At 70.4% G+C, this 44,263-nt stretch carries 36 protein-coding genes (1 of these 36 running past the window's edge); 20 read left to right on the forward strand and 16 right to left on the reverse strand.

Features of this window, described 5'->3' with window-relative positions:
• The 4 genes from J5X75_RS30925 to J5X75_RS30940 all read left to right on the forward strand — a co-directional run.
• A protein-coding gene (locus J5X75_RS30925; RefSeq protein ID WP_208471073.1) for a nucleoside-diphosphate sugar epimerase/dehydratase crosses the window boundary here: on the forward strand, positions 1 to 588 show its 3' portion. It extends 1,230 nt beyond the left edge of the window; 588 of the gene's 1,818 nt are visible here — the last part of the coding sequence; the start codon falls outside the window, past its left edge; the stop codon is at positions 586 to 588.
• A gap of 66 nt (positions 589 to 654) precedes the next feature.
• Positions 655 to 5,487, forward strand: a complete 4,833-nt coding sequence (locus J5X75_RS30930) for a PDDEXK-like endonuclease domain-containing protein (RefSeq protein ID WP_208471074.1) — start codon at positions 655 to 657, stop codon at positions 5,485 to 5,487.
• A 10-nt stretch (positions 5,488 to 5,497) separates the two neighbouring features.
• Positions 5,498 to 6,859, forward strand: a complete 1,362-nt coding sequence (locus J5X75_RS30935) for a hemolysin family protein (RefSeq protein WP_208471075.1) — start codon at positions 5,498 to 5,500, stop codon at positions 6,857 to 6,859.
• Positions 6,856 to 7,923 carry a hemolysin family protein gene (locus J5X75_RS30940; RefSeq protein WP_208471076.1) on the forward strand — a complete coding sequence of 356 codons (1,068 nt, stop codon included), beginning with the start codon at positions 6,856 to 6,858 and terminating at the stop codon, positions 7,921 to 7,923. The genes J5X75_RS30935 and J5X75_RS30940 overlap by 4 nt, the downstream gene beginning before the upstream one ends.
• A 33-nt stretch (positions 7,924 to 7,956) precedes the next feature.
• Here the strand turns inward: J5X75_RS30940 and J5X75_RS30945 are convergent, their stop codons facing one another.
• Positions 7,957 to 8,919 (reverse strand): hypothetical protein, encoded by a 963-nt coding sequence (locus tag J5X75_RS30945; RefSeq protein ID WP_208471077.1) that lies wholly within the window; start codon positions 8,917 to 8,919, stop codon positions 7,957 to 7,959.
• A gap of 223 nt (positions 8,920 to 9,142) precedes the next feature.
• Between J5X75_RS30945 and J5X75_RS30950 the strand changes: the two genes are divergently transcribed.
• Positions 9,143 to 10,204, forward strand: coding sequence for a serine hydrolase domain-containing protein (locus tag J5X75_RS30950; RefSeq protein ID WP_208471078.1), 1,062 nt, complete (start codon positions 9,143 to 9,145; stop codon positions 10,202 to 10,204).
• Complete coding sequence (locus J5X75_RS30955; RefSeq protein WP_208471079.1) at positions 10,201 to 10,971, forward strand: MerR family transcriptional regulator; 771 nt, start codon at positions 10,201 to 10,203, stop codon at positions 10,969 to 10,971. The genes J5X75_RS30950 and J5X75_RS30955 overlap by 4 nt, the downstream gene beginning before the upstream one ends.
• On the opposite strand, the gene J5X75_RS30960 is transcribed toward J5X75_RS30955, so the two are convergent.
• The 4 genes from J5X75_RS30960 to J5X75_RS30975 form a co-directional block, all read right to left on the reverse strand.
• Positions 10,961 to 11,203: a flavin reductase gene (locus tag J5X75_RS30960; RefSeq protein WP_208471080.1), complete on the reverse strand. Its 243-nt coding sequence runs from the start codon at positions 11,201 to 11,203 to the stop codon at positions 10,961 to 10,963. The genes J5X75_RS30955 and J5X75_RS30960 overlap by 11 nt on opposite strands.
• Positions 11,200 to 11,445 (reverse strand): hypothetical protein, encoded by a 246-nt coding sequence (locus J5X75_RS30965; protein ID WP_208471081.1) that lies wholly within the window; start codon positions 11,443 to 11,445, stop codon positions 11,200 to 11,202. The genes J5X75_RS30960 and J5X75_RS30965 overlap by 4 nt, the downstream gene beginning before the upstream one ends.
• Positions 11,442 to 11,603: a hypothetical protein gene (locus J5X75_RS30970; RefSeq protein ID WP_208471082.1), complete on the reverse strand. Its 162-nt coding sequence runs from the start codon at positions 11,601 to 11,603 to the stop codon at positions 11,442 to 11,444. The genes J5X75_RS30965 and J5X75_RS30970 overlap by 4 nt, the downstream gene beginning before the upstream one ends.
• A 170-nt stretch (positions 11,604 to 11,773) precedes the next feature.
• A complete protein-coding gene (locus tag J5X75_RS30975) occupies positions 11,774 to 12,949 on the reverse strand; it encodes a helix-turn-helix domain-containing protein (RefSeq protein ID WP_208471083.1) in 1,176 nt (391 codons plus the stop codon).
• Positions 12,950 to 12,951: 2 nt separating this feature from the next.
• On the opposite strand from J5X75_RS30975, the gene J5X75_RS30980 reads away from it, so the two are divergent.
• Positions 12,952 to 13,236, forward strand: a complete 285-nt coding sequence (locus tag J5X75_RS30980) for a hypothetical protein (RefSeq protein ID WP_208471084.1) — start codon at positions 12,952 to 12,954, stop codon at positions 13,234 to 13,236.
• Positions 13,237 to 13,412: 176 nt separating this feature from the next.
• On the opposite strand, the gene J5X75_RS30985 is transcribed toward J5X75_RS30980, so the two are convergent.
• Genes J5X75_RS30985 through J5X75_RS31005 form a run of 5 tightly spaced genes read right to left on the reverse strand, consistent with a single transcriptional unit; the run spans position 13,413 to position 20,906 of the window.
• Positions 13,413 to 15,569, reverse strand: coding sequence for a glycoside hydrolase family 3 C-terminal domain-containing protein (locus tag J5X75_RS30985; RefSeq protein ID WP_208471085.1), 2,157 nt, complete (start codon positions 15,567 to 15,569; stop codon positions 13,413 to 13,415).
• Positions 15,570 to 15,584: 15 nt separating this feature from the next.
• Positions 15,585 to 17,822: an alpha-L-rhamnosidase gene (locus tag J5X75_RS30990; RefSeq protein WP_208471086.1), complete on the reverse strand. Its 2,238-nt coding sequence runs from the start codon at positions 17,820 to 17,822 to the stop codon at positions 15,585 to 15,587.
• Between the two features lie 20 nt (positions 17,823 to 17,842).
• Positions 17,843 to 18,676, reverse strand: a complete 834-nt coding sequence (locus J5X75_RS30995) for a carbohydrate ABC transporter permease (protein ID WP_208471087.1) — start codon at positions 18,674 to 18,676, stop codon at positions 17,843 to 17,845.
• A complete protein-coding gene (locus J5X75_RS31000) occupies positions 18,673 to 19,599 on the reverse strand; it encodes a carbohydrate ABC transporter permease (protein ID WP_208471088.1) in 927 nt (308 codons plus the stop codon). Before J5X75_RS31000 ends, J5X75_RS30995 begins: the two co-directional genes overlap by 4 nt.
• The gene (locus J5X75_RS31005; protein ID WP_208471089.1) at positions 19,599 to 20,906 is read right to left on the reverse strand and encodes an ABC transporter substrate-binding protein; all 1,308 of its coding nucleotides are present in this window, start codon (positions 20,904 to 20,906) and stop codon (positions 19,599 to 19,601) included. The genes J5X75_RS31000 and J5X75_RS31005 overlap by 1 nt, the downstream gene beginning before the upstream one ends.
• 163 nt (positions 20,907 to 21,069) lie before the next feature.
• On the opposite strand from J5X75_RS31005, the gene J5X75_RS31010 reads away from it, so the two are divergent.
• Entirely contained in the window at positions 21,070 to 22,062 is a 993-nt protein-coding gene (locus J5X75_RS31010; protein ID WP_208471090.1) for a LacI family DNA-binding transcriptional regulator, read from the forward strand.
• A gap of 102 nt (positions 22,063 to 22,164) precedes the next feature.
• Positions 22,165 to 24,147 (forward strand): beta-1,3-glucanase family protein, encoded by a 1,983-nt coding sequence (locus tag J5X75_RS31015; RefSeq protein WP_208471091.1) that lies wholly within the window; start codon positions 22,165 to 22,167, stop codon positions 24,145 to 24,147.
• A 180-nt stretch (positions 24,148 to 24,327) separates the two neighbouring features.
• On the opposite strand, the gene J5X75_RS31020 is transcribed toward J5X75_RS31015, so the two are convergent.
• The 5 genes from J5X75_RS31020 to J5X75_RS31040 form a co-directional block, all read right to left on the reverse strand.
• Positions 24,328 to 24,843 (reverse strand): hypothetical protein, encoded by a 516-nt coding sequence (locus J5X75_RS31020; protein ID WP_208471092.1) that lies wholly within the window; start codon positions 24,841 to 24,843, stop codon positions 24,328 to 24,330.
• Positions 24,844 to 25,069: 226 nt separating this feature from the next.
• Entirely contained in the window at positions 25,070 to 25,546 is a 477-nt protein-coding gene (locus J5X75_RS31025; protein ID WP_208471093.1) for a hypothetical protein, read from the reverse strand.
• Between the two features lie 107 nt (positions 25,547 to 25,653).
• Positions 25,654 to 26,229 carry a DinB family protein gene (locus tag J5X75_RS31030; protein WP_208471094.1) on the reverse strand — a complete coding sequence of 192 codons (576 nt, stop codon included), beginning with the start codon at positions 26,227 to 26,229 and terminating at the stop codon, positions 25,654 to 25,656.
• 109 nt (positions 26,230 to 26,338) lie between these two features.
• Complete coding sequence (locus J5X75_RS31035) at positions 26,339 to 26,752, reverse strand: SHOCT domain-containing protein (RefSeq protein ID WP_208471095.1); 414 nt, start codon at positions 26,750 to 26,752, stop codon at positions 26,339 to 26,341.
• A gap of 126 nt (positions 26,753 to 26,878) precedes the next feature.
• Positions 26,879 to 27,382: an ArsR/SmtB family transcription factor gene (locus J5X75_RS31040; RefSeq protein WP_208471096.1), complete on the reverse strand. Its 504-nt coding sequence runs from the start codon at positions 27,380 to 27,382 to the stop codon at positions 26,879 to 26,881.
• Positions 27,383 to 28,083: 701 nt separating this feature from the next.
• On the opposite strand from J5X75_RS31040, the gene J5X75_RS31045 reads away from it, so the two are divergent.
• Complete coding sequence (locus J5X75_RS31045) at positions 28,084 to 29,199, forward strand: epoxide hydrolase family protein (RefSeq protein WP_208471097.1); 1,116 nt, start codon at positions 28,084 to 28,086, stop codon at positions 29,197 to 29,199.
• Here the strand turns inward: J5X75_RS31045 and J5X75_RS31050 are convergent.
• On the reverse strand, positions 29,183 to 30,262 hold the full coding sequence (locus J5X75_RS31050) for a LacI family DNA-binding transcriptional regulator (protein ID WP_208471098.1): 1,080 nt from the start codon (positions 30,260 to 30,262) through the stop codon (positions 29,183 to 29,185). The genes J5X75_RS31045 and J5X75_RS31050 overlap by 17 nt on opposite strands.
• 338 nt (positions 30,263 to 30,600) lie before the next feature.
• Between J5X75_RS31050 and J5X75_RS31055 the strand changes: the two genes are divergently transcribed.
• From J5X75_RS31055 to cysD, 10 genes are all read left to right on the forward strand, one after another.
• Positions 30,601 to 31,248 (forward strand): transaldolase family protein, encoded by a 648-nt coding sequence (locus J5X75_RS31055; RefSeq protein ID WP_208471099.1) that lies wholly within the window; start codon positions 30,601 to 30,603, stop codon positions 31,246 to 31,248.
• 25 nt (positions 31,249 to 31,273) lie between these two features.
• A complete protein-coding gene (locus tag J5X75_RS31060; RefSeq protein ID WP_208471100.1) occupies positions 31,274 to 31,984 on the forward strand; it encodes an HAD family hydrolase in 711 nt (236 codons plus the stop codon).
• Between the two features lie 87 nt (positions 31,985 to 32,071).
• Positions 32,072 to 33,727, forward strand: coding sequence for a class II aldolase/adducin family protein (locus J5X75_RS31065; protein ID WP_208471101.1), 1,656 nt, complete (start codon positions 32,072 to 32,074; stop codon positions 33,725 to 33,727).
• On the forward strand, positions 33,724 to 37,158 hold the full coding sequence (locus J5X75_RS31070) for a DUF4915 domain-containing protein (RefSeq protein ID WP_208471102.1): 3,435 nt from the start codon (positions 33,724 to 33,726) through the stop codon (positions 37,156 to 37,158). Before J5X75_RS31065 ends, J5X75_RS31070 begins: the two co-directional genes overlap by 4 nt.
• A complete protein-coding gene (locus tag J5X75_RS31075; RefSeq protein ID WP_208471103.1) occupies positions 37,151 to 38,533 on the forward strand; it encodes a glycosyltransferase in 1,383 nt (460 codons plus the stop codon). The genes J5X75_RS31070 and J5X75_RS31075 overlap by 8 nt, the downstream gene beginning before the upstream one ends.
• Positions 38,533 to 39,507, forward strand: a complete 975-nt coding sequence (locus J5X75_RS31080) for an aldo/keto reductase (RefSeq protein WP_208471104.1) — start codon at positions 38,533 to 38,535, stop codon at positions 39,505 to 39,507. The genes J5X75_RS31075 and J5X75_RS31080 overlap by 1 nt, the downstream gene beginning before the upstream one ends.
• A gap of 15 nt (positions 39,508 to 39,522) precedes the next feature.
• The gene (locus J5X75_RS31085; protein WP_208471105.1) at positions 39,523 to 41,088 is read left to right on the forward strand and encodes an alpha-amylase family glycosyl hydrolase; all 1,566 of its coding nucleotides are present in this window, start codon (positions 39,523 to 39,525) and stop codon (positions 41,086 to 41,088) included.
• Positions 41,078 to 42,349: a D-arabinono-1,4-lactone oxidase gene (locus J5X75_RS31090; protein WP_307798363.1), complete on the forward strand. Its 1,272-nt coding sequence runs from the start codon at positions 41,078 to 41,080 to the stop codon at positions 42,347 to 42,349. The genes J5X75_RS31085 and J5X75_RS31090 overlap by 11 nt, the downstream gene beginning before the upstream one ends.
• Positions 42,346 to 43,572, forward strand: coding sequence for an MFS transporter (locus J5X75_RS31095; protein WP_208471106.1), 1,227 nt, complete (start codon positions 42,346 to 42,348; stop codon positions 43,570 to 43,572). Before J5X75_RS31090 ends, J5X75_RS31095 begins: the two co-directional genes overlap by 4 nt.
• 50 nt (positions 43,573 to 43,622) lie before the next feature.
• Positions 43,623 to 44,263 (forward strand): sulfate adenylyltransferase subunit CysD (gene cysD, locus J5X75_RS31100; protein WP_238490168.1); only part of this gene is annotated, 641 nt, incomplete at its 3' end.

Consider the following 44,263-nt stretch of genomic DNA (forward strand, 5'->3'; position numbering starts at 1 on the left):
CTCGGCTACGCGAAACGGATCACCGAACGCCTCACCGCCTGGACCGCCGGGCGCACCCGCGGCACCTTCCTGAGCGTCCGCTTCGGCAACGTCGTCGGCAGCCGCGGATCGGTGTTCACCACGTTCACCACCCAGATCGCCGAGGGTGGCCCGGTCACCGTCACCCACCCCGACGTGAGCCGCTACTTCATGACCACCCAGGAGGCGGTCCACCTGGTCATCCAGGCCGCGGCCATCGGCATGGACGGCGAGGCCCTGGTCCTCGAGATGGGCGCCCCGGTCCGGATCGCCGAGGTGGCGAACCAGATGGTCGCCCTGTCCGGGAAACAGATCCCGATCGTCTACACCGGGCTGCGCCCGGGGGAGAAGCTGAGCGAGACCCTGTTCGGCGCCGACGAGACCGACCGGCGGCCGATCCACCCGCTCATCTCGCACGTCGAGGTGCCGCCCCTGGACCCCGCTGACCTGCACCGGATCCCGGCCGGCGCGGACCCGGAGGTGGTGATCACCTACCTGGCAGACACCTGCGCCCGGCCCGCCGCCGACCGCGGCCCGGCGGACACCAGGGTCCACGAGACGTCCGGGTGAACCCGACAAAGCAGAAGAAGTCCAATCACCAGCGCGAAAGGGGCCTGTCCTGCTGCAATCGGGTACATGGGCATCCGGTGCGACGATGACGACCCGCCCGAGCCGGGAGCGGCCCGGGCCGGTGTGCACGCGGCTCTGCGCGCCTGGCGCGACAGCCTGATCGACCTCAGCGACAACAACCGGCTCATCCACTTCACCGACGGCCGCGCCGACAGCGTCAGGATCAGCTCACCGGATCCCGAGCGGGTGATCGCCGCACTGACCCGCGGCGGCAGGTGCTCCCTGACCGGCCTCGGCCCCGGCGACGGCGGCGCCCCGGCGCCGGTCCTGCGCACCGAACTCACCGAACGCACCCTCGGGCCACTGTTGCGCCGGATGATGCGGCGAGCCCGGCAGGAACACCTGGACCGTGGCGTGGCCGTCCTGCATCTCGCGCTCGGGCTGCTGCACTGGCGGCTCGCCGACGACGACGAGGACCCCGACAGCGAGACCACCAACTACACCAGCCCCCTGCTGCTGCTCCCGGCCGACCTCGTCGCCGGCGACCAGGGCCGGCCGCCGGACCTGCGGCTGCGCGACGCCGAACCGGTGTTCAACCCGGCCCTGGCGCTGCGGCTCAAACGGGCCGGCATCAGCGTGCCCGCCCTGGACCCGGGCGCCGACCTCGACGTCGCCCGCTACTGGGCCGACTTCACCGGCACCGTGGCCCGCCGCAACGGCTGGCACATCGAACCGGCCGCCGTCCTCACCTGCCTCACCTTCCACAAGGAGGCGATCTTCCAGGACCTGCGGGACAACGAGGACCGCATCCTGGCCCACCCGGTGATCCGCGCCCTGGCCGTCACCGACAGCCGGCGGCAGACCGGCCGGTTCCGGTTCACCCCGATCAGACCGGAGGACACCGACCGGCTCGCCCCGCCCGAGGACGTGCCCCTGGTCCTGGACGCCGACTCGTCGCAGCGGGCCTGCGTCGCCGCGGCGCTCGCCGGGCACAGCTTCGTGATGGACGGGCCACCCGGCACCGGCAAGTCACAGACCGTCGCCAACATGATCGGGGCGCTGCTGCACGCCGGGAAGAGCGTGCTCTTCGTCTCCGAGAAGGTCGCCGCCCTCGACGTGGTCCACCACCGGCTCACCGACGCCGGGCTCGGCCGCTACCTGCTCGAACTGCACGGCCAGAAGGCGGGCCGCCGCGAGGTCGCGACCGCGCTCGCCGCGGCCGTCGACGACGTCCCGGACACCCCGGCCGCGGCGCCCACCGTCGACCTGGCCACGCTGCGGGACCTGCGCGAGCAGCTGACCGCCTACGCGTACGCCATGAACGAGACCCGCGAGCCCCTCGGCGCCACCCTGCACCAGGTCATCGGCCACTGCGCGGCCCTCTCCCGGACCCCGGCCGCCCCGGTCCCCGCGATCGACCCCGCCGACCTCACCCCGGACGCGATGCACCGCGTCCGGGAGGCCACCGACCAGTTGTCCCGCTCCTGGCGGGCGCTGTCGGATCCCGGCCTGGTGTGGCGCGACGTGACCACCCGGGAATCGCTCGACCCCGCGCTCAGCCGCGCCGAGAAGGCGCTCGCCGCGCTGGCCCGGGCGGCCCGGACCGCCGAGCCGGCGGCCATCGCGTTCCGGCTGCGCCGGCCGGCCGACGCGCCGGCCCTCGCCCGGCTCGCCGACCACGCCGGCGCCCGGCCCGCCGGGGTCGCCGACTCCTGGCTCACCGCCGACGACCTGGACCCGATCCGCGTGGCCGCCGACCGGCGCGCCGTCGATCTCGCCGCCGCGGCCGAGGCCGCCGCACTGGCCGAACACCACGCCGGGGTGCCGTGGACCGCGCTGCCGCCGGCCGCCGGCCTGCCGGTCGTACCGTCCCTGGAGGCGCTGCCCGCGCCGGTCGACCTCACCACGCTGACCGCCGGCGCCGCCGACGAACTCGCCCACTCGTTCACCCGGGCCGCCGAACAACTCGACGTACGCCGTCGCGCGGTCGACCGGGTCACCGCCGGGCTCGGGCTGCCGCCGGTCCACGTCGTCCAGGACATCGCCCGCGTCGCCGCGATCGTCGAACTGGGCGACCGGCCGCACAAGCCGGAGCCGTTCTGGTTCCGGCCCGGGGCGCTGCCCACGGTGCGCACCGGGGCCGGTGTCCTGCGGCGGGCGCTGGAGACGCTGGTCGCCGCGGAGATCCAGGCCCGGTCGTACTTCGCCGAGACCGTCCTGAGCGAGCCGGTCGAGGAGCTGGCCGAACGGTTCGCCCACGTGCACCGGGGGATGCGGCGGCTGCGGGCGGCGTACCGGCGGGACCGGCGGCACCTGGCCGGCCACGTGCTGCCCACCGCGGACCTCGGGGACGCGATCGCCCACATCGGCACCGCGGTCGCCTGGAAACGGGCGCTCGAGGACCTGACGGCCGCCGAACACTCGTACGCCGCCGCGCTCGGCCGGCACTGGCAGGGCCGCGGCACCGACTTCGCCGCCCTCGACGACGCGATCGCGGTGGCCGCCACCGCGATCGCCACGGTCCCGCCCAGCGGCATCGAGGGCGTCGCCGGCCACCTCTGCGCGGCGGATCCCGACCCGGCGCCGAGCCGGGTCGTCACCGAGGCCCGCGACGCGCTGCTGCGCTGGCAGGCCACGCTGCGGCCGGCGCCCAGCCCGGCGGCCCGGCCGGAACTCGTGAACGAGGCGATCGACGACGCGCTGACCTGGCTGACCGAGCACGCCGTGGCGCTGCACGCGGCGGCGGAGACGGTCCGGGCGTACGACGCGGCGACCGGGCGGACCCTGGACTACGCGGAGACCCTCCGGCTGGCCCGGCTGCGTGCGGCGGCGGACCGGGCCCGGGCGGCGGCCGAGGACCGTACCGGGGAGATGCCGCACACCGATCCGGCCGCGCTCGCCGCGGCCGTCGCCTGGGCCGCGCGGACCCGGGAGCTGGCCGGCGGGCAGCTGACCGAGGCGCAGGCCGAGGCCCTGCACGACCTGAGGCCGGTGCCCGGACTGGCCGAACGGGCCCAGGAATGGGCCGAGGCCGGACGGGCGGTGCTCGCCGGATTCGCGCCGCAACGGCAGGCCGAGCTGCGCGGGCGGTTCGACGACTACCGCAGGGCCGCCACCCTGCTGCGGCAGCTGCGCGACGACGGCAGCGGGCAGGAGGAGTGGTTCGCCTGCCTCGACGCCCGCGAGGTGCTCGCCGCGCACGGCCTGGACGCGGCCGTCGGGTACTGCGCCGACCAGCACGTGGACCGGGCGCTGGTGCCCGCGGTCCTGCGCCGGGCGCTGCTGCACGGCTGGGTGGACGCGGTGGCCCGCGCCGACGGCCGGCTGCGGACCTGGCGGAGCGAGGACCGCGACCGTTTGGTGGCCGAATTCCGGCAGGCCGACGGGAAACTCGCGGCGCTCGCGTCCCGGCAGATCATCGCCGCGATCGAGGCACGCCGGCCCCCGGCCGACAGCGCCGCCACCAACCTGCTGCGACGCGAGGCGATGAAGGCGAGCCGGCAGATCCCGGTACGGGACCTGATCGCCCAGGCGCGCGACGCCGTGCTCGCCCTGCGCCCGTGCGTGCTCGCCTCCCCGCTGACGGTGAGCCAGTCACTGCCCCCGGACATCACCTTCGACGTCGTCATCTTCGACGAGGCCTCCCAGGTCACGCCGGCCGAAGCGGTCAACTGCGTCTACCGTGGCCGGTCCCTGATCACCGCTGGCGACGACCGGCAGCTGCCGCCCACGTCGTTCTTCGACCGGTCCTACTCGGCCGCCGGCCAGGACAGCGAGGTGCTCGACTACCAGTCCGTGCTGGAACTGGCCAAGGCGTGCGGCGCCTTCCCCGGCATGAGCCTCACCTGGCACTACCGCAGCCGGCACCAGGCCCTCGTGGCGTTCGCCAACGACGCCTTCTATCAAGGGCGGCTGAACACCTTCCCGGCCCCGGTCATCGACGGCCCGGACGCCGGTGTCGAGCTGTTCCCGGTCGCCGGCGTCTACCGCCGCGCGACCAGCCGCGACAACCCGGTCGAGGCGGAACGGGCCGCCGAACGGATCGTGCACCACTTCGCCACCCGGCCGCACGCCACCCTGGGCGTCGTCACGTTCTCGGTGGCCCAGGCCGAGGCGATCGAACGGGCCCTGGAACGGATCGCCGCCCGGCACCCGGCCCTGCGGCGCGCGGTGGTCGACGACCGGCTGCACGGCTTCTTCATCAAGAGCCTGGAGTCGGTGCAGGGCGACGAACGCGACGTGATGATCTTCTCGATCGGGTACGGGTTCGACGAGTCCGGCCGGATCACCGCGAACTTCGGTGCCCTCAACCGCACCAACGGCTGGCGGCGGCTCAACGTGGCGATCACCCGCGCCCGCCACCGGGTGGAGATCGTGACGTCGATCCTGGCCCGCGACATCCCGGAGTCGGAGAACGAGGGGGTCCGGCAGCTCGCCGCCTACCTGGACCACGTGGAACGCGACGGCGGCGCCGGCCGGGACGACGGCAGCGGCCCGGCCGGCGAGTTCGTCACCTCGGTTCTGGAGACCGTACGGTCGTGGGGATACCCGGCGCGGACCGACTTGGGAACCGCCGGCGGCCGGCTCGACATCGCCGTCCGGCACCCCGACGATCCGGCCGGCGACTACCTGCTCGGGGTGCGCTGCGACGGCCCCGGCTACCGGGACTGCCCGGCCGCGCGCGACCGCGACCATCTCAACGACCAGGTGCTCACCGGTCTCGGCTGGCGGCTGCACCGGGCGTGGGCGCTGGCGTGGCACCGCGACCGGGCCGGCGAGGAGTCCCGCCTCATGACGGCGCTGGAGGACGCGGCGCGGACACGGAGGGCGCGGACCGGCCCGGTCGAGGCGCCGGCCCGGCTGCCGCACGCCGCGGCGGCCCGCCGCCCGGGCCGTTGAGGGGCCGCTCGTGCTGATCACCATCGGGATCCTGGCGATCGTGCTGCTGACCGCGGCGACCGGCTACTTCGTGGCGCAGGAGTTCGCCTACGTGGCCGTCGACCGGGAACGGCTGAGGGCGCTGGCCGACGACGGTGACGCCACCGCCGCACGTGCGCTGCGGGTCACCCAGCGGCTGTCGTTCGTGCTGTCCGGCGCCCAGGTCGGCATCACCGTCACCGCCCTGCTCGCCGGTTACGTCGCCGAGCCCTACCTCGGCCGGGGCACCGCCGATCTGCTCGGCCTGACCGGCCTGTCCGAGACGGCCAGCACGTCGATCGCGATGGTGTTCGCGCTGCTGTTCGCCACCGTCGTACAGATGGTCCTCGGCGAACTCGCGCCGAAGAACCTCGCCATCGCCGAGCCGGAGGCGCTGGCCCGGGCGCTCGCCCGGTCCACACTGGCCTACCTGACCGTGGTGGGCCCGCTCATCCGGGTGTTCGACGCCACCGCCAACCGGCTGCTGCGGGCCGTCGGCATCGAACCGATCGAGGAACTCCCGCAAGGCGCCACCACCGAGGACCTCGACCGGATCATCGCCGCCGCCGGCAGCCGGGGCAGCCTCGACGCGCACGCCGCCCGCCTGCTCGACCACGGCCTGGACTTCCGGTCGCGGACCGCCGCCGAGGTGATGCGCCCCCGCGTGGACGTCACCACGATCGGCGAGAACGAGCCGGCGTCGCGGGTCGTCGACCTGCTCGACACCGGCCACTCCCGGTTCCCGGTGATCGGCGACGGCCTCGACGACGTCGTCGGCGTCGTCTCCATCGCCGACGTGGTCACCCTCGACCCCGCCGACCGGGGCGCCACCCCGGTCGGGTCGCTGGCGACCGCGCCGGTGGCGCTGCCCGAACCGCTCGGGCTGCCGCAGGTGCTGGACCGGCTGAAAGCCGCGCACCGGCAGATGGCGATCGTCGTCGACGAGTACGGCGGCTTCGCCGGCATCATCACCCTCGAGGACGTCGCCGAGGAGCTGGTGGGCGACATCCGCGACGAGGACGACCTGCCGGAACCGGTCATCGAACCGGCCGGCGACGACACCTGGCTGATCCCCGGCCGGGCCCGCATCGACGAGATCACCGACGCCACCGGCGTGCGCCTGCCCGGCGACGACCGGTACGACACCGTCTCCGGCCTCATCCTGGCCCGCCTCGGCCACCTCCCGACCGCCGGCGAGGAGGTCGACCTGCCGCTGCCCCCGGCGGTCGGCGCCGACGGCCGACCGGTGCCGCAGGGCGTGGCCCGCCTGACGGTCCTGGCCGTCCACCGCCTCGTCCCGGACCGGATCGCCCTGACCGTCCGCCACCCCGCCGACGGACAGGACTCTCCATGAGCGCCACCTCGTCGCTGCTCGTCTCCGTGGTGCTGCTGGCGTTCAACGGGTTCTTCGTCGCCGCCGAGTTCGCGCTGGTCGCCGCGAAACGGCACCGCCTGGAGGCCGCCGCCGCGGCGGGATCCCGCGGCGCCCGCGCGGCCCTGGCCGGAACCCGGCGGCTGTCGCTGATGCTGGCCGGTGCCCAGCTCGGCATCACCCTGTGCACCCTCGGGCTCGGCGCCCTCGCCAAACCGGCGGTCGCCCACCTGCTCGAACCGGCGCTCACCGCGGCCGGGCTGCCCGAGGGCGCCGCCTACGCCGTCGCCTTCGTCCTGGCCGTCGCCCTGGTCGGCTTCCTGCACGTGGTCGTCGGGGAGATGGCGCCCAAGTCGTGGGCGATCAGCCACCCGGAGACCTCGGCACAGATCCTGGCGATCCCGTTCGTCGGGTTCACCACCGTCCTGCGCCCGGTTCTGGCCGCCCTCAACGGGCTCGCCAACGCCTGCCTGCGGCTGATCAAGGTGACCCCGCAGGACGAGCTGGCCCAGGTGCACACCGCCGACCAGCTGCGCATGCTGCTGGAGACCTCCAAAGAGCACGGCACCATCGAGGACGCCGAGCACGAGCTGCTCACCGCCATGTTGCAGGTGCAGTCGATGCCCGTACGCGAGGTGATGGTCCCGACCGGGCAGATCCTGGACGTGCCCGCCGACGCCGACGCCCGCGCCGTGGAGGTGCGCAGCACCGAGACCGGCCGATCCCGGCTGCCGGTGACCGACGGCGCCGCGACGATCGTCGGTGTCGTGCACGTCCGCGACGCCGCCAAGGCCATCAGCGCCCAGCGGCTGGTGACGGCGCGGGACCTGATGACCGCCGTGCTGTCGCTGCCGGCCGACACCACCGTCCTGGACGCGGTCGCCGTGATGCGGCAGCGGCGCAGCCATCTCGCCCTGGTCGCCGACGGCGGCGCGGTGATCGGCCTGGTCACCCTCGAAGACCTGCTGGAACAGGTGATCGGCCAGTTCGACGACGAGACCGACCCGGTGGTCGACGCGGCCCGCCGCGCCGGCCGCACCGCCTGAGGCGTGTTCCACCGGGCCTCGCCGTGGCGGGCGTCAGGGCACGGTGTAGCCGTCGAACACGTGGACCCCGTCGTGGCCGGCGCCGTCCGCGTCCCTGCGGTTCGTGTTGAAGTACAGCTTGCCGTCGCTGATGCCGACGCCTTCGATCTCGAACAATTGCGAATACTTCGCGGACGTGATGCGGAAGGAGAGGTCGGTGGCCGCGGGCGCGGTTCCGGTCGTCGCCGGTGTCACGTTCCGGTAGACCAGCACGATGCTGCGTTTGTCCTTGGTCAGCGGGTTGTAGAGAACGTGTTCGGTCTGGTCGTAGAAGAAGCCCTGGGCGGTGAAGGTGCCCAGGTCCGGCACCGTGGCGCCGTCGACGAGCGCACCGTCGACCTGCAGGTCGAACGCCTTCGTCAGGTCGATGTTCCCGGAGTCGGCCCGCAGCGGGAGGCTGCCGTTGTAGACCGTCCTGCCGCTCTTGAACATGAACGTGATCGTGGTGCCGGTGACCGAGACCCGATTGACCCCGGACGCCGGGAGAACGCCCCCGTTGAGACGCAACCGGTACGCCCCGGCGTACTCGTAGGTGGTGCCGTCGTAGCGCAGTTTCACGAGCTGTACGCCGGCCGTCGTCTTGTCCATCGTGACGATGAACATGTGATGCACACCGTCGATGTCGACGATCGTCATGTCGTTCCCGTGCCCGAGCCAGGTGTTGGTCGACCTGTCGTCGGTGCCGTTCCGCATCACGACTCGCTCGCCGGTGGCCTTGTTGACACGGTAGATGGCCGAGACGGCGTCCGAGTCGTTGTCGTTCTTGATCGAATAGAGGTAGGTGGCGCCGGCGGCGAAGCCCTGTGCCGCCTTGCAGCAATCGAGGTCGGGCGTGCTCGCGATGTCGGTGTACGTGTTGTAGTACGCGGCGTGAGCCGCGGTCACCGGACCACTCGCGATCATGGTCATCGCCACGCCGCATACCACCGTGGCGCGCGAGATCGCTGCCTTGAGCATGGGAATCCCTCTCGTTGATCTGATGTGGCTCAACCCGTCGCCGGCCGGCGCTCGGGAAGATCAATATGCACTGCGGCATTGTGCACGCTGCGGCGAGACCGTCCTCTGTCGACCCCGAACGACGGATCACCCGGTGACATGGATCATCCTTGAGGTTGACCCAAGGGCAGGGTGGAGGCTCCTTCGTGTACGCGGGACATCCGGCACCGAAGGAGCGACCATCATGTTCGAGACCATCTCCCCGCAGGCGATCGCCGACCTCGGCTTCCACGGGGTGACCTTGCGGGTGAACGACGAGCGCGGCGAGTGGACCGGCAGCGCCGGGGCCGCCGAACTCGGCGGGACCACGAAACCGTCGATCGACGGGCGGGTGCGGATCGGCAGCAACACCAAGACGTTCCTCGCCACCCTGCTGCTGTGCCTGGTCGCCGAGGGCCGGGCCGGATTGGACGTCCCGGCGGCCGGTTACCTGCCCGAGCTGGGGCTGGACCAGCGGATCACCGTGCGGATGCTGTTGCGGCACACCAGCGGCCTCTTCAATTTCACCGGCGAGATCAACCACGACGGTACGATCGTGCCCGGCATCCCGGTCCCCTACGGCCCCGGCGCCGGCCAGTGGCTGGCGAACCGGCTGCACACCTACCAGCCGCGGGAACTGGTGCGGATCGCGCTCTCCCAGCCGGCCCGGTTCGAGCCGGGGGAGGGCTGGAGCTACTCCAACACCAACTACGTGCTGGCCCGGCTGCTCATCGAGCGGATCACCGGCCGTACCCTCGCCGGCGAGATGAGCCGCCTGATCCTGGAACCGCTCAGCCTGACCGGCACCGTCCTGCCGGAAGCGTCGCCGGAGATCCCGGAACCGTTCGCCCGCGCCTACTACCGCGACGGCGACGTCATCGACGTCACCCGCCAGAATCCCTCCTGGATCTCCGCCGGCGGTGACATGATCTCCACCACCCGGGACCTGCACACCTTCATCTCGGCGCTGATGGGCGGCCGGATCCTGCCGCCCGCGCTGCTCGCCGAGATGTGCGCCCCGCACCCCACCGGCATCCCCGACATGGACTACGGTCTGGGTGTGTTCGTGCTGACCACCCCCGGCGGCACGGTCATCTCCCACAACGGCGCCGCCGTCGGCCACGCCGCCCTGATGTACAGCACGCCCGACGGCAGCCGCACCCTGACCGCCGCGCTGAGCTGCGTGGACGACGCCGGGCTCAGCATCGCGCCCGCCTTCCGGAGCGTCCAGCAGCGGCTGCTCGACGAGGTGTTCACCGGCCGATGAGAGGCGGTGTCACGATCGGCCAGGCCGCGGAGTTCGTCGGCGTTACGGTGAAGACCGTCCGGCACTACCACAAACTCGGCCTGCTTCCGGAACCGGAACGCGACGGCTCCGGCTATCGACGGTACGGCTCCGGGGACCTGCTCCGGTTGGTCCAGATCCGTACGCTGGCCGCCGCCGGAGTGCCCCTCGCCGAGATCGGCCCCCTGCTCGACGCCGGCACCGACCGGTTCGCCGCCACCCTCGCCGACGTCGAACGGCAGCTCACCGACCGGATCGCGGAGCTGACGGCCCGCCGCGACACGCTGCACCGGCTCGCCGACGGGGACCGGGCCCTGCTGCCGGACCGGGCCGTGACGCTGCTGCGGCACATGCGGGGCCTCGGCTTCCCGGCCGAGGAGGTGGCGGCCACCCGGGAGGCCTGGGTGCTGGCCCGGGCACTCGTCCCGGACGGCTTCGACGACTATCTGACCCATTTCGAGTACGCGCTGAGCGATCCCCACCTCCTCGAACTGACCCGCCTCGCGGCCGAAGCGGCGACCTGGGAGCCCGGCGATCCCCGCATCGACGAGCTGGCCACCGCCGTGGCCGACCACTACCTGGCCCATCCCGCCCTGCTCAGCACGGTGACCGGTCTGCGGGCCGGCAACCAGGCCGCCACCCGCTACCGGTTGATCGCCCACCACGGCGAGAAGCCCACCCCGGCGGCGGCCCGCCTGTCCGCCCTCTTCGAGAGCAGACTCCGAGCCGCGGGCGTCGTCATCCCGTAGGAGAGGCCTCACGTGCCCACAGGAAGAATCGCAGGTAGCGGTCCTGGCCGGTGAGGATCATCGACGCCGCCTCCAGTTCCATCGCCATCCGCAGCGACAGCGACACCCGGTCGTTGGTGGCCAGGAGGTAGGCGCGGGCACGGCCACAAGGCCACGGCTTCCGGCATCCTCGACAGTCGTAGGTGCGCCCGTCCGGCTGGTGAGCGAGGCCGGCCGCCTGGCCGAGGGTCACCGCAGTCGCGCCACTCGCTCGTCCCAGCCGGCCGTCAGTTGTTCCGGCGGGTACGGTCCGAACAGCATCGGGCTGCCGTCCAGGTGGCGCATCGTCGGCGCCGTCACCCGGTAGCGGGTGATGCCATGCCGATCGGGTGGCGGGCACTCGTCGGCGATCACCATGTGCGGCGCGCACTCGACGTGCGGGCTGTCGTAGGGCGGCCACACCGTCACCCGGTCGCCGCGCTGGAAAGCGTTCACCGGATGGTCCGGCGTCCGGGCATGGTCTGTGCCTGATCGAGGATGCGCCGGACGGCGGCGGACCGTTCGGCGGCCTCGCGGCGGGCGGCGTCCCGCTCGGCGTGGGCAGCGGCGACCCGTCCCCGCCAGACCAGGTGACGAAGGATCTTCTCAAGCATGCGCATCGCCTCCGGGAGAAGGGGAAGCGACGGGCCACGGTCCACGACTGCCAGGTGGTCACGACCCGCCGCTCGGGGCAGCGGCGGGCGCAATCGCTCACGGAGTCCCTGTACCCGCCGCCGCTGACCGGAAAGCTATGACGCGGCGGGCGGGAGTCCATATCGCGCAGCTATACCGGGGCGATTCCCAACCGCTCGGCCATCGCGACCAAGTCCTCGGCCACGGCCCGGCGCTTCGCCCGGGTGATCATCGTCGCCACGATGTCCCGTGTCAGCGGATTCAGACGGAAACTGGCCGGGGCGGCCCGCTCCGCCTGCGCCAGTGAGATCAGCGCCAACTTGTCGGCCCGGCCGTCGTGAGCCAATGCCCGGCCACGCGTTAGGTGGTAGCTCTGCCGCCGGTTCGCCACCGGGACATCCTCGACATGCAGGTTCTCCGCCAGCTCCAGTGCCTGACCGTACTGGCCCAGCTCCGTCAGGATCGACATTTTCCAGATCGCGATGTTCCGCGGCCCGAAGTAGCTGAGGTTGAAGCCGGTGCCGTCCGGATCGCCCAGGGTCGCAGCCTCCCGCTCTGCCTCGGACAGATGCGCCTGGACGTCGAGGGGTCTCCGGGCCACCGCGCTGGCCAGGGCCGCAGACAGATGCACCTGGCCGAGCATCTGCCGGGCTCGTGGATCTGCGGCCGCCCGTTGCAGGTCAACCAGGCTTCGCTCGCCGATCCGGCGCGCCGAGGTGGCCGCTTCCAACGGCAAGCACAGCGTGTAGACGAAATCGGCGGCACCCATCCACGCTGGATCGCCCAACTCCCGTGACGCGGCCACCGCGATTTTCGCGGCCGGCCACGACAGGTCCCGATAGCCGAGATTCCGTAGGCACACGGATGCCTCGTAGGCGATCCGGGTCAGCGCGTCGGTGCCCGGGTACGCGGCGGCGTCGTTGAGCAGGCCCGGCAGCAGCGGCGCCAGCGTCAGGTAATCGGACCGCTGCCGTAGCCGCATCGCGTGTTCGACAGCGGCCACCATCTCCTTCGGCCCGCGGGTCGGCGGTTCGATCTCGCCGGCGTCCAGGGCGACCAGGGCGACCCGAATTCCGGCGACGGCTTCGGACGCACGGACGCGGACCGGGTCGGTGGGGTCGGAGCTTTGGCCGAGTAGGTCGGCGACGGATACGTCGAGCGCCCGGGCGAGAGCGACGAGTCTGCTCCGCGACTCCACGGCCCGCTCGCCGCGCTCGATGTTGCTGAGGTGAGCTTGGCTGATGCCAGCAAGGCCGGCGAGAACGGCTTGGGTCATCTTGCGGCGGCGGCGCCAGACGCGGACGCGCGCACCGATGTGCTCGGCCATGAATGCTCCCCGGTAGCGGGCAGGGCGCGGCGACCGGCCACTACTCCGGCCACCAACATCGACGGTACGCCACGGTCAACGGTGGGACGCGGGTCCACCGATCGGTCGATGCCGTCGACGGTCATTCGTCCGCCGATGCGATCCAGGCCGTACCGTGGTCCGTGCACACGCTCGCGATAGCCGCGGCCGATGTCCGGACCGCGGTCCTGTGGGACAACCGCACCGACGAGGTCGAGGAGTTGCGCCGTTTCGCATCGTCGGTGCCCAGCCTGGGGGAGATGCTGTGACGGACGTGCGCCGGGACCATGTCGAGGATCGGCCCGTGTCGAAGCGCCGGCGTAAGGAGGTGACGACCAGCGAACGGCACGAACGGGGGCCGGTGAAGAGACGTCGGCATGAGTCTCCGGAGAACGGCGACTTGGCGGCCTCCGCCGAACATTGAGACCGCCATGTCCGCGAATGATCAGCGCACGTGGAGCGTGTCGTGGAGGGTGGCGGTGGAGGAGCCGCCGACGGTGAAGCCGTAGGCGCCCCGGGCCGTCACCCAGCCGGAGCGGGCGGGATCGAAGTACTGGAGCAGGTGCAGATCGGCCAGATCCGAGCGGTTCAGGTCGATCTGGACGGTCCGGGAGCGGCCCGGACCGAGGGTGACCCGCGACCATCCGACCAGGCGCTTGGCCGGCTCGCCGGTGGACGACGGCAACGCGACATAGGCCTGGGCGACCTCGGTTCCCCAGCGTTTCCCGGTGTTGGTGAGCCGGAACCGGATCCGTACCCCGTCGCGGCCGTCCCCCGTCACCTCCAGGTCGCGGTAGGCGAAGGAGGTGTACGACAGCCCGTACCCGAAAGCGAAGAGCGGATCGACGCCCCGCGCCGCATACCAGCGGTAGCCGACCTGGAGACCCTCGCTGTAGGACACCTGCCGAATCCCGTCGACGACGACGCCCGGGTAGCGGGCGATGTCACCGGCTGTCGGCGTGTCGGCCAGCGACCGGGGAAAGGTCATCGGCAGTTTTCCGGACGGGTTGACGTCACCGAACAGCAGCGCGGCCAGGGCCGGGCCCATCTGCTCCCCGCCGTACCAGTTCTGCAGCACGGCCGGAACCTGGTCGAGCCACGGCATCTCGACAGCGCTGCCGGTCTGGAGCACCACGACCGTACGGGGATTGGCCGCGGCGACCGCCGAGATCAGCTCGTCCCCGCCGCCCTGCAACCGCAGATCGGCCAGGTCGCTGAACTCCCCGGCCCGCTGGTATCCGAACACGACCGCGATGTCGGCCCCGGCGGCGGTGACCGCGGCCGCCGCCGGATCGCCACCGTTGTCGTAGGTGACGGTCGCCCCGGCCCGGGCGGCCCGCGCGGTGATCCCGGCCAGCGGCGTCACGAGGTCCTCGCACCGCATCGTGGTCGGATTCCCGAACCGCCAGGGCAGGCTGCAGACGGAGTGCGCGCTCTCCGACGCGGTCGAACCGATGACGGCGATCGTCGTACCCTCGCCGGGTTTGATCGGCAGTGTGCTGTTGACGTTCTTGAGCAGCACCGCGCCCTGTTCGGCGACCGTCCGCGCGATCGTCTTGTGCGCAGGAGTGGACACGTCGGCGACCGGGGTGGCCGGCAGCGGATGGTCGAAGAGCCCGCCCCGGATGTAGGCGGTGACCACCCGCAGCGCCGCCGCGCCGATCCGCGCCCGGGTGATCTGCCCGGCGGCGAGGGCCGCGTCGAGTCTCGCCGGGGTGAACCAGATCGGCCGGTTCAGTTCCTGGTCGAGCCCGTTGACCAGGCTCGCCGCGGTGGAGTGCACCGAGCCGAAGTCGCTCATCACGTAGCCGTCGAAGCCCACGTCGTCCTTGAGGACGCTGTTCTGCCGTGGGTGCTCGCAGGCGTAGATCCCGTTGACCTGGTTGTATGAGCACATGATGCTCGCCGGGCCCGCGCGCTTGGCCGCGATCTCGAACGGCAGGTCGTAGACCTGGCGTAGCGTTCGTTCGTCGGCGTTGGACGAGCTGGTCTGCCGGTCGAGTTCCTGTTCGTTGGCGACATAGTGCTTGAGCGTCGCCAGCACCCGGTCGTCGCTCTGCACGCCCCGCGCGCCGGCCGCCGCCATCAGCCCGCTGAGCAGGGCGTCCTCGCCGAGGTATTCCGGGGTCCGCCCGGACAGGGGAGTCCGGCCACTGGCGATTCCCGGCGCCAGGATGACGTTCTTGCCTTTCCGGTAGCCCTCGTCGGCCTGGGCGGCGCCTTTGACGTACGCGAGCCGCTCGTTCCAGGTGGCCGCGGTGGCGATGGTCGCCGGGAAAGCGGTTACCCCGTCGGTGAACCGGATCCCGTCCGGCCCGTCGGTGTAGACGACGGTCGGCGTGCACGGCACCTGCACGGGATAGACGACGTCACCGGCCCACTGGGTCTGCCGCGGGTTGTTGGCCGGCTGTTCCACCAGCCAGCGGTAGATCTGGTGCGGGCTGCTGGCGGCCAGGAGAGCGCGTGCCCGCTGTTCGGGCGACCTGCGCTCGTCCATCCAGGGATAGGTGGAACAGTCCGCGGCGAGGGCGGGGCCGGCCGTGACGACCGCTGCCAGCGGGGCGAGCAGCAGCAGCGCCGCCCCGATTCTTCGAGAGCGCATGGTTCTCCTCACGTGTCAGAAGGAGTGCGTGCCCGCCGGGATCTCCACGTCGGGCCGTCCGTCCAGGGAGAGGACGCCGGTGACGCCGTCCGGGAGCGTCACGTCGACCGTGAGGTCGCCGTCCGGTCCGGTGCGCCAGGAGACCTCGATGCGGCCGTGCCGGGTTCGCAGCCCGGCCCGGGCCCAGGTCAGGCCGCCGCCGGGCCGCGGCGCGATCGACACCCGCGTGTAGCCGGGCGTCAGTGGGGCGATGCCGCCGATGGTCCGGTGCATCCAGTCGGCGACCGCGCCGAGGGCGTAGTGGTTGAAGCTCGTCATCTCGCCGGGGTTGATCGTCCCGTCCGGGAGCATCGAGTCCCACCGTTCCCAGATGGTGGTGGCGCCCATCGTCACCGGGTAGAGCCAGGACGGGCACTCGCGTTCCAGCAGCAGCCGGTAGGCGGCGTCGAGATGTCCGGTGACGGTGAGCGCGTCGGTGATGTACGGCGTCCCCGCGAACCCGGTCGACACCCGGTAACCGCTGTCCGCGACGAGTTCGGCCAGCCGTCGTCCCGCGAACGACGTGTCGTCGAGCAGCCCGAAGGCGATGGCGAGCGTGTAGACCGTCGTGCAGTCGGACCGCACGGTGCCGTCCGCGTCCACGTATTCGCTGGTGAACGCGGTCCGCACCCGGGCCGCGAGGTCGGTGAACTCGGCGGCGTCGGCGTCGTGCCCGAGCAGCGCGGCCGTCTCGGCGACCAGCGTCAGCGACCGGTAGTAGGCGGCGGTCGCGACCACGCCGGGGTCGGCCTTGGCCTTGGCCGGGGCGTCGGCCGGCGCGTCCGGGTCGAGCCAGTCACCGAACTGGAACGAGCCGTCCCACACTCCGGACGGCGACAGCAGGGTGCGGACCCGCCGCACGTGTGCGGTCATCGACGGGTACTGCCTTTCCAGAATCGACCGGTCGCCGTAGGCCTGCCACAGCGTCCACGGCACCCACACCGCCGCGTCCGACCAGAAGGCGGTGCTGTCCGGATCCGGGAAGTCGGGCGGCGCCGGCTGGTATTTGAGCACGTCAGGGATGACGAACGGGACCAGGCCGTCGGCGGCCCGCTGCTCGGCGGCCAGGTCGGCGAGCCAGTCGCCGAGGAAGCCGCGCACGTCGTACAGGTAGGCGGCCGATGGCGCGAAGACGGCGATGTCGCCGGTCCAGCCAAGCCGTTCGTTGCGTTGCGGGCAGTCGGTCGGCAGGTCGAGGAAGTTGCCCTTGGTGCTCCAGACGACGTTGCGGTGGAGCTGGTTGAGCAGTTCGTCGGAGCAGGTGAAGTCGCCGGTGCGTGCCAGCCGCGAGTGCACGACGACGGCCTCGATCTCCAGCGGCGCGCCGGCGGGCCAGCCGCTGACCTCCGCGTACCGGAAGCCGTGGAACGTCATGGTCGGCTCGAAGTGGTCGTCGCCGCCGCTGAGGATGAACCGGTCGGTGGCCTGCGCGTCGCGCAGCGGCCGCACACCGAGCTCGCCGTCCTCGAGCACCTCGGCGTGCCGGATCCGGATCTCCGAGCCTTCCGGCCCGGTCACCGTGAACCGCAGCCAGCCGACCAGGTTCTGGCCGAAATCGAGCAACACCCGCCCGGTGGGCGATTCCCAGACCTTCCGCGGCGCCACGATCTCCTGCCTGCTCACCCACTCTCCGAGGTACGGGGTGAGCACGCGGGTGTCGAAGTCGAGCACCCGGACCGGCAGGAACCAGTCGGGCTCGCCGTCCGGGACGAACCACTTGGCGGAGCGCCGTCGTGCGTCGATGGTCTGCCCGTCGTACAGGTCGTCGGCGAGGACGTCGGAGTTGCCGGCGGTCCAGGTCTCGTCGGTGACCACGATCTGGCGGTGCCCGTCGGCGAAGGTGATCTCGCACGCGGCGATCACCCCGAGCCGGTCGCCGTAGAAGGCGCTGCCGCCCATGAAGCCGAGCCGCCCCCGGTACCAGCCGTTGCCGACCAGGACGGTCAGGACGGAGAGCGGTTTCCCGGCGATCAGTGCGGTGACGTCGTGGCTGAGGTGGCGCAGGCGGTGCTCGTAGGCGGTCCAGCCGGGGCTGAGCACGTCGTCGCCGACCGGCCGCCCGCCGATCCGGGCCTCGTGGACGCCGAGGCTGCTGATCGTGAGGGTGGCCCGGGTGACGGCGCCGTGGCCGGTGTCCAGGGTGATCTCGGTGCGGAACAGGGGAGCGCTGCCCAGCTCGACGACCGGGCTGATCATCCGCGCGGTGTGCAACATGGTGGAACCTTTCCTCGACGTCAGCCCTTGACCGAGCCGGCGACCATCCCGGAGACGATCTGGCGCTGGAAGATCATGAACATGATCAGCGGCGGCACCGTGACCAGCAGGATGTCCATGAAGAGCAGGTTGTAGGCGTTGGTGTACTGGCCCTGGAAGGTGAAGAGGGTGAGCTGCACGGTGGCGTTCTCGTCACCGGGCAGGAAGTAGAGCGGGCTGGCGAAGTCGTTCCAGATGAACACCGACTGCACCACCACGATCGTCACGATGATCGGGCGCAGCAGCGGGAACACGACGCGGAAGAACAGGCCGACCGGTCCGGCCCCGTCGATGGTGGCGGCCTCGTCCAGCTCCCGGGGGACGCTCGCGATGAACGCCTGGAACAGCAGCACGCAGAACGCCATGGCGTACGCGATCTCGACGAGGATCAGCCCCGGCATGGTCTTGAACAGGCCGGTCTGCTGCAACACCCAGATGGTCGGCACCACGGCCGGCGGGATGACCAGCCCGGAGAGGACCACCAGGTTCAGGCCGCTGGTCCAGCGGCCCTTGCGTCGTTGCAGGACGAACGCCGCCATGGCCGCCAGGATCACCACCACCGCGACGCTGGCCACGGTCAGGATCGTGCTGTTGATGAACGCGATGATCAGCAGGTAGTCACGGGCCTCGACGACGTCCCGGAGGTTCTGGACGAACGCCCACTCGGTCGGCCAGGAGAACTGCAGGAGAGCGGATTCCGTCTGGCTCTTCGCGGCGGTCAGCACGATGAAGGCGAACGGGACCAGGAAGACGACGGCGAACAGCACGATCGCCAGCGCGCTGAGCCAGTGGTTGGGCCGGGTCCTGGTGGTCACCGCGGGTCCTCCTTACGGTTGAAGAACCAGAACAGCGGCAGCACGATCCCGATGACCAGCAGGAACAGCACGACGTTCCCGGCCGTGGACAGCCCGTAGAAGCCGGCCTGGTACTGCTTGTAGACGACCGACGCCATCACGTCGGAGGTGAAACCCGGCCCGCCCTTGGTCATCGCCCAGATCAGGTCGAACTTCCGCATCCCGCCGATCAGCGACAGGATGATCACCGAGACCGTGGCCGGCTTGGCCAGGGGCAGCGTGACGTGCCGGAACCGGTGCCACGGCCCGGCCCCGTCCATCTTGGCCGCCTCGAAGTACTCGCCGGGGATGGACAGGATGCCGGCCATGTAGATGACGGTGGCCAGCCCGACACCCTGCCAGACGTCGACCAGCGCGACCGACAGCAGCGCCCAGTCCGGGTCCACCAGCCAGGCCGGGCCGGTGATCCCGATCAGATCGAGCGCCTGGTTGATGACGCCCTTGGTGGGGTGCATGAGCACCTGGAAGGTCAGGCCCACGCCGATCGTGCTGACCAGCACCGGGAAGAACGCCACCGAGCGCATGAAGCCACGCCCGAGGATCGGGCCGGTCAGCAGCACGGCCAGCGCCATGCCGAGGACCACCTTGAGCCCGGAGGTGACCGCGGCGTACACGATGGTGTGCCACAGCCCGGACGCCAGCGCCGGTTCCCGGAAGAACTGCACGTAGTTGTCGAGGCCGATGAACTCCTGGTCGAACAGCGTCCACCGGGTGAGGCTGAAGTAGAACGCCATCACCGACGGCACCAGGAAGAAGATGGTGAAGATCAGGCCGCCGGGGACGAGGAACCAGTACGGGTAGGGGCTCTTCTGTGCTTTCGGGCGGTCGCTTCCCGGCTGGTCCTCCAGCCGGGAAGCGGTTTCCGCCGGGGCGATGGCGGTCATCACCAGCCCTTGATGCCGAGCTGCTGCGCCTGCTTCTTGACGTCCTCGTCGTAGAGCTTCGCGCCGTCGGCCGCGGACCGGATGCCGGATCCGACCTCGACGGTGATCTGTTCCAGCGCCGGGCCCTTGATCGGCGAGAGGAACTCCAGCGCCGGGCTGGCCGCGCCGGCGTCCACGTAGGCGCTCAGGTCCTTGACCGCGGGCGCGACCGTGTCGGGCAGGGTGCAGGTCTTGACCGCGAACGGCCCGCCGACCGGCGCCGCGCTCGCGTTGGCCGCGCAGCCCTCGGGTGAGGCGATGAACGCCTGGAACCGCTTCGCGGCGGTGAGCTCGCCGCCCTCGGTGCTCTTCGGGATGTAGATGCCGGACGGCTCCCACAGGGTGACGCCGTTCCGGCTCGCGTCGTCGCCGGGCAGCGCGAAGAAGCCGACGTCGTTCACCTTGCCCGGAGCGGCCGTGTCCAGCGCCGGCACCCCGAAGGTGATCATCGGGTAGTGCCCGGCCGTGCCGACGGCGACCGCGTTCAGCCCCTCGTTGTACTTGGCGGAGGCGTAGTCGTCGTTCCAGTAGCCGGCCTTCTTCAGCTCTTCCAGGTGCTGGAATCCAGCCAGGGCCTGCGGCGTGGTGGCGAACTTGGCCTGGTTGTTCGTGTACTTCTCGGCGAAGTCGGGCTGTGCCGCGGACACGTTGTGGAAGTCGGCCAGCACCAGGATCTGCGAGGTCCAGGTCTCGCTGTAGGTCTGCTCGACCGGCGCCACCCCGGCCGCCTTGATCTTCGCGTTGTTGGCCATGAACGCGGCCCAGGTCTTGGGCACCTGGAGGCCGAGCCTGGTGTAGAGCGGCTTGTTGTAGAAGACGCCGCCGCCGACGATGGCGCCCCACGGCGAGCCGTAGACGTCGGCGCCGGCGCTGACCACCTGCTTGAAGGTGGGGTCGAGGTCGCCGACCCAGGCCTCCCCGGTGACCGGCGTCAGGTTGGTCTGCGGCGCGAGGGCCTGCAGCAGCGAGCCCGAGTTGTATTCGAAGACGTCGGCCACGTCGCCGGTGGCGAGGCGGGTCTTGACGAGGTTGTCGCCCTCGCTGCCCTGCGGCCGGGTGTCCAGTTTGACGTCGACGTCGGTGTTCTTCGCCTCGAACGCGGCGATGACCGCCTCGGCCACCTTGACGTTGGACGGGTCGTTGTTGGTGAGGAAGGTGATCTCGGTCTTGCCGCCGCCCTCGTCGTCGCTGGATCCCAGCGAGCCCGCGCTGCACGCGGACAGGGCGAGCGACAGCGTTCCGGCTGCCAGCGCCGTAACGAGCCGCATTATGAACCTCCGGTTTCCGGCATGTTTGTAGATCGGTCTTCAACGGGTGACAGCCGTCACGGTAGACCGATCTACACCGGCCACACAAGGGTGCATGCGAAACGTTTCAAAACTCGGGTACGCGCCTGCGCCCGGTCGTGGAGACCGGTTTACAGTGAGGAACATGTCGATCAGGAAGGGCCGCTCGGTCACGATCAGCGACGTGGCCGAGGCCGCGGGCGTCTCCCGGGCCGCGGTGTCGAAGGTGCTGCGCAACGCGTACGGGGTGAGCCCCGGCATGCGCGCGCGCGTCGAGAGCACCATCGAGCAGCTCGGCTACCGGCCCAGCGTGGCGGCCCGGGCGCTGCGCGGTTCCAGTTACCGGCTGGGCCTGGAGATCCCGTACACCGGCGCCCGGTTCATGACCCAGATCGTCGAGGGCGCCAAGCGGGCGGTGGCCGGCACGCCGTACCAGATCATTCTGGCCCCGGCCGACGGCCCGGAGTACGACACCCTCGAATCGCTCGCCGATGGCCTGGTCGACGGCATCATCGCCATCTCGCCGCTGGTGGACCAGGCCTGGCTGGAGGGCCTCGCCCGCCGGGTGCCGGTGGTGATGCTCGGCCGCCACGACACCCCGGCCGGCTACGACACGGTCACCGGCGACGACCACGCCGGCACCCGGGCCGTCATGGAGCACCTGCTGAGCCTCGGTCACCGCCGCATCGCCCACCTGACCGAGCCGGAGAACGTGACCACCCCCGGATCCGGGACCCCGCATTCGGTGCGGCTGGAGGTCTACCGCGCCTGCATGACCGAGGCGGGGCTGGCCGAGCACATCCGGGTGGCCCGGCGCGACGTCAGTGGCGGCGACGCCGTCGGGGCCGCGGCCGCGCTGCTCGACCTGCCCGAGCCGCCGACCGCGATCTTCGCGGGCCACGACGACATGGCCGTCGACGCCCTGGCCGCCGTCGGCCGCACCGTGGCGGTGGCCGGCTACGACAACACGGATCTGGCCGCCCATCCGCTGATCGACCTCACCTCGGTCGACCAGCAGGGCATGGAGATGGGCGCGCAGGCCGCGACGATGCTGCTGGAGCGGCTGAAGGGCCGTGGCGAACCGCGCCGGTTCGTGGCGGCCACGCGACTTCTTGTTCGCGGTTCGACATCTCGATGACATCTGCTATTGACACTTGTAACTTTGTTAAGCATTCTCTGAGAGCGCTCTCTGAGCTGCGGACGCCCCGGCGTACGTCCCCCGCACCCCCCAGGAGTCCTCATGTCCCCACGTACCAAGATTCTGAGCGCGCTCGCGGCGCTCCTCACGGCGATACCCATCGGTGCGACGGCGGCCGCCCCGGCGGCACAGGCGGTCGGCCCGGCCCTGCTGCCGTTCACCGTCACCAACAGCACCGGCCGCGGCGACGCCACCTACCTCTACATGATCGGCGTCAACCTCACCACCGGGCGCCTCGGCTACGTCACCGCCGGCGGCACGTTCAACAACTGGCCGGCCGGCTCCCTGCCGCCGTCACCCGCGCCCGACGTCGCCATCGGCGGCCCCGGCAACGGCGGCAGCACCACCATCCAGCTGCCGCGCAACTTCTCCGGCCGGCTCTACATGTCGCTCGGCCAGAAGCTGAAGTTCTTCCTCACCCCGGACGGCCTGGTCCAGCCCGCGCCGTGGGCCTCCGGCGACCCCAACCACGACATCCTCTTCGACTGGAGCGAGTTCACCTACAACGACTCCGGGCTGTGGCTCAACAGCTCGCAGGTGGACATGTTCGCCGTACCGCACTCGGTCACCGTCTCCGGCACCGACGGCACCAGGACCACCGGCGCCGTGGTCGCCAACGGCCGGCAGAGCATCATCGACCAGATCAAGGCGCAGTCCGGCTGGGCCAACACCGTGGTCACCCGCTCCGACGGCACCGTGCTGCGCGTGCTCGCACCCGGCAAGGCCGCCGACGCCGGGCTGTTCAGCAGCACCTACCTCGACTCGTACATCAACTCCGCGTGGAACGCCTACACCGGGAAAACGCTTACCGTCGTACCGTTCGGCGACCAGCCCAACACCCGGTACTTCGGCCGCACCTCCGGCAACACCATGGTCTTCACCAACAGCTCCGGCGCGCAGGTCGCGTCGTTCACCAAGCCGACCAGCGCCCACGTCTGGGGCTGCGACGGCAACCTCCACGCCCCCAACGACCTGGTCGTCGGCCCGATCGCCCGCACCCTCTGCGCGGCGCTCAACCGCGGCACGCTCGGCACGATCGACACCCAACCCGGGGGTACGGCGTCCGACTTCTACAAGAGCAACCCCACCAACCAGTACGCGCGGATCATCCACGCGAACATGGCCGACGGCAAGGCGTACGCGTTCGCCTTCGACGACGTGCAGGCCCAGGAGTCGCTGGTCTACTCCAACAACCCCTCTTCCGCTGGGATCACGCTCTCCCCGTTCACCGGCGGCGGCGGTGGCGGCGGTTCCGCCACCGGGTACGCGGTGACCGGCCCCGGCGGCAAGTGCGTGGACGTCTCCGGCGACGACACCGGCGGCAACGGCACCGCGGTCCAGCTGTGGGACTGCCAGGCGGCCGCCAAGGACCAGCGCTGGACCCTCAAGAACGGCACCCTGCAGACTTTGGGCCGCTGCCTCGACGTCGTCGGCAACGCCACCGCCGGCGGCAGCAAGCTCCAGCTCTGGGACTGCAACGGCGTCGGCGGCCAGCAGTGGGTCACCCAGGCCGACGGCACCATCCGCAACCCGCAGTCCGGCCGGTGCATCGACTCGCCCAACGCCAGCACCGCCAACGGCGCCCGCCTCCAGCTCTGGGACTGCAACACCTCCGCGGCGCAGAGGTTCGCCTACAACAACGGCGCCACCAATCTCGCCGCCCCCGGAGGCAAATGCGTCGACGTGGCCGGCAACGACATCGGGGGAGACGGCGCCGCCGTCCAGCTCTGGGACTGCCAGCTCACCGCCCGCGACCAGCACTGGTCCTGGACCGGCCAGTCGCTGACCACCCTCGGCATGTGCCTGGACATCGCCGGCGGCGGCACCGCCAACGGCACCCAGCTCCAGCTGCACGACTGCACCGGCAACCCGGCCCAGACCTGGGTGCTGAACAGCAACGGCAGCATGAGCAACCCGCAGTCCGGCCGCTGTATCGACTCGCCCAACGGCAGCACCGCCAACGGCGCCCGCCTGCAGATCTGGGACTGCAACGGCTCCGCCGCCCAGAAGTTCACCAAGGCCTGACGACTTCGCCCGCCTCGCCGTGGATCACGCTTCCCCTGATCCACGGCGAGACGGTCTCCGGGTCGAGCTCCGCGTTTCGCCTCCGGCATCCGTTCCGGTACGCCCGCCCGCGCGAGCTGATCGCCCACCCCGGCCTGAGCCGCGCCGTCCGGTGCCCGGCTGCCGAGCGTTCGGCACCATCTATTTCCGGTAGGCGAACCAGCCCCCGCTGTAGAAGAAGTACAACCGGGTCACTCCGTCGTCCTGACGCAGGGCGGTGAGGTCCGGGCCGCTGGTATCGACCTCCCCGTCGGCGATGCGGCGGAATTTCAGATGTATCTCCGACTGGGCGCCTCGGGGATCTTCCGACGGTGTAGTGATTCTCCAGGATCCTGCTCCGTCTATGTCCTCGCGACGGTGGTCGAATTTATCCGGTACGAATCGGCCGACGACCTCGATGGGAAGATGGGTCGCCGTGAAGGTGCCGTCGTCGGCGAAGGTGAACGTTCGCCCGGGATCGCTACTCCAGGCACCCACCACGCTCGCGTGTCGCAGATCGACGCGGTCGCCGTAGTCGGCCAGGGCCTCGCACATGCCGCATCCGGAGAGAATCACCAGCACCGCGGCGTAGGAAACGAATCGTGCCGCGTAGCCACGCGGCCGGCTTCGGACCGCCTTGCGTCGTGGCGCCGCGGCAACCACCTGTTGGCCTTTCATGACGGTATCCCAGCAGTTGATCGTGGAGATCCGGTGTCGACGTTGTGGAGGAAGCATGCGTAGTGGCAGACGGAACGGCCGTTTCCGCCGACGAACGCGTCATGAAACGCGGGCCGGCGCCGCACGGTCCGGTTCCGCTGGGGAGATCCGTGGCGAGATGCCGGCTCGACACGAACTCGCCGCCGCGTCAGGGCGTGACGCGGCGGCGAGTTCGTTCAGCGGACGATCACTGCGGGGCGGCCGGCCAGTGGATCTCGAACCACAGGCGCTCGCTCTTCGCGTTGCTGTTGGCCAGGCCCTGGACGTAGCCGACGTCGTAGCCGTGGTAATCCGTGGTGTTGAGGATCGACCGCACCCGCAGGGTGGTGGTGTGCGACTCGCCGGCCTCCAGGCGGGTGCCCTCGCACAGCCACTGGGAGAGGTTCCAGTCGTACAGCACGCACTGCTGGCCGGGGACCAGCCGGGCGGTCTGCGGCATGTGCACCAGGAAACGGCCCTCGTCCTGGAACTCGGTGCCGTTGTGGACGGTGACCTTCAGCTTGCCGGTCTGCTTCACCTGGCCGGCCAGCTGGACGTTCCCGGCCACCGCGGTGATCGGGCCGTCGTCAGCGGTGGCCGCCGACGCGGCGAGGGAGCCGGACATGGTGGCCGCGAGAGCCGCGACCACGACGGGCACCGCTGCGAAGGCCAGACGCTTGTACATGTACCTACCCCGTTTCCGAGCGGCCGTGTGCCGCTTCGTCATCAGGTGCGATGCACCCCTGATCGGGTTGGTTCGCGCCAGAAGGCAACGGTGCGGTAACGAAGAGTTCACTCGCTGAGAGTCGGCGCCGCGGCCCGCAGGTAGAGATCCCGGAGGAGAGCGATTTCCGCGCCGTGGTGGATGGCCTCCCGGTTGATGTGCAGCACCAGCGTGGCCATCGGATACTCCCCGAACGGGCCCTCGGCCGCGCCGCACGGGCGGGCGAGCCCGTCGTCGCCCAGCTCTCGGACGCCTTCGGTCCAGTGTGTGTAGGCCTCGTCGAGTTGCCGGAGTGCCTCGGTCGCGGTCCCCGCGTACGCGAACGAGTGGTAGTCCGTCGGTGGGCCGCCGAAGTGCGACGCGTTCCGCATGCCGAACACGCCCACGATGAGGTGGCCCAGCCGCCAGGCGATCGTCGTCACCGGTGCCGGATCGGGCTCCGGAAACGCGAAGTCGATCTGGTGATCACCCGTGCCGGCGGCCATCGGCGTCGTACTCTCGCCGCGCCGCCGGACACTCCAGCAGTCCGGGGCCGGCTCCCAGAGATACTCGGCGTCGCTGATCCCGTCGAGGCGGGGCCGCAGATGGGTACGCCAGTGCCAGTCGAGCTGATCGAGCAGTTCCCGGTTCCAGTCGAGCCTCATCCCCTCACGCTATGGCCCGGTGCCGCGGCTCATCCGGGGATCCCCCGGGCTGTGCCGGACCGCGGCTGGTTCCCGTGAGCCGGCACAGCGGGCGGCGCCCCTCGGGTCCCTAGGCGGCCGCGGCGGCCGTGGTCTTGGCCAGGGCGCTGGCCTTCAGCTGCTCGTATTCGGCCGCGCTGATCGCGCCGGAGTCGAGCAGCTTCTTGGCGGACGCGATCTCGTCGGTCGGGTTGGTGGCGGCCGGCGCCGCGACCTCCCGGATGTAGGCGTTCTGCCGGCGTACCGCCTCGGCCTGGGCGGCGAGCGCCCGTTCGGTCATGCCGCCGCCGCGGGCGATGAGGTAGACCAGCATGCCGAGGATCGGCAGGAACACCAGGAACAGGGTCCAGAACGTCTTGGCGACGCCACTGAGGTCCTTGTCCCGGAACAGGTCGCCGAAGACCCAGAAGAGGCACATGAACCAGGCGACGAAGATGAAGAATTCGAACATCGCGAGCAGGAACGAACCGTTGTCGTCGAACACGTCGGCTTCCTTCCGAGGGGGATCGCCGATCCCGTCTGCGTGAGGATCGACTTCTCGGTCTCCAGTGGACCGCGTCCGGCGCCGCCCGCCCTCATCCCGTACGGAGTACTTCGGACGGCGCGCGTGTCACCGGCGGGTTCCCAGGACCGTGGCGAGCAGCGGAATGATCCGAGCGACCGGAACCTCGTAACGGTTGCCTCCGATGGTCTGCAACCAGCCGGCGGCGACCAGTTGGCGCAGGTGGTGATAGACCTGTCCGCTGGTGCCCATGCCGTCGACGCCGGTCAGTTCCTGTGCGGTGGCGGCCCCGCGCAGCACGTGCTGCACCAGCCGGATCCGGGCCGGATGCGCCAGCGCGACGAGCGACGCGACGTGCTCCGACCAGTCGCTGTCCATCAGCTCCTCGGTGCCGGTGCCCTCCTGCCATCGGGCGACGCGCCCGTCGGGCAGCGTGACATGCCCGGTGAGCAGCACGGCGCCGGGATCCTCCACCCTGGCGAGAAGCCCCTCGAGCGCCCAGAAGACGTCGGGATCGGGTGTCGCGGCCGCCCGGTCCACCGAGGCCGGGAGGCGTCTTTCCAGTTCAGCCACGCGCCGCTCCAGCGCGTCCCATCGGTCGGCGTCACTCATGCCGCCACCATAACGTAATTACGTAGAACCGTATGTGCCAGATTGCCGGTGCAGCATCCGCCAGCCGCGGGAGAGCCACGGGCCGGTTCCCCGCCGGAGCGTCGCCGCACCGGTACGGGTAGAGCGCCCCGATCGTGCGGAGCCCCCCACGGCGACCTGCCGAAGGTCGAACCAGAAGATCCCGCCCGGACGTTTGATCTTGAATAGGCGCACGCTCTCCCTCCTCCCGGAGGCACCGTCCGGCTTCGACCAGACGGACCCGGCGCGGGAGCCCTCCATCAGAGTGCATCCCGGCGGGCACAGCGCGCGAACCACGCGCCGCACCGCCATGCGGAAGCGTGTCGAACGTGGAGATCGACGGTCTCAGCGGATGCGCATGGCCACGCGGGCCCGGCGGAGGCGCCGAAGGATCGCGACGATGGAGACTCGCCGCCAGCGGCCGGCCGGCACTGGCTCGACGTGCGGAACCACGGGGGCTCCCGGTCGTGCGCTGCTGACGCCTCGGGTCACCTCGCGAAGCCCGGTCACGTACGCGGACGGCAGTTCCATGACACCCTCCTTCGCCTGTTCTCTATACCGGTACAGTAGCCGCCTGCTCTGTACCGGTCAAGAAAGTCCTCCACGCTGGGGGAGATCGCCGCTCACCGCCCGGTCCCACCCTCACCCGATGGATAACGTGAGCAATGAGGATGAGGAGACCGATGAGTGCGACTGTGCCGTTCCGCGTCCACGTACCGGAGGAAGACCTGGCGGATCTGCGGGACCGCCTGCGCCGCGCTCGATGGCCGGACGCCGGGCCGGAGACCGGCTGCCGTGACGGGCCGCCGCTGCGTGAGATGCGGGCGCTGTGCCGCTATTGGGCCGATGAGTACGACTGGCGGGCGGCTGAGGCTCGGCTCAACGCGTACCCGCAGGTCCTGATCGAGGTGGACGGCCTGCCGATCCACGTGTTGCACGCCCGGTCAGCGAGGCCGGGCTCGCTACCGCTGATCCTCACGCATGGTTGGCCGGGCTCGGTCCTCGAACTGGTGGGCCTCGTCGAGCCACTCACCGCCCGGGGGTTCGACGTGGTGATCCCGTCGCTGCCGGGGTACGGGTTCAGCGGCAAGCCGGCCACGCCGGGCTGGGGCATCGAGCGGATCGCCGGCGCCTGGGCCCACATCATGGCGACGCTCGGTTACTCACGGTACGGTGCGGCCGGAAGTGACTGGGGCACCAGCGTCTCCAGCATGCTCGCGGCGGAGGCGGGTGATCAGGTGGTGGGCGTTCACCTCGTACCTCCGCTGGCCGGCCCTGATCCGGTCGATCATGACTTCACCGAAGCCGAACGGCAGGCGCTCACTGAGCTGCACGAGCGGGCCGAGTCGTCCTCGGCGTACTCGGAGATGCATCGCACCGCCCCGCAGACGATCGGCTACGCCTTGATGGACTCGCCGGTCGGTCTGTGCGCATGGATGGGGGAGAAACTCACCGCCTGGACCGGGCCACCCGGCCGCCTCACCGCCGATCAGATCCTGGACCAGGTCACGCTGTACTGGCTGACCGGCACGGCGACGTCGTCCGCCCGGCTGTACGCGGAGAGCATCGATCTGGTGTCCGCCTGGATAAGCGGCGAGCGTACCGACCCGGTACGCGTGCCGGTCGGCGCGTCCATCTTCGCGGCCGAGCTGCCGCGGCCGTCCCGGCGCTGGGCGGCTCGCCGGTTCCTGGACATCCGATACTGGAGGGAGCACGACCGAGGCGGTCACTTCCCCGCGCTGGAGGAACCGGAGCTGCTGGTGGCGGACCTGTGCGCGTTCTTCACTCCGTTACGCTGAGTCGGGCCGGTGGCGGCGCGGTACTCTCCCGTACGACCAGCTCGGTGGGGAACACGATGCGCCGGGGGAGGTGCGGGATCCCGCTGCGGGCGTCGGCGATCGCCGCGGTCAGGGCAGCGGCCGCCGCTCGGCCCTTGGCCTCGACATCCTGCCGGACGGTGGTGAGCATCGGCCGTAGGCGGGTCGCGATCGGGTTGTCGTCGAATCCGACGATCGACAGCTCGGCCGGCACCCGGATGTGCAGATCCTCGGCCACCTCGAAGACGGTCTCGGCGATGGCGTCGGAGAAGCACAGAACCGCGGTCGGCCGGTCGGGGCGGTCGAGCAGGAGCCGTGCGCCGGCCCGCGCCTGGTCGAGGTCGGTCGCGGGCTGGCGGACCACGATCGGGTCGATGCCGGCGGCGTCGAGGGCGTCACGCCAGCCGAGGAGCCGTTCTTTGGCGGCGTGACCGTCGATCGTGATGTCGGCCGGATCGATCAGCCCGTGCGGGCCGTGCAGGCCGGACATCAGCAGGCCGATGTGGCGGTGCCCGAGGTCGACGAGATGCCGGGCGGCGGACCGGGCTCCGCCGCGGTCGTCGACGTTGACGCAGGAGGCGCTGTCGGTGGGCTGCTGATCGACGTGCACCAGCGGCAGACGACGCCGGACCAGATAGTCCAAGGCCGCTGAGGTGGGGTCGCACGAGTAGACGAAGGCGCCGTCCATGGCGACGTCGCGCGCCGGACTGACCCCGCCACCCTCGGTGGACGGCAGCAGGGTCAGCGCCAGGCCGGTGGGGGTGAGTTCCTCGGCGATGGCTCCGAGGAATCGGGTTGCGACCAGGTCCGTGAAGGCGTAACCCAGCGACGAGGTGAGCACGATGCCGACGGCGCCGGTCGTGCCCTTGGCTAGCGCACGAGCCGCCGGATCGGGCCCGACGTAGCCGAGGCGGTCGGCGGTGGCCAGGATGCGACGACGTAGACCGGCGGAGAGCTGGTCGGGCTTGGAGAAGGCGTTCGACACGGTCATTCGACTGACGCCGACGTGGTCCGCGATGGTCTGAAGCGTCACCCGCTGTGCCACGTCACCCCCGCTCTACAGCCTGTCGAGGCCACGCTACCAGAGCTGCTCCCGGCGGTCGGCTCTCGCGTCCTGTAGCGGTATAGACGGCCGTGTCTATACCGCTATAGGAACCTCACTGGCGATGCCGTTTACGTGCACGTAACAATGTCACACTCGAGCGCAGTTATGTCCGTTCTATCCGCTTCATATACTGGAAAAGTGTCGCCGTGCACCCCTTCTGCCTGCGTGTACGTGGTCCCTGGAGCGGCGAATTCTTTCAAGATCTTTTGCTGACCTTCGGTAGATCGTGTTGTATTGCCTAAGGCGCTGATGAATACGTCCGAAAGGAGGATTCACTGATGTCCATCTACCTGGATTCGGCAGACCCCGAGGATGTCCGCGCAGCCTGGGAAACCGGTCTGATCCGCGGCCTGACGACCAACCCGACCCTGCTGCGCCGGGTGACCGACGACCCGCTGCGGCACTGTTCCGCGCTGCTGGCCAAGACCGACGAGCTGGAGCTGTTCTATCAGCCGACCGGAGCGTACGGCGATCCCGAGAGCGAGGCCTGGGCCGCCTGGCGTCTCGACCCTGAGCGGATCACTCTCAAGCTGATGTCCACCCCGTCCGGTGTCGCGCTGGCCCGCCGGCTGGTCGACGGGGGCGCTCGCGTCGCGCTGACGGCGGCCCAGAACCCGTCAGTCATGATCGTCGCCGAGACGCTGGGCTGTACGGCTGTCATCCCGTACGTCGACCGGGCCTGGCGCGACCAGCGCACGGAGACCCACCTGGTCCGTGCCCTCGCCGAGCTCCGCCGAGGAAAGACCCGCATCATCGCCGCATCGGTCAAGAACCCCGGCCAGTTCGTCCAGGCTTACCTCGACGGCGCCGATGCGGTGACCGCACCGCTGGACGTACTCCGCACGGTGACCCAGGATCCGGCCTCCGCCGAGGCGGAGGAAGCCTTCACCGCCGAGTACGCCGGCGCGACCCTGCACCTGCCCTGACCATTTCGACACGGGGATGAGTGGAATGCCGAAAAAGGCCTACGAGGCGGCGCTGTTCGACATGGACGGCGTCGTAACGGACACCGAACGTACGGTGACCGCGTTCTGGCAGGATCTCGCCACGAACCACGGCTTCGTCATCAGCGACGAGGACCTCGACGAGCATGTGTTCGGCCGGCACGCGGACCACACTTTGCGAATTCTCTTCCCGGGAATCCCGCATACCGGCCATGTCACCGTCTATGAGCGGCTGCGGATCAACGATCAGACCCTGCGCTACACCGAGATCCCGGGTGCGGTCCGGCTGATCGGTGAGCTGCGCGCCGCCGGCATCCCGATCGCGCTGGTCACCGGTGCTCAGGACTGGAAGGCCGTCGCGGTTCTCGAGCAGCTCGGCCTCACCGACAGCTTCGACGTGCAGATCCGTGCCGACGACATCCCGGTCGGCAAACCGGACCCGGCCTGCTACCGCCTCGCCGCGGGGCGTCTCGGCGTCGACATCGAACGCTGCGTGATCTTCGAGGATGCCTTCAGCGGGGTGACCTCGGCCGTGACCGCCGGAGGCACCTGCGTCGGTATCGGCCCGCGGCGGCGCGAGAGCCGGCTCACCGCTATCGGGGCGCTCACGGTGATCCCCGACTTCCGGCAGAGCCGGTATGAGCGGGAGAACGACCGCCTGCACCTGGACCAGGACACTGTCCTGCCATTCACGAGAGTCGGCGCGACCACCCGGTAACCCGGTCCGCGCTCGCCAACCGAGCCGAACACATTCCGCCCGGCGGCCCGTCTCCGCCGGCGATACCCCCTGGCTGGAAACGGTGACATGTCTGATCTGCTCAAACTTTCGACCGCGCCTGAGGACTTTCCACCGCACGCCGACACACCCCGCGAACGCGTTCTGCACCGGTCGCATCTGGTCGGAGGAGACCTGCGGCTGACCCGCGCCGGCGGCGGCAATTTCTCCGCCAAGGGCCGGATCGGTGACGAACCGGTGCTCTGGATGAGCTCGTGGGGCTGCGACGGCGCTGCCACCACCGAGGACGACTTCCCGGCCCTCTACCTCGACCGACTACTCGAACTGCGGCACCTGGAGCCGCTCGACGACCGTACGATGCTGGACCGGATCGCCGCCGCGGCGGTGACCGGTGAGCAGAAGCCGCCCGGCATCGAGACCCTGACCCACGCCTTCATCCCGGCGACCCACGTCGACCACTGTCATCCCGATGCGGTCATCGCACTGACCAGCATCCCCGACGGCAAGGAACGTGCGGCAGCCGAGTTCGGCGACGAGGCGATCTGGTTCGACTACCGGCAGTTCGACATGGGTGTCGCTCAGGAGCTGGCCGAACGCATCGCCGCACAACCGCGCTGCCGGTTCGTGCTGCTGGCCCACCACGGCATCTTCACCTGGGCCGAGACCAGCGAACAGTGTTACCACAACTCCCTCGAAGCGGTCCACCGGGCCCGGCGCGCTCTCGACGCGGCGCGGTGCGGTCGTCCCGGCGACATGGGTGGTCCGGCCGTCCAGCCGTTGAGCCGGGAGAACGCCGACGATCTGCTGTCGGAGCTGTTGCCGGTCATTCGGGGCGCACTCCGTGAGGACGGGCAGGGAGTCGTGTTGCGTACCGACACCGGCGCCGAGGCTGTCGCGTTCGCGTCGTCGGTGCGTGGGCCGGCACATACCGACGCGGGGCCGGGCTGCCCGGACTCTCTGGTCACGGTCGGCTACCGGCCCCTGGTGCTGAAACCCGGCGAACTGCATCCCGATGGTGTGCGTGCGGCGATCGCGCGGTTCCGCGAGCGATACACCGAGCTCTTCAACCGGTACGCCGACGAGCAGGCCCGCCGTCACGGCCCGCGCCGCGACCTGCCGCGGGGGCTGCTGCTGCCCGGCATCGGTGCGGTGACCAGCGGCACCGACGCGACCCAGGCGGCGATCTGCGCCGAGCACTTCGAACAGACCCGCGCGGTGATCCGGGCAGCCGACACGGCGGGCGGCTACACCAGCCTCACCGAGGCGCAGGGCATAGCCGACGAGTACTGGCCGATGATGCGGCTCAAGCCGCTGCTGCGGACGGCGCCCGGCCGGCTGGCCCACCTGGTGTGCCTGGTCGTCGGCGCCGGCGCGGACGCGAAGAAGATCGCGGCCGGTCTGTCCGCCGAAGGGGCGCACGTGGCGCATCCGGCCACGGTGGATCCGCGGCCGGCCGTCCGCGACGCGGTGCTCGCATTCGGCGGATTCGATGTGGTGGTCGACCTGACCGGCGATCGCCGGCTGCTGATCGAAGCGGAGGCGGTCTTCGCCCGGCAGCGCGGCAAGGGCCTGGCCTGCCTGGTCGGGCACACACCCGCCAACGCGTATGACGGTGAGCACATCGACGTGCTCACCGAGGACAACCCGGGCCTGGTCGCGGAACGCGTCATCGCGGCTCGGCAGGCACGGAACCCGAACGTCATGGGGAGTGAGGAGAAGTCGTGACCGGACACTCGTACGACAACTGGCCTGGAACGAAGAACCTGCTACCACAGGGACACGTTCTTCTGGCCTCGTGCTTCGACGCCCATCACACGATCGGCGGCGGCCTGTTCGCCGTCGGGGAGACCGTGGAGGCGGTCGACCACGTCTCCAGCACCGGCATGTGTGCCGACGGCTCGCTGCTGTACCGCTGCCTGTGGAGCGCCGAGGGCAGCCCCGCCGAACTGGTCGCCTACGACAATGCCGGGGTTCGTCGCTATCACCGGCTCGACGAGGTGTCCACGCCGCACGACATCCTCTGCGTCAACGGTCAGGTGCTGGTGGTGGCCACCACGCAGAACGAGGTGCAGTCGATCGCCCGTGACGGCGAGGTGCTGTGGCGGTGGCGGGCGCCGGGCGAGCCGGACAGCTGGCACCTCAACAGTGTCGCGAAGTACGGGGACCGGATCGTGGTGTCCGGCTTCGGCCCGTTCCTGCGCCGGCGTGGCTGGGACGAGAACGGCAAACCGGACACCGGGCGGGTGGTCGCGCTCGACACGGGCGAACCGCTGCTCACCGGATTCCGGGCGCCCCACCACCCGTACTACGAGAACGGGGTGTGGCTGGTCTGTGACTCGGCGGCCGGTGAGCTGGTCGAACTGCCCGACGCCACCCGGCAGCCCACGAGGCGGCTGCCGCTGCCCGGATGGCCGCGTGGCCTGGCCGTCACCGATACGCATCTCTTCGTCGGCATCAGCCCGCACCGCTACCTCGACTCGTCGGTCGAGACCGCGGCGGTGGTCGTCGTCGACCGGGCCGAGTGGCGGGTCACCAGCGTGATCGACCTGCCGGCGCGGGAGGTCTACTCGCTGGCGATCGTCCCGCAAACGCTGGCGGAAGGCGCTCGCCACGGTTTCCGGTCGAACCACACACGCGCCCACGAGCAGGGCCAACGGGAGCTGTTCGACCAGCTCGGCAAGCGACCTCGGCAGCTGTGGGCGGTCGGCGACCACCTCACCGAGGACGAGTGCCGGATCAGTGTCACGCCGGAGGAGCCGATCTTCGAGCAGGTCGAGGCCAAGAGCCTGCTGACCTTCACCTGCCGGGTGCAGAACACCGGAACCGGTCTGCTCACCCCGGCTCCGCCGCAGCCGGTCCGGGTGGTCTACCGCTGGTACGGCGCCGACGGCGAGCCGGCCGACACCCAGGACATCAAGTCAGCTCTCCCGCGGTCGCTCCCGCCGGAGTCGGCGACCAGTGTGCTGGTGCGGGCTCGCGTACCCGAGCAGCCGGGCCGTTATCGGCTGCGGATCACGCTGGCCCAGGATGATGGGCCGGTCTTCGACGAGTTGCACGCCGACAACGCCACCGAGATCGAGTTCGAGGTGGTGCCGGAGGGTTTGCACGATGAGGCACTGATCGACTTCGGGCTCTATCCGTCGGAGGTGCGGGCCGCGCGCAGCGGAACCACCGTCGAAGACTTCCTCCGTGAGCTGCTGTACCACCCGACCGGCGCACCGCGCGGCCTGACGCTGGGGCTGATCGCCGAACGCGGCAAGGCCGCGTTCGTCGACGCCGTCGCCAACGTCCTGGGCTGCTCGCCGGATTCCATCCGCTACGCGGTCGAGCAGGCCACCAGCGGCGTCCAGCGAGTGATGCTCACCGGCGCGGAGGCGATCGCGCTGGTCATGCACCGGTTCGGCATCAAGGTCGCCTTCACCTACGCCGGCACCTCGGAGCTGGCGCTCTGTGACGCGACCGCCCGGCTCGGGTTGTTGCGCAACGGCCGCGGGGACCGGGAGAGCGTCTTCCAGGCGGCCGGCGCGAGCCTGCTGCGGCCGGGCCGGGGTTCGGCGATCGTGCACGCGGCGCGGGGCCTGACCAACGCGCTCGGCGCGGTCGGCGCGGCCCGCCGTAACGAGATCGGCACGCTGGTGCTGGTCGGCATGCCGTCGACCGGGTCCGCGCCGTTCTTGCCGCCGCACGGCGAGCCGCGGCTGATCGAGGCGTGCGGTGAGTTCGCCAAGGCCGCGTTCGAGCTCGAGGCGGTGCCGCCGGAGGACTCACCGGCCGAGCGGGCCGGTGCGGTGGCGGTGCTGGTCGATGCGCTGCGGCAGGCGGATCTGGCCGTCCGGCAGGCACCGTTCGGGCCGGTGCTGATCGGTGTGCCGCAGGATGTGGCGGAAAGCTGCTGGGTGCCGCTGGAGGATCTGCCGCTGCGGGCGGGCAACGCGTCCCGCCCGGTCGACCGCGACGCGGTGCGGGAGGCGGCCGGCCGGCTGGCCGGTGCTGCCCGGCCGGTCACGCTGGTCGACGACTACGCCCTCAAACACCCGGATGTACGGGCGGCGCTGGCCGCGTTCAGCCGGGCGACCGGCAGCGCGGTACTCCAGGTCAAGTACCGCCGCGGTCCGATGATCTTCGAACGTGTCAGTGCGGCCGAGGTGCCCGGCTTCGTCGGCTGGTACGACCCCAACGACCCGAACCACCGCGCGATCATGGAGGCCACCGACCTGATCGTCACCGTCGAGGACCGCAACATGTACCCGCGGGTCATCGGCGAGCTGCCTCCCGGGCCGAAGATCGCGGTGACCTCGAAGGCGTCGGCGGTCCGTAAGAACGGGTACCTCGACGCGGAGGACGTTCTGGTCGACGGCGATGTGGTGGGTTCGCTGCGCGGGCTGGCCGCGGCCCTCGGCGACCGCAACGGCGCCCCGCGCTGGTACGAGGACCTGGTTCGCGAGCCGACTCCGCCGCGCCACCCGGTGCCGAAGGCCGCACAGACCGTACGGGAGGGACTCGCCGATGCACTGACGGCGGTGGCCGCAGAACAGGACCGCCCGGTCGCGCTGGTCGACGACAGCCAGATGTTCGGTGGCCTGCTCGCCGAGGTGTACGACTTGCTTCCTTCCGGTGTGCGGGTGTTCGGCGACCATGGTGGCTTCGTCGGCGGCGGCACCGCCACGGCGACCGGTCTGGCCGCCGGCGAAAACGGTGTCCGTGTCATCTGCACTCTCGGTGACCAGGGCCTGACCAACGGCATCCAGGGCCTGGTGGCCGCGGTGCAGGACAACGTCCCCGTCACGTTCGTCGTCTGCAACAACGGCGGAAGTGTGTCCCTGCGCAAACAATCCCGCGGGCAGACGCTGCTGGACGCCGGCTTCCACGACTACCTCGACAACGCCGCCGGCATGCGTTACAGCGAGACCGCCGCCGTCCTCGGCCTGCAGTCGCGGCGGGTGGAACTGACCAACTGGCTGGACAACGAGTCGACGGCCGGCCGGCTCAGCGACTTCCGGCAGGCGCTGACCTCCGCGCTCGAGCACGCCGGGCCGTCACTGATCGAGCTGGTCCTGCCGTCCGACCCGGAGTTCTGGACCGGTGTCTGGATCACCGAGGGCTTCGAGCCGCTGGCCAAGCCCATGGCGAGCCTGGAGGATCCCGCCGATGCATGAGGTCGCTGTGCGCGCCGCCGACATCGCGGCGTACCAGCGGGTTCTCGGTCCCGAGCGCAGCCTCGCGCTGCGCTCGGGCGCCGAGCGCCTGGCCGGAACCCTGGCCGGGCGAACCGTCTGGAACATCAACTCCACTTCCGCCGGAGGTGGTGTGGCGGAACTGCTGCACTCCCTGGTGCCGCTGGCCCAAGCCCTCGGCATCCCGGTGCGGTGGCTGGTGATCGACGGCGACGCGCCGTTCTTCACCATCACCAAACGGCTGTGCACCCTGGTCTACGGCTCGGCCGGTGACGGGGGTCCCACCGGTGAGGCCGAACAGGAGCACTACCGGCAGGTGCTGCGAGCCAACGCCGACAACCTGGCCGAGTTCGTCCGCCCCGGTGACATCGTGATCGTCCACGAGGCGCAGCCGGCCGGCCTCATCCCGGCCGCCGCGAACCTCGGGGCGCGGGTGGTGTATCGGGCGCACACCGGCTGCGACACCCCGAACGAGCACACCGCCCGGGGCTGGTCGTTCCTCCGTCCGTACGTGGAGAAGGCCGACGCGTCGGTATTCCTGATCGAGCCGCACGTGCCGGACTGGGCGCCGAACCCGTACGTCATCGCCCCATCGATCGACCCGTGTTCGCCGAAGAACGTGGACCTGAGCCCCGCCACCGCCGTCGCCGTCCTGCAAGCGGCCGGTGCCCTGGCCGGCGCGGGCAGCGGGCAGGTCGAGGTGCGGCACCCGGTGATCGCGGTTCGCGACGGCGAGCCGCCCGCGGCCGACGTTCCGATGGTGGTTCAGGTTTCACGCTGGGACCGGCTCAAGGACATGGTGGGGGTGCTGCGGTCGTTCGCGGCGGCTGACGTGCCGGGCACCTGGCTGACCCTTGCTGGTTCCGAGGTCACCGGCGTCTCCGACGATCCGGAGGCGGAGGAGATCTTCGAGGAGTGCCGCGGTGTGTGGTCGCGGTTACCGCCGTCGATCCGATCCCGGGTGCAGCTGCTCTGCCTGCCCATGGCCGACCCCCGGGAAAACGCCCTGGTGGTGAACGCTCTGCAACAACACGCCACGGTCGTCGTACAGAAGAGTCTGGCCGAGGGGTTCGGACTGACCGCGACCGAGGCGATGTGGAAGTCGCGGCCGCTGCTCGCCAACGCCGTCGGCGGTCTGCGCGTGCAGGTGGTTCCGGACGAGTCCGGCATCCTGCTCGACCCGGCGCAGCCCACCGGCGCGGCCGAGCCGATCGCCCGGGTCCTCGGCGACCCGGCGCTCGCCGAACGTCTCGGCGCCGGCGCCCGCCGGCGGGTCCATGAGCGGTACCTGCCCGACCGGCATCTGCTGGAGTGGGGCCGGCTGATCACCGCGCTGTCCGACGAGGGAGAACGTTGATGCGCCAGCTCGGAAAGAACGGCCCGGCCAGTTTCGACATCGGCCTGGGCTGCATGGGGATGTCGCAGTTCTACGGGCCCGGCGACGACGCCGAGTCGACCCGTACCATCCACCGCGCCCTCGACCTGGGCGTGAACCTGCTGGACACGGCCGACATGTACGGTCCCTACCTCAATGAGGAGCTGATCGGCCGGGCCGTGCGCGACCGGCGCGAGCAGGTCCTCATCGCTACCAAGTTCGGCAACGTCAAGGACGAGACCGGCCGGGTGGTGCGAGTGGACGGAACCCCCGCGTACGTCCGCCAGGCGTGCGAGGGCTCGCTGCGGAGGCTCGGTGTCGACACCATCGACATCTACTGCCAGCACCGGGTGGACCGGAGCACCCCGATCGAGGAGACCTGGGGAGCCATGGCCGAACTGGTGAAGGAGGGCAAGGTTCGTTACCTGGCCGTGTCGGAGGCGTCGGAGCAGACCGTGCGCCGGGCTCACGCCGTACACCCGGTGACGGCTGTTCAAACCGAATTCTCCCTGGTCTCCCGCGATCCGCAGGCGGGGTTGCTGCATACGTTGCGGGAGCTGGGGATCGGGTTCATCGCCTACGCGCCGCTGGGAAGAGGTCTGCTCAACGGCCGTATCGACGCGGACACCCGTTTCCCGGACGACGACTTCCGCAGCACGCTGCCCCGCTTCGGCGGCGACAACCTGCGCGCGAACGTCGAGCTGGTGGACCGGGTGCGGGAGCTGGCCAACCGCCGGGGGATCACGGTCGCGCAGCTGGCGCTGGCCTGGGTGCTGGCACAGGGCCGTGACATCGTGCCGATCCCCGGCACCAAGACGGTGGCCCGGCTGGAGGAGAACGTGGCCGCCGCCGACCTCACCCTGACCGAGGACGAACTGCGGCTGCTGGACAGCGTCGCACCGATGGGCGCCGCGGCGGGTGATCGTTACCCGGACATGTCCGGCGTGGACATCTAACGAGAGGAGGGCGACATGGACACCGAACAGTGGTGGCGCAGCGCTGTCATCTATCAGATCTATCCGCGCAGCTTCGCCGATTCCGACGGCGACGGCATCGGCGACCTGCCCGGCATCATCGACCACCTGGACCACCTCAACAACGGGACGTCGAGGTCACTGGGTATCGACGCGGTGTGGCTGTCGCCCTTCTACCCGTCACCGCAGGCGGACTTCGGTTACGACATCAGCGACTACCGGGCCGTCGACCCCGTCTACGGCGACCTGGCCGACTTCGGCAAACTGGTCGACGAGGTGCACCAGCGGGGAATGCGACTGATCGTCGACCTCGTCATGAACCACACCTCCGACCAGCACCCATGGTTCGCCGAGTCGCGCTCCGACCGGACGAACCCGAAACGGGACTGGTACATCTGGGCCGACGGCCGTGACGGCGGGCCGCCCAACAACTGGCTCAGCTCCTTCGAGCGCTGCGGTGCGGCGTGGACTCTCGACCCCACCACCGGCCAGTACTACCTGCACAGTTTCACTCCGCAGCAGCCCGACCTGAACCTGCGCAACCCGCGGGTCCGGGCCGCGATCGAGGACGTCTGGCGGTTCTGGCTGGAGCTGGGCGTCGACGGGTTCCGCATCGACGTCGCGCATCGACTGATCAAGGACAGTCTGTTGCGCGACAATCCGGGCCCGCTCGCCGCCTTCCGCCGTCATCACAGCCACCCCGAGCTGCGGCAGTTCAACATCGACCGGCCGGAAAGCCACGATCTGCTGCGCGAGCTACGCCGGGTCCTCGACGGCTACGGCGACGGGCTGCTGCTGGGGGAGGTGCCGATCAGCGACGACAGCCGGCTCGTGGAGTACTTCGGCGCGGACGGCATGCACACCGTCTTCCACATCGCCTTCTGGGAACAGCCGTGGGACGCGGCGGCGTTCCGGACCACCGTCGACGGCATGTCCGCGCTGGCCCGGCCGGACGCGCTGCCGACCTACGCGCTCGCCACCCACGACATCTCGCGGACGGTGAGCCGGTACGGGCCGGCCCAGGCCCGGGTCGCCGCGCTGATGCAGTTCACGCTGCGTGGCCTGCCGTGCGTCTACTACGGCGAGGAGATCGGCATGGCGGACTCCGCGCCGCCGGTGGTGTTCGACGTCGACGGGCGGGACGGGCAGCGCGTACCCATGCAGTGGGAACCGACCGGGACCGGCTTCACCACCGGCACGCCGTGGCTGCCGTTCGGCCGGGACATCGCCACCGCCAACGTCCGCGTCCAAGACCACGATCCCGGCTCGATGCTGAACCTCTACCGGCGGCTGATCGGCTACCGGCACGCGTCCGAGGCGCTGCGGTTCGGTGACTACGAGTCGCTGCGCTCACCCCGCGACACCTACGTTTACCGGCGCCGCACGGCCGGCGAGGAATTGATCATCGCGTTGAACTTCGCCGACCGGCCGATCGTTCTGGGCTTCGGCGAGGGCGCCGGAATGCTGGAACTGTCCACCTCGGCGGACCGTGAGCGCGTCCCGGTTCGGCTCACCGCGGTTCACCTCGACGAGCTGGAGGGGGTGATCATCCGTGTCGTCTGAGCTGCTCAACTGGGCGGGCAACGTGACGTTCCGAGCTCGGCGGGTGCATCGGCCGTCGACCCTGGAGGATCTGCGCGCGACGGTCGCCGGCAGTTCCCGGATCCGGGCGCTCGGCACCCGTCACTCGTTCAGCGACGTCGCCGACACGACCGCTGACCTGGTGTCGCTGGAGAACATGCCGCCGGCGATCACGATCGACCCGGTCGCTTCCACGGTCACGGTCGCCGGTCAGGTCCGTTATGCCGAACTGGCGGCCGAGTTGGACGCCGCCGGGTTCGCACTGGCGAATCTGGCGTCGCTGCCGCACATCTCGGTCGCCGGGGCCTGCGCCACCGGCACCCACGGCTCCGGCGTGCGCAACACCACGCTTCCTGGATCGGTGCGGCGGCTCGACCTGGTGATGGCCGATGGCGACGTACGGACGATCGGACGCGGCGATCCGGGTTTCCCCGGAGTTCCGGTGAGCCTCGGGGCGCTGGGTGTGGTCACCGCCGTGACGCTGGACGTGGAGCCGGCGTACGAGGTGGCGCAGACCGTCCATCTCGATCTGCCGGTCGCGGCCGCTCTGGACAATTTTCGCGAACTGGTGTCCTGCGCGTACAGCGTCTGCCTGTTCACCGACTGGGCGGAACAGGTCTTCACCCAGGTGTGGGTGATCGCCCGGACCGACGAGCCGGAGCCGAAGATCGTCAGGGAGCCGTGGTTCACCGCCCAACCGGCCACCCGTGACGTGCACCCGGTGATCACCAATTCGGCGGCCGCCTGTACCACTCAGCGTGGCATCCCGGGCCGCTGGCACACCCGGCTGTCCCACTTCCGCCCCGAGTGCACACCAAGCTCGGGCGAGGAACTGCAATCGGAGTACGCTGTCCCGGCCGCGCACGCGGTTCCGGCGTTGCGGGCGATCGCCGGTATCGCCGAGGCCGTCCACCCGGTGCTGCAGATCTGCGAGGTTCGCACGGTGGCGGCCGACGATCTGTGGCTCAGCCCGGCGTACGGCACGGATACCGTGACGATCCACTTCACCTGGATTCCTGACGAGCGTCCGGTTCGCGAGGCGATCCGGCTGGTCGAGGAGTGCCTGGCTCCGTTCGCCGCGCGCCCGCACTGGGCCAAACTCACCGAGATGTCGCCGGACCGGGTCCGGTCGCTGTACCCGCGCTTCGACGATTTCCGATCTCTGGTTCGCGAGTACGACCCGGTCGGCAGATTCGCCAACCCGTTCACGGATCGGTACCTGCACGACGGGAGCCCAGCATGAGCAACACGTCGCCACCCGCGCCAGAGCAGCTCGCCCGGCTGCGCGTCGCGGCGACTCTCTTCTTCGGCATCGGCGGTTTCCTGTTCGCCGGCTGGTCGGTGCGGATCCCCGCGATCAAGGAACAGGTACAGGCGTCGCCCGGCTCCCTGGGCTTGGCGCTGCTCGGCATCTCGGGCGCCGCGGTCGTCACGATGATGGTCACCGGCACCATGTGCCGGCTGTGGGGGAGCCGGCAGGTGACCATCGCGTCGGCGGTGCTGCTATCGCTGGCCGTGGTCCCTCCGACGCTCACCCATTCGCCACTGACTCTCGGCCTGACCCTGTTGATATTCGGGATCGGGTACGGGGCCATCGACGTCGCCGTCAACAGTGTGGCCGTCGACTTGATCGCGGCGATCAAACGGCCGATCATGTCCGGTCTGCACGCGGCGAACAGCGTCGGCAGTCTGATCGGCGCCGGGCTCGGAGCGGTGCTGGCGATCCGTCTCTCCCCGTTGGCACACATGCTGGTCGCGATGCCGATCAGCCTGATCGCCACGGCATGGGCGGGGCGGATGCTGATGGCGGCGCCACTGCCCCGGGCGAAGCGACCGGATCACGGCGGGGTGTCACTCCGCGGCGGCCGGCGTTTCGGTGTGATCGTCGGCCTGGCCTCGGTGGTGGCGCTGTGTGCCGCGTACAGCCAAGGGGCCATGGACAACTGGGTGCCCCTGCATATCGAGACCGATCTGGGCCACAACTCCGCGGTCGCCGGCGCCGGGTACGCGACCGTGGCGGGGACGCTGACCATCGGCCGGATCGTCGGCGTACGCCTGCTGGAGCGCTTCGGTCATGTCGTGGTCGTGGTCGGCGGCGGTCTGGTCGCGGCGTGCGGCGCTCTGCTGATGGCCCTGTCACCGGTGATCTGGCTGGTCTTCGTGGGCCTGGTCGTGACCGGGCTCGGCCTGTCGAACATCTTCCCCAGCGCGCTGGCTCTGGCCGGTTCGACCGGCGGCCCGAACGGCATCGCGATCGCCTCGACGCTGGGCTACGGCGGCATCCTGCTGGCTCCGCCGACGATCGGATTCCTGGCCGACAGCTACGGACTGCCCCGCGCGCTCACCATCATCGCCGCGATGCTGATCGTCGCTGCCGCGCTGAGTTTCGTGGTCCGGCGCGAATTGCACGGCACCTCCACGGCGCCGTCGCCCGATGCCGTCCAGTACCCGGAGGAGGTGCGGTGATACGGCGGCAGTCCCACCTCGATCTGCTCGAAGCGGAGAGCATCTTCGTCATGCGTGAGGTCATGGCCGAGTTCGAGCGCCCTGTGCTGCTCTTCTCCGGCGGTAAAGATTCGATCGTGATGCTGCGCCTCGCGGAGAAGGCGTTCGCGCCGGCGCGTATCCCGTTCCCGGTCATGCACGTCGACACCGGGCACAACTTCCCGGAGGTCCTGGAGTACCGGGACCGCCGCGTCGCCTCGCTCGGCCTGAACCTGGTGGTGGCCAGTGTGCAGGAGGCGATCGACACCGGCCTGGTCCGGGAGTTGCCGGACGGTACCCGTAACCGGATCCAGACGCCGGTGCTGCTCGCCGCGGTGGAGAAGTACCGGTTCGACGCTCTCTTCGGCGGTGCCCGCCGTGACGAGGAGAAGGCTCGCGCCAAGGAGCGGATGTTCAGCTTCCGTGACGAGTTCGGCCAGTGGGATCCGAAGAACCAGCGGCCCGAGTTGTGGGCGCTCTACAACGGCCGGCATCACCCGGGCGAGTCGATCCGGGTCTTCCCGCTGTCCAACTGGACCGAGCTGGACGTCTGGCACTACATCGCCAAGGAGAACATCCCGCTCCCGGGCATCTACTACGCCCACGACCGGGAGGTCGTCGAGCGTAACGGGATGTTCTACGCGGTCAACGAGTTCATCCGGCTGCGTGACGG

The sequence above is a fragment of the Actinoplanes flavus genome (assembly GCF_017592555.1).
GTDB classification, from domain to species: Bacteria; Actinomycetota; Actinomycetes; order Mycobacteriales; family Micromonosporaceae; genus Actinoplanes; species Actinoplanes flavus.

What these genes read in the sequence shown, in the direction of transcription:
- J5X75_RS31045 (WP_208471097.1), top strand. Translation starts at nt 28,084, where the DNA reads ATGAGTGCGACTGTGCCGTTCCGCGTCCACGTACCGGAGGAAGACCTG.
- J5X75_RS30980 (WP_208471084.1), top strand. Translation starts at nt 12,952, where the DNA reads ATGCTCCCCGGTAGCGGGCAGGGCGCGGCGACCGGCCACTACTCCGGC.
- J5X75_RS31060 (WP_208471100.1), top strand. Translation starts at nt 31,274, where the DNA reads ATGCCGAAAAAGGCCTACGAGGCGGCGCTGTTCGACATGGACGGCGTC.
- J5X75_RS31020 (WP_208471092.1), bottom strand. Translation starts at nt 24,843, where the DNA reads ATGAAAGGCCAACAGGTGGTTGCCGCGGCGCCACGACGCAAGGCGGTC.
- J5X75_RS31005 (WP_208471089.1), bottom strand. Translation starts at nt 20,906, where the DNA reads ATGCGGCTCGTTACGGCGCTGGCAGCCGGAACGCTGTCGCTCGCCCTG.
- J5X75_RS31075 (WP_208471103.1), top strand. Translation starts at nt 37,151, where the DNA reads ATGCATGAGGTCGCTGTGCGCGCCGCCGACATCGCGGCGTACCAGCGG.
- J5X75_RS31000 (WP_208471088.1), bottom strand. Translation starts at nt 19,599, where the DNA reads ATGACCGCCATCGCCCCGGCGGAAACCGCTTCCCGGCTGGAGGACCAG.
- J5X75_RS30990 (WP_208471086.1), bottom strand. Translation starts at nt 17,822, where the DNA reads ATGTTGCACACCGCGCGGATGATCAGCCCGGTCGTCGAGCTGGGCAGC.
- J5X75_RS31065 (WP_208471101.1), top strand. Translation starts at nt 32,072, where the DNA reads ATGTCTGATCTGCTCAAACTTTCGACCGCGCCTGAGGACTTTCCACCG.
- J5X75_RS31085 (WP_208471105.1), top strand. Translation starts at nt 39,523, where the DNA reads ATGGACACCGAACAGTGGTGGCGCAGCGCTGTCATCTATCAGATCTAT.
- J5X75_RS30945 (WP_208471077.1), bottom strand. Translation starts at nt 8,919, where the DNA reads ATGCTCAAGGCAGCGATCTCGCGCGCCACGGTGGTATGCGGCGTGGCG.
- J5X75_RS30950 (WP_208471078.1), top strand. Translation starts at nt 9,143, where the DNA reads ATGTTCGAGACCATCTCCCCGCAGGCGATCGCCGACCTCGGCTTCCAC.
- J5X75_RS30975 (WP_208471083.1), bottom strand. Translation starts at nt 12,949, where the DNA reads ATGGCCGAGCACATCGGTGCGCGCGTCCGCGTCTGGCGCCGCCGCCGC.
- J5X75_RS30930 (WP_208471074.1), top strand. Translation starts at nt 655, where the DNA reads ATGGGCATCCGGTGCGACGATGACGACCCGCCCGAGCCGGGAGCGGCC.
- J5X75_RS31040 (WP_208471096.1), bottom strand. Translation starts at nt 27,382, where the DNA reads ATGAGTGACGCCGACCGATGGGACGCGCTGGAGCGGCGCGTGGCTGAA.
- J5X75_RS31095 (WP_208471106.1), top strand. Translation starts at nt 42,346, where the DNA reads ATGAGCAACACGTCGCCACCCGCGCCAGAGCAGCTCGCCCGGCTGCGC.
- J5X75_RS30940 (WP_208471076.1), top strand. Translation starts at nt 6,856, where the DNA reads ATGAGCGCCACCTCGTCGCTGCTCGTCTCCGTGGTGCTGCTGGCGTTC.
- J5X75_RS31015 (WP_208471091.1), top strand. Translation starts at nt 22,165, where the DNA reads ATGTCCCCACGTACCAAGATTCTGAGCGCGCTCGCGGCGCTCCTCACG.
- J5X75_RS30985 (WP_208471085.1), bottom strand. Translation starts at nt 15,569, where the DNA reads ATGCGCTCTCGAAGAATCGGGGCGGCGCTGCTGCTGCTCGCCCCGCTG.
- J5X75_RS31025 (WP_208471093.1), bottom strand. Translation starts at nt 25,546, where the DNA reads ATGTACAAGCGTCTGGCCTTCGCAGCGGTGCCCGTCGTGGTCGCGGCT.
- J5X75_RS30970 (WP_208471082.1), bottom strand. Translation starts at nt 11,603, where the DNA reads ATGCTTGAGAAGATCCTTCGTCACCTGGTCTGGCGGGGACGGGTCGCC.
- J5X75_RS31030 (WP_208471094.1), bottom strand. Translation starts at nt 26,229, where the DNA reads ATGAGGCTCGACTGGAACCGGGAACTGCTCGATCAGCTCGACTGGCAC.
- J5X75_RS30955 (WP_208471079.1), top strand. Translation starts at nt 10,201, where the DNA reads ATGAGAGGCGGTGTCACGATCGGCCAGGCCGCGGAGTTCGTCGGCGTT.
- J5X75_RS31055 (WP_208471099.1), top strand. Translation starts at nt 30,601, where the DNA reads ATGTCCATCTACCTGGATTCGGCAGACCCCGAGGATGTCCGCGCAGCC.
- J5X75_RS31010 (WP_208471090.1), top strand. Translation starts at nt 21,070, where the DNA reads ATGTCGATCAGGAAGGGCCGCTCGGTCACGATCAGCGACGTGGCCGAG.
- J5X75_RS31080 (WP_208471104.1), top strand. Translation starts at nt 38,533, where the DNA reads ATGCGCCAGCTCGGAAAGAACGGCCCGGCCAGTTTCGACATCGGCCTG.